Genomic DNA, 57,671 nt, shown 5'->3' with positions numbered 1-57,671 from the left:
AAAGCCCCAATTGATCCGGTTCTGATTTTTATCGAAGACAGTAACGGAAACCAAGTGATTGATTATAAAGAGAGTGAAAATATGGTCGTTACTGATACGGGCTTTGATAATGAGATGGAGAAAGGCTCTTTTAACAGAAAGCAGGGTGCGGGTTACTTCATCCTGACACTCAACTATTTCAGTGACGTTGCCAGCTTGACACCTTACGAATTAACGGTAGGAGAAGCCTCCCATAAAGATGAAGATTCTCCAAATACGGTCAGCAATAATATCCCGTCGCAGCCATTGGAGATGAAAGTTGCCGGACAGGATAAATACCAGGCGAAAGGCCGGATGAATTACAGCGAAACAGGCGAGGATGTTGATTGGTATAAGCTTCCTGCCTGGAAGGGAACTTCTGCGGAGATTAGTCTCGATGCACCAGCTGATAGTGACGGAGCCTTAAAGGTTTATAGTAAAGCGGGTAAGCTCATTAAAGAAATCGATTACTATGGAGAGAGCGATAACGAAGTGTTTTCTCTGGATTTGACGGAAAGCGGCCCTTACTATATTGCCGTTTCGGATGCTGCAGGAAATCCGAGTGTGGAAGAGTATACGTTGACTGCCGCAACTTCTCCGGTTGATAAAAAAGTCGAGAGAATTGCAGGAAGCAGCAGGTATGATACTTCCTTACAGTTCTCGGACAGAATACCGGATAAATCATTGAACACAGTGATCCTGGCTTCAGGAAAAGATTATCCCGACGCGCTGGCAGGAGCGGTTTTAAACAAGAAGCTAAATGGAACGATTCTGCTGGTGGACGATAATACAGCCACTATTCAAAAAGTAATGAAAGAAACCTCGAGGCTTTTAAAGAAAGATGGAAAAGTGATTATTCTTGGAGGCAGGAATGCGATTCCGGCTTCTATGGAGACTGCAATTAAGAAACAATTTAAGGCAGAACGGGTATTTGGCGAAAATCGTACACAAACGGCTATTGCCATAGCGAAAAAGGTTCATTCTAAACCGGCAGAAATCTTCCTTGCTTCCGGAAAAGAATTTGCAGATACTTTAAGCGTCAGCCCTTATGCTGGAAGTAAATCCATCCCGGTCCTTCTGAATTCTTCTTCTGGACTGGATAAAGACTTGGAGAAATTCATCAAAGCAAGCGGAATTAAGAAAGTGACGGTTCTTGGTGGAGAAAAGGCGTTATCTAAACAAGTAGTTTCTGAGTTAAAGAAAGCGGGCGTTACCGAAGTCAGCCGTAAATCAGGTAAAGACCGCTATGAAACGTCAGCCAAGATTGCTGAAAGCTATTATTCAAACGGAACAAAAGCAGCCATCGCAAGCGGCAAGAGCTTTCCAGATGCGCTGGTGGGAAGCCATCTGGCATCGGTTTATCAAATGCCGATTCTGTTGACAGACGGTAAAGTGCTGGCAAAGCCAGTAAAAGATTATATGAAGAAAAGAGAGAACGGAAACTTCTACCTGTATGGAGGAGAAAAAGTTCTTGGCAAGGATATAGAAGCAGCCTTAAAATAATTTCGTAGAGAGTCCGCTGATTGCAAGGAGGGCACTGAAATATACCGAATTTAATATCAAATTCTCTTTAGCAAAGAAAAAGTCAACTATACTTCCTAAATCGGAAGAAGGGTTGACTTTTTTCTTTGAATCCATTGGTCCATTAAATGGGTTGCTCTTTTTCTCCACTCGCTTTAGAATCTTTTAGTGATTTTTGAACATTTGCCAGCCGGGCCTGGATAGATACCGGTTCAAGGCTCTGGAATAGTGACCAGCCAGTTTCAGCAGTTTGGCTTATATATATAGGGAAAAATTTCCCTTATTTATACAAGGGCACTGAAAATCTACCCAGTTTTATAGTCTACTTGCTTTAACCTAAGATAAAGTCAACTATCCTTCCTTAAAGAGGAAGAAAGGTTTTTTCTTGCTCTCTATCCTGGATCAGCTTTAGAATCCTTTGGTATTTTTTTATTTGCCTGCCACCGCTGGAAAGATAGAAGGGTGCTAATTAAAGGCACTGACCAATGGTGCTTAACTATGTAGTTCCGTGTTTTGGATAGTAAATAGAGGAAAGAGATTCCCTTATTTCTTACAAAACTCTAAAAAAAGCTAAATTAAAGGAATAAATTTCCCTTAATTGGCTTAATACGCTAGAAAAATTGTGCTTTTAATCATATAAGGGAAAAAAGTTCCTCTATTTTCCCCGTAATAAGCTTGAAATTGCAGATAAGGGAAAAAAATTCCCTTATCTACGGCTGAGTACCCAATTAAGGGAATGACTGGACAATTTCTCTCTAAAGCCCATTATATTATTCACCCAACCAAGCGGAACGGTCCTCCTCAACAAAAAACCAGCACTCTTTCATAAAGCTTTTATGAAAAAAGGCAGAATCGCTCTTGGAAGTGAGCGATTCTGCCTTTAAACTAATTGTTGGACTTTTTCAGTGGCCTCATTTATACTGCTGAATACTTAATAAAGAAAATGAGAAGCCGCTTTCGCTATAAAGCCCACTCCACCGTGCTCCAGCCCAGTGGAGCCGTTCATCTTAAACGGAAACCAACAATATCCACGAGAAAAAGGCAGAATCGTTCTTAGAAAATGAATGATTCTGCCTTTTAGATGTTTATTGGACTTTTTCAGTTCTATGGAAAAATTCGGTTTGCGGTATGGTGATTAAGCTATAAATCATGTTTCTTCCAACAATGAGGGACGGTCGCCTTCTGAAAATTTCCTAAAAACAGATACTTGTCCCTTTCACAATTCAAAGCCGTCATCTCAATTTTACGGTTCGTTTAAAAATTGAAGAAAAGGGTAATTAACAATTTTGTAATATTATTTACATTACCCACAAAAGAATTTACAATTAAGTAATTGAATTTACATTAATTGGAGTTGTTAAACTTGTTCAAAAAAAAGATTAGCGGTACACATCTGTTATTATTCACCCTCATATTTATCATCAAGCTTACAGTTCTAAGGGTTGTACTGTTTGAAAATTATAATGTATTTACAACTTTACGATCAGAGTTAGTCTATATATTTTCTGCACTTCTATTAATAGAGCTTATTTTTTCAAAAGGCAAAGTCATCGCCTATTTGATTTTTGATTTTCTTGTTACGGCGGTCTTTTTTTCGGTCATTGTCTATACCGCCTATTTTGGAACTCTTCCTTCCCATTACGATTTAAATCAATTAGATCAGGTCGGAGCTGTCAGTGACAGTATCACTCTATTGATTAAACCTCACTATTTCTTATTCTTTTTGGATTTTCTCTTTTTAATTCCTCTCTTGATTTTTATAAAGAAAAAGGATATTCATCTATTTTCTTTAAAATACAGAAACATGGGGATCCTTTTCGTTGTTTGTCTTATCGGACTTGTTCTTAACTTTTCTGTCCACAGGGATGAAAGAATAATAGATACAATGGCCACAGCGGAATCGAACGGTATATTCAATTATCAAATTCAGCAGTATTTCCAGGATGCCCAAACAGCCTCTGCGGTAAGAAGCTTTACGAACAAAGAAATACAGGATATAAAAGGGACCGCAGTACTTGGAGACGGTGACCGTTATTTTGGCGAAGCGGAAGGTAAAAACCTTATTATGATTCAAATGGAATCACTGCAGGACTTTATTCTCCACTCATCCATTGACGGACAGGAAATCACCCCGCATCTCAACGAACTGGCTAACCAAAGCTACTATTATACGAATGTCTTTCAGCAAATAGGAGCAGGCAATACCTCCGATGCTGAATTTATGGCTAATACCTCGCTTTATCCGGCAGGGCTGCAGGCTACTTCCAAAGCTTATGGAGACAGGAAAATACCAAGCCTTCCCCGGTTATTGAGTGAACAAGGATATGAAACGGCCACTTTCCATACAGGTGAGGTCACATTTTGGAACCGGATTGAAATGTATCCTGCATTAGGGTTTGGCCGCTATTATGACCGCGAATACTTTGGCGATGAAGATGTAGTCGGGAGTTTTGGTCCGTCAGATGACATTCTATATGAAGGAACAATGGATGTTATAGAAGGATATGTTGAGAAAGACAAGAAATTCTATACTCATATTATTTCGCTTACAAATCACTCACCATTTATTATGCCTGCTGAAAAAATCAGCATCGATTTGCCCTCGAAGTATCAGGACTCCTTCTTTGGAAACTATTTAGAAGCGTCTCATTATGCTGACGCAGCACTGGGAAGGTTCATTGAGGAGTTAAAGGCAAAAGGAATTTGGGAAGATACTTTGTTTGTCATTTATGGCGACCATTCAGGGCTTCATGGGAAGCTCTTGAAAAAGGAGGATACAGCCTTAATCAGTGAAGAAATTGGTCATCATTACTCAAGGGTAGACCGTTTTAACGTACCTTTTATAATTCACGACCCCTCAGCGGTAAAAGCTGAAGAAATTGACCAGGTAGGAGGGCAGATTGATATGATGCCTACTCTTTCGAATTTCCTTGGTCTTCAATTAGACGATTATATTCATTTTGGCCAGGACCTTTCTAATACGGAAAGCAACCTTTTTGGAATGAGATATTACCTTCCGACAGGTACATTCTTTAATAATGAAGTACTTTATGTTGCTAGTGCAGACGAGGAAAAGGAACCTGCAGCCTATGACTTGCAAACAACCAATTTCATCCCATTAAAGGAAGAATATAAAAAGTATATGAACAGAATGTTCGAACTCTATGAGTTAAATGATGCCTATCTTAATAGCCTCCCGCAAAGAGGAATCTAAATAAAAAACCTGCATCTTCTCTTAAGAAGAAGCAGGTTTTTTGCTGTGTAAAAAAAATCAAGCTTTGTAAAGAACTTTTAACTAGGTTTCCGTGTACGGCTTCTGCCCCAAAGGATTCATATCTACCGGAACGGACATAGCAGCACGGAATGTCAAAGATGGCGCCTTTGATCCGTCCAGCTACAGCGCCTGAGGGTCCGTACCCGCTGGAACGGAATTAGCCCCTCGGGGTCAAATAACCCAAAGAGAATAAAAGGAAAGGACGCCTTTTTTTCTCGTTGGAATATTTGCCTGTCGGGGCTGGTCAAGGCGCTTCCGCTTTTGTCTGAAGATTGAGTTAAACATACTCAATTTGCGAAAAATATCATATATTAAGAGTTTGTAAATGAATAGTATGGAACATTTAAATTTTTTTTACACATTTATAGGGATTTTAGTCGGATTTTATATTATACTAATGTATGTTGTAGAAATATTCACGGAAAACAGACTTTATCAGGAGGAATAGTATGGATCTTAAAATAGTTAAGCGCAAAACTCTTAATGTAGCCCTTGCATCAAGTATGGTAGTCAGCTTTTTTGCGCCTGGAGCGATTCAGAAGGCATCGGCTGCTGTAACAACTAATGATTTAATCATTTCTGAGTATATTGAAGGCAGCGGTCATAACAAAGCTATCGAACTTTACAATGGTACGGGTGCAGCTGTCAATCTATCAGACTATACGTTGGAGATTTACACAAATGGAGATGCTGGAAACAAGAAGACTTTTGGCCTGACTGGAACCTTGAATCCTGGTGAGGTTTACGTGATTGCAAATCCCCAAGCTTCTGCAGAAATCCTTAAAAAGGCAAATACAGAAGATGGGATGATAGCCAATTTTAATGGAAATGATCCTTTGACATTGCTGAAAGACGATAGTGTTATTGATTCTATTGGACAACTTGGTGTATCTGCCGATTATGGCAAAGATGTAACACTAGTAAGAAAAGCCTCTATCACTACAGGTGATAAAGACCCATCAGACACATTCTCCGCTGCTGCTGAATGGGATAACCTTCCAAAGGACAACTCCAGCAACTTGGGAGTCCATGGTGAGGAAGCACCTCCTGCAGAACCGATTACATTATCAACGATTGCTGATGCTAGACAAAGTGGAAAAGGATCAATAGTAAAAGTTGAAGGGGTAGCAACAGCTGCATTTACTTCAGGAAGCGCTACAAACCTTTACATACAAGATGGAACAGCAGGAATAGTAGTCCGCGCTGCGGGTATTACTGCTCAACCTGGCGACAAAGTCGTTGTAGAAGGTACACTGGATGACTATTATGGATTAGCCCAGATTTCTACAAGTTCGGCGAATATCAAAGTGGAAACGAAATCTGCAGGAGTGCCGAACCCGGCAGCTATTTCAGCAACTGAGTTCGCAGCCAATGGAGAAAAATACGAAGGAACATTCGTTGAATTCAGCAACATCACAGTTGAATCGGTTAATAACTTTGATGAATACACAGTCACAGATGGAACGGAACAGTTCGTTATTGCTCCTGATGCGGGAGGCCTTTTAGAAGTAGGAAAAACGTACGATTTCGTTCGTGGAGTAGTGGATTACAGCTATGATGAATATAAATTGGTTCCGCGCTCAGCTTCTGATGTGATAGCAGATGCCTTTTCCGTTGTTGCAAATCCTGCAAGCGGAACAGTTGTGGAAGGAACAGAAGTAGTTCTCCAGACCGAAACAGAAGGAGCTTCTATCCATTATACAACGGATGGTTCAGAGCCAACTGCAGCCAGTGCAGTTTATTCTGCACTGATCAAGCTGACTGCCGATGCGACAATCAAAGCGATTGTTGTAAAGGGAGAAGAAGTAAGTGAAGTTTCCACATTTAATTATGATGTAGTAAAGCCTGCTGATGATGTGGAAATCTACGATATTCAAGGTGAGTCCCATACTTCACCATATTCTGGAAAGAATGTTTCGGGTGTAGAAGGAATCGTGACGGCTAAGAACGGTTCCAACGGTTTCTATATCCAAACAGAAACTCCTGATAATAACGATAAGACCTCCGAAGCGATCTATGTTTACAAAAAAGGGAACTCTGTCACTGTCGGAGACAAAGTTTCCGTAGATGGAATGGTAACAGAGTATAGAGAAGGCGGCTATTCAGATGCAAAAGACCTTCTGACAACGCAAATTTCAGCTTCAAATATTAGTGAGATTTCAAAAGGAAATACACTTCCTAAAGCTGTCGTAATCGGTGAAGATCGTACACCTCCTACTGAAATTATTGAAGATGATAATATGACTAAATTCGAACCAGAAACAGATGGATTGGATTTCTATGAAAGCCTTGAAGGAATGCTGGTCGAAATTCCTGATGCTACGATTACAGGACCTGTCAAATATGACGAGCTTCCGGTTATTGTGAATACAAGCGAAGACCAGGAGCGTACGCATGCAAATGGCCTGCTTATCAATCCGAATGACTATAATCCAGAACGCATGTTGATTGATGTGGATGGAATCGATATTGATGCCAAAACAGGCGATATGCTGGATGGCTCTGTAACTGGTGTTGTCAGCTATGACTACAGCAACTTCAAAATACGTCCGATTGGAACATTCCCTAAATTAGTAGATGGCGGAACTGTACGAGAAGTGACATCTATAGAAGCAGCAGAAGAAGAGTTGACGATTGCTTCTTACAATATTGAAAACTTCCATAAAGGCGTAGGAACTGAAAAGATTAATAGAATTGCTGATTCTATCATTAAAAATATGAAAACACCGGATATTGTAGGGCTGATCGAAGTTCAGGACAATAATGGCCCTGACGATGATGGTACTACAAAAGCCGACGATTCTTATCAGGCAATCATTGATGCCATTGAAGCAGCAGGCGGTCCAACTTACAAATTTACGGAAGTCGCTCCTGAGAATAAAGTGGACGGCGGCCAGCCAGGCGGTAATATCCGCGTAGGCTTCATCTATAATCCTGAACGTGTTGAGCTTACGGACAAAGAAGCCGGAGATGCAACTACATCAGTTGGCGTTACAAAAGACGGTCTTACACATAATCCAGGACGGATAGCTCCAACAAGTGACGCTTTTGAAGATTCACGTAAACCTCTTGCTGCAGAATTCATGTTTAATGGCGAGAAGGTTGTTGTCATCGCAAACCATTTGAATTCTAAAGGCGGAGACGGTTCATTGTTTGGTGCGGCACATCCAGTTGTTCTGGGCAGTGAAGTACAGCGAATCGAACAAGCAAAGATTTTGAATAACTTTGTCAACGAAGTAGTAACGACTGTTGAAGATGCAAATGTAGTTGTACTTGGAGATCTGAATGACTTTGAATTCTCAGCTCCAATCAATACGCTGGAAGGCGACATCCTTACCAATATGATGGAGAAACTTCCTGCAGCAGAAAGATATACGTACAACTATCAAGGTAACTCTCAGGTTCTGGATCATATTCTTGTGACGAATAATCTGGCGGATAACACTAAGATTGACAGCATTAATATCAACTCTGACTTCAGTGAAGATCAAGGCCGCGCAAGTGACCATGATCCTGTACTTGCCAGCATTGGTTTCGAAGAAGAAGCAGTGGCTCCAGCGGTTGAAGTTAACCGGATTTCAGGGGAAGACCGTTACCAAACAGCAATTGAAGTATCTAAAAAAGGATGGGACTCTGCAGAAACAGTTGTGATTGCAAGAGGAGATGAGTTCCCAGATGCCCTTTCTGGTGCTCCGCTTGCTTACAAGCTTGATGCTCCAATCTTGTTGACCGGTAATGGCTTTATGAGCCAAGAAGTAAGAAATGAAATTAAACGCTTAGGTGCAAAAAAAGCTGTAATTCTTGGCGGCACAGGAGCCGTTTCAAATTATGTTGACTACCAAATCAATGGGCTTGGAGTGAAGACAGAGCGTATTTCAGGCGCAGATCGTTTTGAAACTGCAGCAAATATTGCTGCAAGACTTGGCGGATCACCTGAGAAAGCAGTTATCGCCAACGCACGTACCTTTGCAGATGCCCTTTCTGCAGCATCCTATGCTGCGCAAAATGGTTATCCAATCATCTTATCTGAACAAGATATGATGCCGGAAGCATCCACGAAGGCAATCAAATGGATTGATAAGCAGATTGTTGTCGGTGGGGAAAGTGCTATTAACACGAAACTTTTCAATAGCTTAAGTGATGCTGACAGAATCAGCGGTGCTGACCGTTATGCAACATCAGCGGAAATTGCCAAAACGCTTACTCCTGTAACTGACAAGGCGATTGTAGCAACAGGAATGGAATTTGCAGATGCATTGGCAGGTTCTGTCCTTGCTGCTAAAGAAGGAGCAGAAATCTTGCTTGTCAAACCATCTGAAGTGCCTGCATCCATCTTGGAAGCAATCGAGAAAGACCAAATCAACAAGTTCCATGTCATCGGCGGAACTCAAGCTGTTGGGGAATCTGTACTGGACAAGCTTAAAGAGGAAAAGTAAAAAGTTTTTAGGAGGGTGAAAACCAGCCCTCCTGGACTCTTATTATATTATTATTAGTTTCATAGATTGTTCAATAAAAGCATCAAAAAAATGTTAAAAAGGATGGGGTCAATTATGAAAATGAAAAAACCACTTTATGGAGTTCTCTCAACTGCCGCACTTGCTGCAGGAATCTTTGCGGTATCTCCTTCAACTGCTGCAGAAGCAGCTGCAGGAGAAAATTTCGACTTGACAATCATGCACACAAACGACACGCATGCACATTTGGACAATGTCGCACGCCGTATTACAGCAATTAAAGAACTGCGTGCTGAAAGAGAAAACTCAATTCTTTTAGACGCTGGGGATGTGTTCTCAGGAACTCTTTTTTACACAAAGTACAAAGGCCTTGCTGACGTAGAATTCATGAACATGATCGGATATGATGCAATGATTCCGGGTAACCATGAATTTGATGACGGCCCTGCTGCATTCGCTAACTTTATTAAAGAAGCAGACTTTCCAATCCTGAGTTCGAATATTGATTTCAGTGGAGATAAAGACATCAGCCCGCTGGTACAAGATGAAATCGGTACACCTGGTGAGGGTGGAAAAGTTTATCCTGCTTCTATCATTGAAGTAGACGGAGAGAAAGTCGGTGTCTTTGGTTTAACAACTGAAGAAACGGCTATCCTATCCAGCCCTGGAGATACGGTTGTATTCGAAGATTACCTAGAGAAAGCCGAAGAAACGGTAGCGATGCTTGAAAAACAAGGCATCAATAAAATTGTTGCTCTTACTCACCTTGGATATAACTACGATGTCAAGCTTGGCGAAACAGTAGAAGGAATCGACGTCATCGTTGGCGGACACAGCCATACTAAGATTGCAGAAGCAGTTAAGGTTAAAAAGGCAGATGAAAGTGCTGACCCGACAATTGTTGTTCAAGCAAATGAATACAGCAACTTCCTTGGAGACCTTCAGGTGAGCTTTGATGAAGAAGGAGTTCTTGTTGACGGATCATGGGACGAAAATCTTATCGATCTTAATGAGCAGGATGCTTCTGAAAATTATGTAATCCAAGCAGATCCTGAAGCACAGGCACTGCTTGACGAGTTAAAAGGGCCGCTTGAAGAAATGAAGGAAACAGTTGTTGGTTCTTCAGCTGCTTTCCTTAATGGTGAACGTAATGATGTTCGTACAAAAGAAACCAATTTGGGTAACTTGGTAGCCGATGCCATGCTTGAAAAAGCACAGCAAAATGAAGGGAAAGCTACGATTGCGATTCAAAATGCAGGAGGAATCCGTGCCTCTATAGACGAAGGCCCAATTACATTGGAGGAAGTCCTTACTGTAATGCCGTTCGGCAACACACTGGTAACTCTTGACTTAACTGGTGAAGAGATCATTAAATCACTTGAAAACGGTGTGAGCGACCTTGAGAATATCGCAGGCCGCTACCCTCAAGTTGCGGGACTGAAGTTCTCTTATGATGCAACTCTTCCAGCAGGAGAAAGAGTACTCGATGTACAAGTTGAAACGGACAAAGGATTTGAATCTATCAATCTTGAAGAAACATATACTGTTGCTACAAATGCCTACATTGCAGACGGCGGTGATGGATATGAAACATTTGGAGAAGCTAAAGAAGACGGAAGAATGAACGAATTATTCTTCGTTGACTATGAAGTACTTAATGAATATCTGGATAAACATCCAAATGTAGAGCCTAAGGTTGAAGCTCGTATTGTGGAAAGCAGCACGGAACGTATCAAAGGTGAAACTCGTTATGAAACAGCTGTGGAAATTTCAAAAGCTGGCTGGACAAACGCTGAAACAGTTGTGATTGCCCGTGGAGATTCATTCCCGGACGCATTAGCAGGGGCTCCGCTTGCTTACAAACATGATGCCCCGATCTTATTAACGGACAAGGACGTCTTGACTAAGGCTGTTAAAGAAGAGATTAACCGTTTGGGTGCAAAGAATGTTATCATTCTTGGCGGAACTGCCGCTGTCGATAATTATGTTGAATACCAGCTTGAAGGTATGGGGCTTGATGTTGAACGTATTGGCGGAAAAGACCGCTGGGCAACGGCAGCTAATATCGCTGCTCGTATGGGCGGAACACCTGAAAAGGCTGTAATTGCTAACGGAAATAACTTCCCTGATGCACTTGCTGTCGCTTCTTATGCTGCACGTCATGGATACCCAATTCTTTTAACAGAGAATGACGATCTTCCAATGTCTACGGATATTGCTCTTAAAGGAATTGAAAGCACAATTGTTGTAGGTGGTACAGCAGCTGTAAATGCTGATGTATTTGGAGATCTTCCATCTGCAGAAAGATATTCAGGTGATACTCGCTACGCTACTGCTGCAGCTATTGCGGAAGACTTAATGCCTTCATACCGTGTGTATGTGGCAACAGGCACTGAATTTGCTGATGCACTTGCAGGATCTGTTTTGGCTGCTAAAGAGAATGCGTCTATGGTTCTAGTAAAACCAGAAATGCTTCCTGCTGAAACAAAGGCTGCCATGGATGCGTTGAATGCTTCAGAATTTAACGTGCTTGGTGGAAAGAATGCGGTCAGCGAAAGTGTTATTGATCAATTGAAAAAATAATTTTGATAGAATTGTATAAAGCTGCCGGGGATTTTCCTGGCAGCTTTTTTATTGTTTAGGAAATTATAAATTCACCCTCTATGGATAACTTATAGCTGCATCCTCCACGTCCAGCTGCAGCGCCTAGCCCCTCGGGGTCAAATGTTCCTCAGAGAATAAAAGGAAAGAGCACCTTTTTCTCTCTGAGGAACATTTGCCTGTCGGGGCTGATCAAGGCGCTTACGCTTTTGTTCTTGGATATGAAAGCAAAACATTACACATCTAAAAGGAAGCAGATCTCTCCCGACCGAAGCATCGCCAGCTTCATACATATGTCGGCGGAAATCCGTCTCTCCCGACCGAAGCATCGCCCTCATCATACATATGTCGGCGGAAATTCGTCTCTCCCGACCGAAGCGACACCAGCTTCATACATATGTCGGCGGAAATCCGTCTCTCCCGACCGAAGCATCGCCCTCATCATACATATGTCGGCGGAAATTCGTCTCTCCCGACCGAAGCGGCACCAGCCTCATACATATCTCCGCGGAAATCCAGCTCTCCCGACCGAAGCATCGCCAGCCTCATACATATGTCGGCGGAAATCCGTCACTCCCGACCGAAGCATCGCNCCTCATACATATGTTCGCAGAAATTCGTCTCTCCCGACCGAAGCGGCACCAGCCTCATACATATGTTCGCAGAAATTCGTCTCTCCCGACCGAAGCGGCACCAGCCTCATACATATCTCCGCGGAAATCCAGCTCTCCCGACCGAAGCATCGCCAGCCTCATACATATGTCGGCGGAAATCCGTCACTCCCGACCGAAGCATCGCCAGYTTCATACATATGTCGGCGGAAATCCGTCTCTCCCGACCGAAGCATCGCCAACCTCATACATATGTTCGCAGAAATTCGTCTCTCCCGACCGAAGCGGCACCAGCCTCATACATATGTTCGCAGAAATTCGTCTCTCCCGACCGAAGCGGCACCAGCYTCATACATATCTCCGCGGAAATCCGTCTCTCCCGACCGAAGTATCGCCAACCTCAGACATATGTTCGCAGAAATTCGTCTCTCCCGACCGAAGCGGCACCAGCCTCATACATATGTTCGCAGAAATTCGTCTCTCCCGACCGAAGCGGCACCAGGCTCATACATATCTCCGCGGAAATTCGTCTCTCCCGACCGAAGCGGTACCAGCCTCATACATATCTCCGCAGAAATCCAGCTCTCCCGACCGAAGTATCGCCAACCTCATACATATGTTCGCAGAAATTCGTCTCTCCCGACCGAAGCATCGTCCTCATCATACATATCTTCATGAAAAATCGTTATTCCCCACCGAAGACCACACTCATCATTCATATCTCAACCAAAAATTGTCTGATAGCAGGTGGCAACGTTTAGGGTACCAGGAGAGGGGGAAATATTTCTAAAAGAAGGCTGTTTTCGCATATATTGTTGCTTTCGGAAAGACCCCAAGAGCCGGATTTTTCCCCGAGTACTAAGAGTTTTATCTCTTAATTGGGGAGGGTAGCTTTTTTCTTTTTCGATATACCGTATTTTTTCCTTCTTAAGATTGAAATTTTTCAGAATTAGTATCAAATAGCAACAACGTTTACGAAAAACTCCCATGACGGCACCACCGCCACCATTTATCATAAAACGGCTACTATAACCATCCTCATAGTATAAGTAAGATTCAAAGTGGATAAGCTAGTAGTTTTGCCAAGCTTAATTTTGCCTTTTTCATACAAAGAGCCTAAAAGAAAGAATACCAAAAGACGTTATTCGACGAAACAAAACGTTAATAGCCATTGTTTGCGCTTACAATTAGACAATAATTCTCTTCGAAATCCTTTATAATAACGGAAACATACAAATCTATTACACCGAACTATCAAAAGTAGAGGGGTGTCTATTGAAATGGAGCATAACGACGGGAACATTTTGACGGGGATGTATTGGGGCACTTTATTAAGTATTCCGCTTTGGATATCTTTTTTTGGTTGGATCAAGATATTTCAAAACCTGATTTAATGGCAAATGAGTAATTCGAAAGGCTTTCTTTTTAAAGTTTGTGGCTGCTCTAAAGGAATTGGATTTCTGCTCTAGGCCTAGGCAGACGGTGAAACAAAGCGGAAGCGGCCAAAGATTACGAAAAGAGCTTTTTAAAAAACTAAATCTTTTTATGGGGATGTATATTAATGAAAGAGTATGTAAGAAGGAAGCTGCTATTCTCACTATTGATTACCACATTTATTCTTCCTGCTTACCACGTTAAAGCTGAGAGCAATACAATCAAGCCTATTGAATGGGATTCTTTTTCTTCTATTAACCCAATGGATGATGATTCAGTCAGGATTAAAAAGATTCTGCTCAATAGCACTCAATATGGATTAACCACTTGGTGGAATGAAGAAATGGAATTTGTCTCCCAAAAAGGACAGTATCTCGATATGGGGGGGACAGGTGAAAATGCGATACGCCGCCCTGCTGCCATGTCTCTTGGTATTGCCGCTTCTTTAGCGTTCGATGTTTATGATTCTTCTGAAACAGGAGTGTCGGAGTTTGGAGCTGAACTGAAAGCAGAAAAGCTTATTTCATCTTTAGCTTACCGCCATAAGTCTAATTCTCCGGATGGGTGGGGAGATGCCTGGCAATCCGCTCACTGGGCTTATTTTGCAGGTTTTGCTGGCTGGCTGTTATGGGAAGACCTTTCTTCTCAAGACCAGGAATATATTAAAGAGATGGTGGAATATGAAGCTGACCGGTTCTTGGATTATGAAGTGACTTATTGGAAGGATGAAAGTGGAAGAATCATTTTTGAAGGAGATACAAAGGCAGAGGAAAATGCTTGGAATGCCCAATTACTCCAACTGGCTACAGCGATGATGCCGAATCATGAAAACTACCTGGAATGGATGAACAAAAATATTGAACTGATGATTTCGTCTGCTGCTGTTCCTTCCGACCTGGAGAATGATGAACTCCTTCATGGAAGACAGGTGAAGGACTGGATCAGCGGCAGTAATATAAATGAAGATGGAACAGCAATTAATCATGGATTTCTTCATCCTGATTACATGGAATTCATTGCATTTAATAATACTTCCGGTTTACATTATGCGCTGGCTGGGCTGACTATTCCCAAGGCAGCGTTCCACCATTCTGACTTGGTTTACAGCAGTCTTTCTCAAGTGAGTTTTGAAAGTCCTCCTTATGAATCTCCAGGTGGGACGATTTACAGGGAAGGATCCTCTGACATTTATTATCCGGAAGGAAATGATTGGGGAACGAGCAGGCGGATGCAGTTTGCTGTCTTGGATATCTTTGCTGACGTCTTTCATTATGGAGATATGGCCGAAAGAAACGGCGGCTATTGGGAACCTTTTCATGCAGAAATGGTATTGGCTATGCAGAAACGCCATGAAGACGGGCGTACGTATGATGAGCGTTGGGAGGATACTTACAGCGGGAGAGAAGAATGGATTGCTCACCATGCAGCTTGGGCTTGGATTGCTAAATGGGTTGATGTTAATGCAGAACTATGTATTTCAAACTCCTCCTATAGTGTTATGTATGAAGAGACGGAGGAAATGAGATGTACTAAAGTCCCGAAAACGATTTTCCCAGATGCGTCTCCTCCGCATTCTCCTAGGACACTTCCTTCTTTATTCGACAAAACATTTATATGGAATAATCTTCCTTAGATAGCTAAATTATCTTTCATTCACCTTTTCTAAAACGAGAGGGTGTTTTTTGATGTCTCTTTTACTAGTAAACTGGCAGATTTATGGTAATATGGAGGGAGATTACTAAGGGAGGATTTCTATGAAACTATCCAATACAAAAAAATTAGCAGGAGTCCTGGCTTTGTCTATGGCTATCTCGATTGCCCCTGGTCAAAGTTCAGCCTCATCTACCTATGAAAATCCATCATCGTATGAAATAAATAAATTACTGACAGAAGCGGCATTAGAACATAATGTCCCGCCTGAAATTGTGAAGGCAATTGCGTATCGAGAAAGTGCCTGGAAACAGTTTAAAGAAGATGGAACACCTGTTATGAATCTGGATGGAGACAATGGTATTGGCATTATGCAGATAACAAATAATAGTAACTATGATACCGATCGTCTTAAGACGGATATCAAGTATAACATCGATTCAGGAATTAAAATTTTGAAGAGTAAGTTGAAGCTTGAAATTCCTTCCGTAGGAGATGGCGATCCAGATGTATTAGAAAACTGGTATTTTGCTGTGTTAGCCTACAATGGTGAGTATCAAGTCAACAGTCCGGTATTTAAAAATAATAAGGAAAAGATTGGACAGAGAAACTACGGTACCTACCAAGATGGTGTATATAACTTACTATCAAGGGCAAACAATAATATGTTTGAAGGGGATAAGGTAGATAATATCCTTTTTGGTGCTAATGATTTCATCTATAAGGAAGAAAATAATTATTTGTACTACGACAAGTGGAAATACAATTTGACTGACAAAGGCCATATGACAAAACATAAGTTTGAAAAGGGAGACTTGGTCATTTCACCAGAAAAGGCCAATTTTCACTCCGCTCCTTCAACAAAGGATGATAAGTATCTCTTAGACACCCTTAACGAAGGAGAGTCAGAAGTTCTTGAGGTACAACATCCGTTTGTCTATGATATTACTTATAAAGATGCACACGCAGAAAATTGGAATGCCGAAATTATGAAGCAGTACGTCTGGTATGATGTAGACCGTCAGCAAAATCAAGGTGCTGATCCTGTTTATACAGCTTCAGGTGCACTGGAGTATATGGGTAAACGGCTGGCAGGGGCAGGACGCTTTGGGACGGCTGAAACCATATCCAAACAAGGGTGGGAAACAGCTGATACCGTAGTCATCGCGAACGGAAGGAAGTTTCCGGATGCTCTTGCAGGTGCTCCATTAGCTCATAAATATAATGCGCCGCTTCTATTGACAGAGAGTGATACACTGCCCGCTTCAACCAAACGTGAAATTGAGCGTCTTGGTGCTAAGAAAGTATTCATCCTGGGAGGGGAAGCGGCAATAAGCAGTTCTGTAGAGAAAGCAGTAGATGGGTTGAAGGGCGTATCGATAGAGAGGATCTCAGGTGCAGACCGATATATTACTGCAGCTAAAATCGCAGACAAAGTTAACCCGAATCCAGAAAGAGTGATCGTAGCTTCAGGAAAGAATTTCCCTGACGCCCTATCTGCAGCGCCATATGCTGCGCGTAATGGATATCCTATTCTGCTGACTCATCCTGAAAAGCTCAATGAGTCGGCTAAAGAGATTCTTCAAGGTGTCAAGAATCCTATAGTGGCAGGAGGAAAGGCAGCTATTTCTGATAAAGTGTTCAACAGCATTGCTGGTGCTGAAAGAATTAAAGGTGCCGACCGCTACGAAACATCTGTGAAAATGGCAGAGAAACTGCCTGTTTCAGACAAAGTATTTATCGCCACCGGCCTGGAATTTGCAGATGCTTTAGCGGGTTCAGTACTAGCGGCAAAAGAAAATACTCCAGTGATTTTAACCCAAAAAGACAGCTTGCCAAGTTCAATCAAACGTTTGATTAACACCAACCAGTATGATGAGTTCATCTTGTTTGGCGGAAATAACGCAGTGAATGTCGATCAAGAACTGGGAGAAATGATTAAAGCACGGCAATAAAGGAAAATGCAAAAAGCAGCAGACGTAGTTTGGTCTGCTGCTTTTATTTATTGGGCTCTTTTCGTAAACTTTGTTGCTATTTGACGCCAATTCTGAAAAAACAACCATAGTTCAGGGGAATAACCTGATAAACATGAAAAGAAAAGAGCTTCTCTCCCAGATTAGAGAGAAAACCCTTAGTATCAGGGGGAAAATCCGGCTCTTGGGATTTTTCCGAAAGCAACAATGTAGGCGAAAACAGCCATTTATTTAAATAGTGATACAATCACCTTCTGTGGATAACTTATAGCTTATTATCCACTGCCAGCTTAAGCGCCTGAGGGTTCGTACCCACGGGAACGGACTTAGCCCCTCGGGGTCAAATGTTCCTCAGAGAATAAAAGGAAAGAGCGCCTTTTTTCTCTGAGGAACATTTGCCTGTCGGGGCTGATCAAGGCGCTTACGCATTTGTTCTTATTCTCCAATATAGTGATACTTGCTTCGAGGATCTGCTTTTAATTGTTGAAAATCGGGTACGACGGATATTCCTCCTACAGAATAGTACCGGAGACGGGGGCTCCATGTGTGATAAGCCAGCGTGGCATCATCGATAAATTGCTGGTAAGAGGGGTCGAAGGACTCGTATTTACCATCCCAAAGGTGATGCTCTACATTTTGAATATAGAATTTAGGGGAAGAAATCATGCCGCTGTTATATAAGGTCTGAAGAGCAAGTCCAGAATTACGGTGATCAATATGGTCATCATGGTAGCTTAAAGCCTTATGCTCGGCATTTGGAAAACGGCTTTTATATTTTAAAACAACCTCATTCACTTCAGTAGTTGTGGTTTGCCCATCTCTCAGCCGGGAAAAATGAATGTTTTCTCTTGGGACTCCCATGGATATAAGGGATTGAGAGAATTCTCTGTTCCTGGCTCTGGTAAAATTAGCTTTGGAAAGAGAAGAGAGCTTAGCGGATTCCAGCTTTTCATTCACACTATGAATAGCGTTTGATCCTCCTCCGCGTGTCAATAAGACCACGTGAACTTCATATCCTTCATCTATGTAACGGATAATTCCATTCCCCATAGAAAGCAATTCATCGTCTTGGTGGGGGGAATAAAAAATAGCAACAGGCTTGCTTGTAGTATCCTGTGCTGCATAAATTGAGACCAATGGTGCTGTAAAGAAACATGTAAGTATCAGCAATAATGTACAGAACGTTTTCATAGCTTTTCCTTTCTTAGTTATATTCAGCATTTAATAAAGGCTTCATTTCCAATTCCCTTATTGGCAGCCAATCATGTTCAATCATGATTCCGCGCTGTGTCAAGTCTTTGATAGTTTGGTGTAAATGGTCTGTAATAATATTCCCTTTGAAAGAAATTTCTCCTTGTTGCAGGCTCATCAAAGGACTTAAATCAGTAATTCCCGTGTTGTCCAAGTTGATGTATCCTTCCGTTATCCCCTCAAGATCCCCGATGTTTGTCAAAGCATTGCCTTTAAAATCAAGGTAATAGGCTTTGTTAGGAAAGATGTTCAGGCCATCCAGTTTCTCAAGGTTATTATTAGCGGCAATCACGGTTTCCGGATGGATTGCCTTTAGAGGAGCCAAAGAATCAACCATGTTATTCGAGATATTGATATATTCCAAGTCATTCAGTTGGCTGACAACGGAGATGTCCCTTAAATGATTGTTTACTGCTTCCAGTTCAGTAATGCCGGACAGGGCTTCTATTCCATCAAGAACCTGAAGTTCATTGTTGTTGGCCGAGAAATAGAAGTAATCAAAGGTGTCTTCAAAAGCGGCTGACGATAACTTTTCCAGGGTGGAGATATTGTTATGAGAGAGGTCAAGTCCGCCATCCTCCCCTTTAAATTTCACGCTTCCTAACGAACTGATGTCAGACAGGTCGTTATAACTCAGGTCCAGCTTCGAGAGTTCAAGGTCAGCTAACGCGGAAATATCGCTGATGGCATTATCAGCTAAGTAGATCTCCTTAAGGTGAGGCAATTTGGTTAGATAGCTGATATCCTCTACTTCATTTCCCTCGAAAAAAAGAACTTCCAGATTCGAGGCCTGTTCAATTCCATCCAGTTCAGCCTCGCTCCACCAGCTTGCATGAAGTTGGGTCAGCGAATTTAATCTGCTTTTAGGTACATTTATGGTCTCTTCCATGTCGAGTTGAATTCTGACTGAGTCTGCAATCGCCGGGTTTTGAATGAACCGCTGGTTATAAATAAGCAGCAGTGATAGCAATAGACACACCAACACTATGTATTTCTTCATGTTTCCTCCTTACACGTATCTGTCAAACTCTTACCATTATAGTATGAGAAAAGACCCTAATTCCACAATATGAGAAAATTCGTCAAATATTTAGTAGAAGAAGAGGAAAGAGAGAGGGCAGCTAAATGGGAAAAAAACTATTATAAAAAGTAAAAAGAGGCTGGGACATAACTAGCCAAAAATCATGAAAAATGGCTTCAATCATCATTTCGGATGATTGAAGCCCTTTTCTTTCATTACTCTAGTGGATTAGGTTGCGTTCCTGGCAGTCAACTTTCTCAAGTTAACCGCCATCAGCGCGAAGCCCATTTCATTTTGCACGCGCTCCTGGCCTCTGACCGATAATCTTGTGAAACCTAAATTAGCCTTCAGAAATCCAAAAACTGGTTCTACGTCGATTTTACGTCGGCCGTAGATTTCACCCGTTTTCTCGTCTGAAAGCAGTGTTCTTATCTTCTCTTTTTGTTGTTCCCATTTTTCATTTAATAATAGTTTTCGATGATTTCCTTCCTTGGCTTTCGTGCACTCAGAACGGAAAGGACATCCCGTACAGCTTTCGCACTCATACACCTTAAACTCCCGAGAAAAAGCCGTTTCGGTCTGTCTTGTTTGACAGGTGGCGGAATGTGAGTTGTTGATTATTCGGACAAGTAAATGAATCGGTTTCTTCATCGTACTTCCAATTGGCTGTATTGAATTCATTCTTTTGAGCCCTTTTCGTTTTCTCTTTGCGGTACATGTTGTAGGTAATCAGTAGCGTAGCGGTTCGATTTTCAAAGACATCCTCATAATTTTCTTCACTCCCATAACCAGCGTCAGCCACTATGTATTTTGGGAGTGTAAAGAAGTGATTTTCGATCGTATTCAGAAATGGAATGAACGTCCGTGTATCGGTGGGATTAGGGAAAACATCATAGGCAAGAGCGTACTGCCCTTCGCTCGCAATTTGAACATTGTAGCCAGCTTTTAGTTGTCCATTCTTCATGTAATCGTCCTTCATCCACATAAAGGTGGCGTCGCGATCTGTCTTAGAATAACTGTTGCGCGTACCGAAAGTGGCCATGGCCTGTTCATACTTTTGTTTGCGTGCGACAAAATCCTTAAACTGTTTGAGGAGTTGCTTGGGCATTTTACGTGCTGAGCGAAGCTGTTTTCGTTCGCTTACGTCCTTACTGGATTCGATGGTTGTAGTGAGTTCATTAACGGTGTCTTCGAGTTTCCCCACGACTTTAGCCAACTCTTTTGTAGAAAGCACCTCCGGACTTTCTCGTTCTATTTCGGGTATGATTTCCTTTTCCACTAGTTCATCATAGAGTTGATTCGATCTTTCAATGAGACCGGCACTGTAGTTCTCCACCGTTTTCCGCCAAACGAACGTGAACTTATTGGCATTAGCTTCAAGTTTGGTTCCGTCAATGAAGATCGCTTCATCATCAATATGCTTTTCCTTAACGAGATGGCAGCGAAATTGAACAAAGCACTCACGAAGAAGCGCTTTTACTTCTGGGCAGACACGAAACCGGTTAATCGTGCGGTAGCTCGGTTCATGCCCTTGGGCAAGCCACATCATTCGGACACTGTCGCCGAGGAGAGCTTCAATTTTCCTTCCTGAGAAAACGGATTGGGTATAAGCACATAAAATAATCTTCATCATCATACGTGGATGGTAAGCAGGACAGCCTGTGCTTCGTATGAACGAATCGAAGGCTTCGTGTGGTATTTGCTCAACGAGGTCGTGCACGGAGAAGGCAATATCATTTTTTTGAAGTTTGATTTCTAAATCCAGGGGAAAAACCACTTGATTCATGATATAATTTTTAAACATAAGGACCCTTCTTTCAGATGGAATTTTGTGTGGTAACTTTATTTTATCAGAAGAGGTCCTTATTTTAATTCAAAAATAATCAAAGCCGGAGAAATTTTACTCGTCGTAAAATTTCTCCGGCTTTTTCATTTTAGAGGAGGGTTTTGTCCCAGCCTCTTACATCTGTTTATTCGTATACTAGTGCTCCTAATTGGTCTTCCACTTTTGGGCTGACTGCGCTTGTGCCGCCTAAGATAGTAAAGCCCATAGGGGATGTTTCAAAAAGGCTTCTAGTATTAACATGAAGGTTGTCAGGTGTAGTCAACACCAAAGGCTCTCCATAATAAGCAGCTAAAACTGATCCAGTCAACGCATCGGCAAAATGAGTGCCCGTTGCGACAAACGCAAATCCGCCATACATTTCCAAATCTTTTGCTACATTAACAGATGTTTCATAGCGATTCTGTCCACTGATTCTGCTAGGGGTTTTCAATTGTTTATAAACCTTGCCGCTAATGGCTTGCTCACCGCCAATAACGATGTTCGATCCGTAGGTTTTTGCTTTGTTCAGTGTCGAGCTTCCAATTGCATCTTTGTCAGATAGCAGGATAGGATAACCATATTGCGCTGCATAAGAGGCAATTGAGAGTGCGTCAGGATAATTCTTTCCGTTGACAATGACAGCCGTATCACTCGCTGGAAGTTTTCCAGCGATAGCCAATGCTGTACTGTAGCGGTCTGTGCCAGCAATTCTTTCAATATTCTTAACACCCAGGGCTTTCAAGCGTTTCACTACCGTATCAGAAACAGCATTTGTGCCGCCGAGGATAGTTACCTTGCTAACCTCAAGGTCAATAATAGCTTCTTCCACTGTCGTGTGCAGCTTATCTTTAGCCGTAAGAAGAATCGGTGCATCTTTATAGTATGCCAGTGGAGCACCAGCTAATGCATCAGGGAAATTAGTGCCTGTTGTTAAGATGATTTCGTTTGCACCGGATTCAGACCAGCCTTCATAGGCGATATTAAGAGCCGTTTCATAACGATTGGTTCCTTCAATGCGGTGAACGTATGGTTCATATGAAAAATCCAGGGCGACAAAGCCGTACTTCTCATTTTTACCTAAGTTTTTATCATCTTTAGTAACGATGTAATAGGAGCCCGGTGAAAGCTGGTAGGAGGCGTAAATATCGCCTCCCTCTACATCTGTTTCTTCTGCTGGAATAAACGTTTCATCACTGCTGTAGAGTTTCATGCTGAACTGTCCGGATAAAGGCTCTTCGCCGTAACGGCCGCCCGCCAGCATAATGAAACTATCTTTTTCTATATCAATTTTAAAAATATCTGTGTCGTTCTTACCGAAATGGCCGGCGACAATCTCATCAAGATTAATAGAATTGCCTTGTGCGAATGTATTATTAGGCTCTTCTTCAATATATTCACCTTCTGAATTATATCCCTGAAGAGAAATTTTGCCCTCTGAACGTAATTCTTTTAGTGAATTTATTGTATTGCTTGTTTCAGCAGATGCGGGAGTGATCATTAAAGAGCTGCTTGCCAAGAGGAGGGAAGCAGTTAAACTAGTAATCCATTTTTTCATTGTTATTCCTCCAAAATATAAATTCATTAAATCCTTTTATAAATACAAGGGAAACAGAAATTTGTAGTCTATGATTTACTTCCCTTGACACTCCTCCTGACAAAATAGATTAAATATCTAGAATAGTATAAGATAGAAAGTCTATTTTTACTATTAAATTTTACGCTGAAATCGTCATATTTTTTCGACAGGTAATGACAAAAAAATTAGAAGGATTAACGTTGTAATGGACAATAGACTGAAAATTCACAATAAATGTCACACAACTGTAATCAAATTTAGGACTTATGCATGATAGAATCATTTTGTAGAAAAAAGTTACGTGGGGAGAAAAAAACATGACCAAACAGCACTTACTGACACGAAAAAACAAGTTAATTGCCATGGCCATTGTATGTTTTTGTTTGTTTTTATCACTTGGAGAATCAGCTTTAGCAGACGATGTCTCTGTTGATAGATTAAGCGGAACGAATCGATATGACACTTCAGTCAAAGTTTCTCAGAAAGGCTGGCCGAAGGGAGCAGACAGCGTCGTGATTGCTGTAGGAGATAATTTTCCTGATGCGCTGGCGGGAGCTCCTTTGGCATATAAATATAACGCCCCGATCCTGCTTGTACCAAAGAATAAATTATCCGGAAATGTTTATCATGAAATTAAGAGATTAGGAGCAAAGAAAGCTTTTATTCTTGGAGGGACGTCGGTAGTAGAATCCTCTGTAGAGTCCCAATTAAAGAGGATGGGTCTGGAGATTGATAGAATTGCAGGTAAGAACAGATACGAGACAGCTTCTAAAATTGCTGATTACATAGGCGGAACGAAAGCAGTCGTTACTTATGGAGACAATTTCCCAGACAGCTTATCTATTGCCTCATATGCAGCGAGCAACTCTATGCCGATCTTGCTGACAGATGATAAAGCCTTGCCTTCTGCGACTAAAAACGCATTAAAAAAATACCGTTCTACAATCGTGGTAGGCGGGGAGAGGGCGGTAAGCAAGAAAGTATACAATGAACTTCCCAGCCCTAGAAGAATAACTGGTTCTAATCGTTACGAGACAGCAACGAAAGTCGTAAATTCTCTGTATTCGACCTCATCAACTAAAGAGAGCACGATTGCTACAGGGGAAAGTTTTGCAGATGCATTAACTGGTTCTGTTATTGCCGCTAAAAATGATCAGCCTATTGTGTTAGTAGAATCCGACAGCGTACCTGCTGTTGTAAGGGAAACCATTAATGATTACCAGATGAACTCTTTTACTATTATTGGCGGTAAGTCTGTGATCTCAGAGCAAGCTGAGAAAATGCTTACATTTAATCCCGAAGTGTTAATTAATTCAGCAAAGAAACACTTAGGAACACCGTATAAGTGGGCAGGTACAACACCGGCCGGGTTTGATTGCAGCGGCTTTGTGATGTATGTATTTGGACAGCACGATATTAGTGTGCCTCGTACGACAACTGATATTTGGAATAAAGGAAAGAGAGTAAGCAAGCCTTCGGTAGGAGACCTTGTGGTATTTACTACCTATAAGCCTGGCCCGTCTCATGTTGGCATCTATATGGGTGATAATAAATTTATCCATTCAGGTGACAGAGGTGTCGAAATTACGAGTATGGATAATGTTTATTGGAACCCGAGATATATGGGAGCAGTCAGTTTCTTGGAATAGAGGATTGGAGCAGGCATACAAATGTCTGCTTTTTCTTTTGTTATTTTGAAATCATTCAGTACTCTATTACCCCTCTGTATGCTTCTTAAACTTATCTATTCAATTATTTTTGAAACAAATCTATAGGTCCATATGAAAGATCCTTTCAATAACAGAGTTTCTGAATTGATTAGCATGATGGAAGGGAACCGGACCGATAGTCAAATTATAGGATAAACAGGGGAGGAGTTTCATAGAACATAGAAAAAGAGACAGCTGAGGCTGTCTCTTTTTTCAATGGATATCTTCCTCTACTGCTTGACCGGCTCAGACTCTTCTTTAAATTTTACTCGATCTAACAGCATCATTGCATACACACTGCTGTATTTCTTTACGCTTCGGTCAACCTCTTCTGGAGAGTGAGTAAAGAGAGGGGCAAAGGTTTCTCTGTTTTTTTCTTCTGCAAAAGCTTCCATGAAAATAATAGTAAGGTCCTGTTCAATTTTGCTAGTGGCAAAAACCGTTTCCACTTTTTTAACCGCTGCATCATCTAAATTATCTAAGTCGGCTAATTTATTAGAATATAAGGGATGGAGCTGAGGCATGGCTTCTTCAATACGATCTTGTGCTTCATTCGCTGCTTTAAAAATACCTGGCATATAAGGATATTGTTTTTTCTCGATTAATGAACGTAAAAGGGCATAGACTACTTTTGTTGATTCTGCATTGAATGCTATGTTGGAAACAAGTAGTTCGACATATTCTCTTTGGTTTTTACATTTTTTAAGCTTCTCCGATAAGATGGTCTCTGCTTCATTTCGGATATCTTCTTTATTTATTGTTGATGTCAAGCTTTGGAAAATCAATCCTACTCTAAAATTTAAAGTTTTCATATGTATAGTTCCTTTCTGTGCAGTATAGTTATCTGTTACCATTTTATCATATATTTCAGAAAATTTTAATTACTTTTGACTCATTTATCAAAAGAGTTTGGTATAGGAAGATTTAAAGTCTGTGAATGTGTTGAAGTTAAGCTAGTTTCAAGAGGATTTTGATAGGAAGGACGGATATGTGCAGTCGGGATGTGTATGAGGAGGCCGCAACGTCGGTCGGGAGTGGGCGAAAAGGAGTCGGGATGTGTATGAAGCGGCGGCAACATCGGTCGGGAGTGGGCGAAAAGGAGTCGGGATGTGTATGAGGCGGCCGCAACATCGGTTGGGAGTGGGCGAAAAGGAGTCGGGATGTGTATGAAGCGGCGGCAACATCGGTCGGGAGTGGGCGAAAAGGAGTCGGGATGTGTATGAAGCAGCCACAACGTCGGTCGGGAGTACCCGAAAAGGAGGCGGGATGTGTATGAAGCGGCCGCAACATCGGTCGGGAGTACCCGAAAAGGAGGCGGGATGTGTATGAAGCAGCCGCAACATCGGTCGGGAGTACTCGAAAAGGAGGCGGGATATGTATAAAGTGAAACCTGAATTTCAACTGCATATATAATAACAGAAAGTAATAGTATCAATTTTTGGAAATTTATGAATTGCTTGGACACTTATCTTTTGTTTAGATATACTTTTACATATTAAGTAAAGTTAGTGGAAGAGGTGCAGATTTGAATACTTCTAGATTATACTTGTCTACCATTTTTGTAGTGATGTTCATCGGGATTTTTTTGGTTCAGCCTGTTTTTGCGGAGAAAGAGGTTCAACTATTCATAAAGTATAATGAGGACACTGTGCAGTCGTTATCGGCTGCAGACACAGATGACTCCTCTATTAAGACGATTAGAGTACCGCAAAGCGAAGTGGAAGCGACACTTGGGGAATTAAGAGAAGAAGAGTATATAGAATATGCTGAAATTGATGCCCCGGTATATACGCAAGCCTTTGACACACCTAATGACCCTAAGTACATTGACCAGCATTCCTCCTTCGATGTGATGAAAGTGGCAGAAGCTTGGGGTAAGTATGAACCCAAGCAGGAAGTGACCGTGGCTGTCATAGATTCAGGAATCGATTTGGATCATCCGGACCTTTCCCCCTTAATCGTAGAAGGAACAAATATCCTAAAGCCAGCCGAGCAGCCTATCGATCATAACGGGCATGGCACACATATCGCGGGGTTAGTTGGTGCCGCTACAGACAATGACATAGGAGTCTCGTCAGTGTCCCGTGGAGTTAAGATCATGCCGATAAAGGTGCTTGAGCAGAACGAAGGGTTGATATCGTCTGTCATTTCTGGAATTGAATATGCAATGCAGCAGGATGTAGATGTTATTAATGTTAGTCTGGGAAGCTATATAAATTCTTTAGCTCTACGGGACACTGTACGGGAAGCGGCAGAACAAGGGATTGTTATAGTGGCTGCTGCAGGGAATCATAATAGAAATGATGCTATGTACCCTGCCAAATACCCGGAAGTGATCTCGGTTGGAAGTATTGATACTGCCACACATGAGAAAGCTGATTTTTCAAATCACGGAACTTATATCGATGTTGTGACCCCAGGTACCAATGTAGTAAGTACATGGATGGATGGAGATTACAAGCCGATGGGCGGAACGAGTATGTCGGCGGGGATTGTCAGTTCATTAGCTTCGATGATTTTACAGCAAAGCCCTTATCTCACAAACCACCAAGTGAAAGAAATAATTCAGAGTTCAACCTCTGAATTATCAAGTTCCTATTCATTAGGTACTGGTATAATCAATGCCAGCAATTCTTTGGATAAAATTTATAGTAATAATCGTCTTTATGGCCCGACCTCTGTAGAAACGGCTGTTGAAGTATCTAAATTTGGCTGGAGTCAATTGGAGCAGAAAAGTATAACGGTGGATAAAAAGGAAATCAAGGGCAAGATCGCTGTCCTAGCAACCGGCGATACCTTTGCTGACAGTTTAGCAGCTTCCCCCTTGGGCACCTATTTGAATTCTCCCATTCTTCTAGTCAAGAATTCTACTCTGACGGCAGAAGTGAAAGCAGAATTGGAAAGGCTCGGAGCAACCCATGTGGCAATCATAGGAGGAAAACAGGCAGTATCCTCTGAACTAGAATCAGAGTTGAAAGGATTAGGTTATAAAATTGCCCGCATATCCGGGGAAACACGATACGAGACTTCCATTGCAGTAAATAAGGCGGCAGGCTATACAACAAACAAAGCCTTTATTGTATCAGGTGAAGTGCATCCAGATGCGTTATCAATTGCTCCATACAGCGGAATCAAACAATACCCTATTTTATTCGTCAAACAAAACACCATCGACCCAGCTGTTTTGGATTATATTAGAGAAGCGGGAATTACAAAATCCTATATTATAGGAGGAGAGGCGCCTATTTCCAGTGAGGTGGAAAAAATGCTTCCAGCACCATTTAGAATTGCTGGCAAGGACCGTTATGAAACCAATTTTGCTGTTCATGATATTTTTGGCGAAGATGATGCCTCTTCCCTATTTTTTGCCACTGGGGTAAATTTTCCTGACTCTTTGACGGTAGCGCCATTGGCTGCGCAAACAAAGAGCCCTGTTATTCTCACTCCGCCTGCTTTAGTAGAGAAAACAAAGGAAAGTATCTTATTATTTCCTATGAGAAACCAATATCATATTATTGGCGGCAGGCAGGCAATTGATGTGGAAACCGGATGGGAATTGGATAGGTATTTTAACTAAAATAATTGAGATTAAGTCCAGCAGAAGAAAACTTCTGCTGGACTTATTTATTATTCTGAAATAGTTTTACGCTAACTGAATTTTCCTTTAGTTCGCTAAAGCGTAAGGAAGTAGGGATTAATATCTACTTAATAAATTATTTACAAAAAATTTAACTGTTTGACAAACTAGAATATTCAAAAAATAATTTGACGTCGTCCGAATTATCTATTAAAATAAAGATTGTGAAAATATAAAAGGTAGTAATTTACTATATTTCTACTTTTTATAACTTTTCGTAATTTTTTAAGGGGAGGAACCAAATTGAACAGACAGAAGATAGCTAAAAAAGCACTTAAAGTTCTTGCAAGTGCTACTATTGTCGCATCATCCTTCGCTGGCGCAGCTACATATACTACATCCAGTGCAAGCGCTGAAGTAGGTACGACGGCTCAAAAAACAATTGAGTCACGCCTATTAAACTTTAAAGAAGTACAAACACTTGCGAACAGCGAGGATTCAGTTCAGCAGCTTATCATTGTGGGTACTGGTACTGACGCAACTAAAGCTTTAAAGAAGCTTGGTGTAGAAGTTCATGTTAACTACAAAAACTTTGCCTATTTAGCTGATGTCCCAACTGAAAACATTTATGACATCATCGGTCTTGATAATGTAAGGACTATTGGTAAAAATAATGAAGAGAAATTGGGTAAAGTAAACCTTGATGAAATTGGTGCCACTCCGCAGGGAGAGCTTGATGAGGATGCGGTTGTCACGCCTGATCAATTGGAAACACATCCATCTACAGGTGTAGATGATTTCCATGATAAGTTCTCTGGCGAAGGCACTCGTGTAGGTATCATTGATTCCGGCCCTGATCCCGGACATGAATCCTTCACAAACAAACCGGCTAATTTTGATACTACACGTAAATATGGAAGTTCAAAAATCGTAGCAGTTCGTGACTATACAGTTACTGGGTATGCTTCTGATATTTTAGAGGAGCGCTACGCTGAGTATTTGCCTGCAGATTTCTCTGCTGTGTATGCAAATGATAGAATTGCTGAAGGGGATGTCCTCTTCTTTGATGAACTGCCTGAAGGTGACTCAATTCTTGATGGGGCTTTTAACACTGAAGGAATTGATGCGGAAAACGACACTTTCTATTTTGGTTCAACACAGTTTTTCAACGCTGCAGCTGACTTTAATGCCGATGGTAAGTACAATAATAATTTCCCGGTTCTAATGGCAGACGATAAAGTTTATATCGATACTGACCAAGATGGGGATTTTACCGATGAAACGGCTTACGGAAACAATGAAACTGGTACATTTGACCACGATGTGACAGATGACCTTGTTGGTGTTAACTTCCGTGTTAACGACATGGGCTTTAATGAGAGATATGGCGTCCATGAAATCAACTTGTTCACCGATTTAAATGGCCATGGTTCTCACGTAGCGGGTATTACGGCTGCTAATGGACCGTTAAGAGGAAACGCATATGGCGCTGTAGCTGGCGAAGGTGTGGCACCTGAAGCTGAAGTTGTAGGGCTGCGCGTATTCCAGGAAGAGGGAGGAGCTGCAACATTCAGTATCATGAAAGCAATGATCGATGCTGCTTTGCCTGAAGATCTTGGCGGTTTCGATACAGACGTAGCGAATCTTAGCTTAGGTTCTTTACCTGATATGAATGATGGTTCCGGTGCATATGGAGTATTAATGGATGTGTTGAGTGAGCAATATGACATCGTATTCGTTAACTCCGCTGGAAATAACGGTCCTGGAGGAGACTCAGTAGGATCCCCTGGTGACGTAGGCAGTGCGATTTCTGTTGGCGCATACATCGATTCTGAAATGTGGGCTACTGAATACAATGCATATCCATATGGTAAAGACGAAGATGGAAACCCGCTTCCAGGTGAAGGTATGTGGTACTTTTCTTCTGTCGGTCCTAACCAAAAAGCGGATATGAAGCCTGATATCGTTGCTCCTGGTTCTGCTTATGCGGCTCAGCCGGTTCACCAATCTCAAGCAGCCGGGCAAACTGGATACGATGTACTTCAAGGTACAAGTATGTCAGCACCATATGTAACGGGTGCAGTAGCATTACTTAAATCAGCTGCATTGAAAGACCGCCTTCCATTTGACTATGAAATTGCCAAAGAAGCATTGAAAGTTACCGCAAAGCCACTTGAAGGGTATAACTACGCTGAAGTTGGCTCAGGTTTGATTGATGTTCCTGCTGCATACGAGTGGATGCGTGAGCATATGGTTCAAAAGGTGAAAGATGTTGACGTGACAGTTTATCATGGTGAAAAAGTTTCTGGTGGTCCTGGATTATTTGTCCGTAACAAGGATATTCCTGAAACAGTTGAGGTATTGATTGAGAACAATACGGATGAGGATAAAAACCTGACAATCGAAGCTTCCGAAGATTGGTTCACTCCATCTGTTTCCAGCCTTTCCTTAGATGCTGGTGAGCATGAATACATTACAGTTTCATATGATGAGGCTAAGCTTGCAGAAGGAACTAACTCTGGTATGTTATTGATTGATGATTCTTCTACTCCATATGTAGAAGCTAGATCAACTCAGACCATCATGACAGGGCATGAGTTCACTGTTGAAAATAATAACCGTTTCAGAGATACTAACGAAGTTATCTCTTCTCAAACGAATGCTTATACTTTTGATGTGAAATCAGGAGTTGAAGAACTGCGTTTCTCATTGAATGCTGTTAAGGAAAATGATGATTATCAAGGTGTAGTCCGGATGCTTATTTTCGATCCAGACGGATTCCAGGTGAATGAATATATTGGATATGCAGGAAGAGAACTTAATGTGGAAGATTTTGTTCAGCAGTCTCCAAAAGAAGGTGTATGGGAAGTCCATGTATATGGTATTACTTCTCCAGAAGCTGGTAAAGAGATGGCTGAGTACACATTCGAAGCTGTTTCCCAAGATATCGTAAGCTCTCCTGGTAAGATTGATCTAGGAAAAGTAAATGGCGCTGAAGAATTTAATGAAGATATCACGTTCACTAATTACCTTAAAGACACAGCAAATGTTGAATTTGCTACTGTTGGATTCAGCGGCCCGATTAAAGATACAGTAAGTGGCACAGTTACAGAAGATGATGACGATAATCTTCTTGATGGTGAGCTTGTTGAAATCAGCATTAAGAACAATGTAGCCTTAAGTGCTTCTGTTACAACTCCAGACAGCGGTGCTGATCTTGATCTATTCTTGTTTAACAAGAATGATATGAGAAACCCTATAGCACAAGGTGCCACTCCAAATGATAATGAATCATTTGCAGTCTCAAGCTTACCAGATGGTGAGTATGTGATCGCTGTTGATAACTTTGGTGAGGCTGGTGAAACAAATGACTTCACTCTAGAAATCGCAGAAGAAAAAGTTCTTTCTCCTGGTGAAGAAGGGGCCATTGGTTCTGTGAAAGCAGACGTAAAAACAGCTAAGCTGGGTGTTGGTGAGTCTGTAACAGTTCCAGTTGAGATTACTACTCCTGAAGAAGCAGTAAATGCATATGCGGCTGTTTACATGCTTGATGCGAAAACAGGTGAAACGTTATCTATGGTACCAATCTCCACTAATGGCGATGTGGTAACAGAAGTTTCAGGTGCTGACCGCGTAGGAACAAGTATTGCCATTTCTCAAAACTTGCATCCTGATGGTTATGCAGCAGATCATAAAAACAAAGCTGTTGTGTTAGCAACTGGATACAACTTCCCGGATGCACTGGCAGCAGGTCCTTTAGCAACTGCTCTAAATGCTCCGATCTTGGCAGTAGGTTCTGACGGAAAGCTTACTGACGAAGTTCTTGATGAAATCAAACGTCTTGGTGCAGAAAATGTTTACATTGTTGGTGGGGAGTCTGCTGTATCTAAAGCGGTTGTAAATCAGCTTGGTACTGCTAAAGTCAACCCTTCTGACATTAAACGCTTATCTGGTGCCACTCGTTATGATACGAATCTTGCCATCGTTGCTGAGCTTCAAAAAAATCATGGATTCTCTGGCAACGGAGTATTCCTAGCGACTGGTACTAACTTTGCTGATGCGTTGAGCGCTGCTTCAATCGCTGGTGCAAATGATATGCCGATCGTATTAACGGAAGGACAAAACCAACCTCTATCTGACGAAGCGAAAGCTGTTCTTGAAGATGAGGAAGTATACGTAGTTGGTGGAACTGCAGCTGTATCTAATGAAGTTGTAGCTCAGGCTAAGAGCAAAGCCCTTTCTGTGAAACGTCTTTCTGGTGTTAACCGTTACGGTACATTAGCGGCACTCCTTGGTGAATTCGCTACTGGAACTAGCAAGCTTTATGTAGCTAACGGCAAAAACTTCCCAGATGCTTTATCAGCTTCTCCTTTAGTAGTCGACAATGATGGATTACTAGTATTAGTTGATCAAGATGCTATGCCTAAAGAAGTAGATGCATTCTTAACTAAGTTTGCATACCAAAACGACATCAACTCTGTAACCGTTCTTGGCGGTAAAGCAGCTGTTGGTCAAGATGTTCGTGATGCACTACAAAAGAAAGTTACTGAGTAATAACTAGTAACTTTGGAAACTGCCTGCTTTTGCAGGCAGTTTCTTTTTGTTGTGCGCCTGGCATGGGTGCAATCTATAGGGTGTAAGTCCCGAACTGTGAAGGCAGAAGTAGCAGTTAGCTTAACGCAAGGGTGTCCATGGTGACGTGGAATCTGAAGGAAGCGAGCGGCAAACCTCCGGTCTGAGGAACACGAACTTCATAAGAGGCTAGTATTGTTGGACGAGTTTGCAACACAAAACAAAGTCCTTTCTGCCGAAAGCAATACAAAGTAAATGAAGCAGATAGGTGGAGGGAAAGATTGTACTTTTACCCAGGGAGGTCTGACTGATAAGCCGAGCACACTCGGTAACCTATTTAATGATAAATAGCTGAACAGTCAGAAGTCAGCAGAAGTCATAGTACCAATGGTATCTAGAGCCATTGGGAAGGACTGAATCAATTAAGGAGAATCAGCACTTGGCGTACGTGTTGCTTGATGAAGCAGAAACATTATCCTTCCTAATGGAGGAAGTGGTGAATCCACGGGGACATTAGAAGGGCTGAAAGTAGCACCACACAAGAAGAATGACTGATTCACGTAGGAGCTTGATATCTATGTTGAAACGAATCTTATCATATCAGAACGTTACGAGTGCACTCGAAAGAGTGGAACGAAATAAAGGAAGCCACGGTGTAGATGGGATGAGCGTAAAGAACCTACGACCGCATCTCATGGAACACTGGGGAACCATAAGGGCCGAACTGATAAATGGAACCTATCTTCCCCAACCCGTACGTCGAGTCGAAATCCCAAAACCRAACGGCGGAGTAAGGAAGCTAGGTATCCCAACAGTGATGGATCGTTTCATCCAACAGGCTATTGCGCAAGTACTCAACAAGGAGTTTGATCCCTTGTTCTCTAAACAAAGTTACGGGTTTAGACCGAATAAGCGTGGTCATGACGCAGTACGACAAGCTAAACGCTATATCAAAGAAGGGTATAGATGGGTAGTGGACATCGATTTAGAGAAATTCTTCGATAAAGTGAATCATGACCGGCTTTTGAGGATATTAAGTTACCGGATAAAGGACCCAAAAGTTCTCCAATTAATACGGAGATATCTCCAGTCAGGTGTAATGGAAAAGGGACTTGTCAGTCCTAACACGGAGGGAACCCCCCAAGGTGGTCCACTTAGCCCACTCTTATCAAACATCGTATTGGATGAACTTGATAAGGAGCTGGAGAAGAGAGGATTGCGGTTTGTTCGTTATGCGGATGACTGTAATATCTACGTTCGTTCAAAGAGAGCAGGAGAACGGATTATGAAAAGTATCACAACATTCATAGAGAACAAACTCAAACTTAAAGTGAATCATGAGAAAAGTGCAGTAGACCGTTAGAATCGCAAAACAAAGTATTCAACGTTTCAAACAGAGAATAAGAGAAATTACTTCGAGAAAATGGTCTATCAGCATGGCAAACAGATTGGAGAAGCTAAACCGCTACTTGGTGGGCTGGATGGGGTACTATCAATTAGCCGATACCCCCTCGGTTCTAGCCAAGCTAGACCAATGGATTCGAAGAAGATTGCGAATGATTCGATGGAAAGAGTGGAAGAAAGTTAAAACAAAACATAGAAACCTAACGAAGTTAGGAATACAAACTAACAAGGCTTTGGCTTGGGAATGGGCAAATACTAGGTTGGGTTATTGGCGTATCGCTAAAAGCCCCATCTTAGATAGAGCCCTTGATAACCAATACTGGTCGAATCAAGGGCTCAAGAGTCTGCTTATGAGATATCAAACTTTGCGTTTGACTTAATTGAAACCGCCGTATACCGAACGGTACGTACGGTGGTGTGAGAGGTCGGGGGTTAGTCACCCCCTCCTACTCGATTGTTAAAGGCTGTTTCCGCATAGATTGTTGCTTTCGGAAAAATCCCAGGAGCCAGATTTTCCCCCGGATACTAAGGAATTTCTCTCTAATCGGGGGAAGCAGCTCTTTTCTTTTCATGATTACCAGGTTTTTAAGGTGAATTATGATTCGTTTTTTTGCAATTAGTTTCATAGCAACAAAGTTTATGAAAAGAGCCTTGTTATATGAACAACAAAGTGGTGAAGAAAATGTACCCAAGCAGGCAATATGAGGACATAAACAGGTGGAAAAGGAAAAGAAGATGATTTACCCAAGCTGGAACTTAAATCAGAAATCCAGTGCATAAATTTTAATATTGAAAATGCTGCCTTTTTGCCCAGAAACATTCCTGAAAACACAAAGCTGTTTAATCTGAATTAGAGGATTGAAAGATCATGTTGACAAGTGAAAAAACAAAATATTCCCCAAAAACAGAAAGTTCCATTATAATGTCTTTATATAATGGGATTTTGTATGAAAAAGGTATATTTAAGTTTTGCTAAACTATTAGCATATCCACTTTGAATCAAACTTCAACCTTATACTGCGGGAATGATTATTATATCCTTTTTTATGACAGATGGTGGCATTGGTGCAATCTTGGGAGCTTCTCTTAGAGATATGGTTTGGAGCGGAAATCTAGTATGGTTAAGTAAGCCATAATCTTTGTGAAAGGCTGTTTTCGCATATATTTTGCTTTCGGATGCCCCCGGATACTAAGAGTTTTATCTCTTATCGCGGAAGAGCAGCTTTTTTCTTTTGGTATTACCATTTTTCCCCCTCTTAATGTGGTTATTTCTTCGGAATAAATATCCAATAGCAAAAAAGTTTACGAAAAGAGCCTTGCGAAAGCAACCATTTATATTAAATATGGAGGTTGATATCAATGAAAACAATCGGGTTAATAGGCGGAATGAGCTGGGAATCCTCGTTAGAATACTATAGGCATATAAATGAAACGGTAAAAGCTCAATTAGGAGGTCTCCACTCCGCTAAATGCATTCTCTATAGTGTTGATTTTGAAGAAATTGAAAGGTATCAGGCGCAGGGTGAATGGGACAAAGCAGCTTACATTTTAAAAGAAGCGGCAGAGTCTCTCGAGAAGGGAGGGGCTGACTTTCTCCTTCTATGTACCAATACGATGCATAAGGTTTTTGAGGATATCTCGGGCAGCGTCAATATTCCCTTTTTGCATATTGCGGACGCGGCTGCATCCAAAATCAGAAATGAAGGAGTCGACACAGTCGGACTTCTTGGTACACGCTATACAATGGAGCAGGATTTTTACAGAAATCGCATGCTGGTAAATGGGGTTAATGTGATTGTACCTGGAAGAGAGGACAGAGAAAGAATTAATGCTATTATATTTGAAGAATTATGTATTGGTGAAATTAAGGATTCATCAAGGGACTTTTTCCAAAAGGTTATGAAAGAGCTGAATAGAAATGGTGCTGAAGGAATCGTTTTGGGATGTACAGAGATCGGGCTTCTCATCAAAGGTGATGAGTGGGAAATCCCTATCTATGATACTGCCGCCATTCACGCGGAAGCGGCTGTCAAAAAAGCTTTGCAGGATTAAGCAGAATCGTGCACCTGGTACAAATAGGCTGTAATTATACCAGGTGCTTTAATCATCTTAGATTCTGCCTATTAACTTTGGGTCCCTTGAAATGCCGGAGTGTCCCGGAATCCAGTTAGCAGGTATGCCTTGACCTGTTTCACGTCCATATTGTATACCCTGAAGAAGTCTTAAGATTTCATAAACATTGCGGCCTACTTCCATTGGGTTGACAAGTTTGGCAACTATGATTCCTTCAGGGTCTATAATGATGGTTGCTCTCAAGGCGGCCCCGCTCTTCTCATTCAAAACCCGGTATGCCCGTGATATCTCTTGTGTTCTATCACTCACGAGAGGATACTTTACTTTTGAAAGTGAAGGCGAAACTTCACTGAACACCTTATGGGCATATACACTGTCAGTGCTTATAGCGAGCACTTCAGCGTTTAAGGATTGAAATTGAGGGTAAATAGCAGCGACCGCTGCTAGTTCAGTAGGTCAAACAAATGTAAAATCACTTCCGTAAAAAAACAGGATCACCCATTTTCCCCGGAGCTGATTCAATGAAATATTCTTAATTGATTTATCGGAATTAAAGAAAGCCTCTGCTGAAAACAAAGGTGCAGGGTCTGATGCCTGTGCACAAAAATGCAGATCTTCATTGTGATTTATATTGTGGTCCATTTCCTCACCTCTTTTCTATAAGTTAGATGATGTTAATATACTATTCAAGAAGGATTTTTTTAGAATAGATGGATCATTGAGGTCAAAGACAGATCAAGCGGGTTAGAACAGATCAAAAGGTGATATTTACTTCAGTTTTTAAAAAAAATTGGTAAAAGTGAAACTTTTTAATGGTAAGTTTCGTTATGTAATAAGAGGTGGTTTTGTTCCAACATCCTTAGAAAAAAAGATTGAGCGTGAAACCAAATGAATGTATATATGCTAATCGCAGTTTGTCTCCTTTCATATGGGTTTGGAGGTCTGAATGGAGCATATTATTTAACCGGATATTATTTGAAAGACGACATCCGCCGCTATGGAAGCGGAAATGTCGGAGCTACAAATGCAGGAAGAATACTGGGAAAGAAAGGTTTTATACTGACGGTCATCTTGGATGTCTCAAAAGTGATGGCAGCGATGACGATTGCTTTCTGGATCACTGAAAACGAGATCATTTCCATGTCCCTGAGTGCGTTTTTCCTGCTTATCGGACATATCTTTCCTCTGCAGCTTGGTTTCAGGGGTGGAAAAGGAGTAGTTGTCTTTTTGGCAAACTCTCTTTTTTTGGTTCCGCTCAGCATTCCTATATGCGGACTGATCATGGGTATCAGCTTTTTTCTGTTAAAGGACTACAAGAAGGCAGGTTTTCTATCAATGCTGTCTATACCCGTCTCGGCTTTTCTGCTGAGTACTCCATCTGAATATACGACAGCTTTACTGATTATGCTTTTTATAGTCTTGCTGGTACATATAAAATCACCATTGCCGCAACTTCATAACCGGCACCATTAGGAGGTATGAGAATGAAAACTGATTCTCTTCACTTTAAGATAGCAAACGACATAGAAGAATTTAACCAGATTCATAGAATGAATTATGAAACCTTTGTAAATGAAATTCCACAGCATGAAAGAAACCCGGAACGGATGCTTGTTGACCGTTTTCACAACGAGAATACATATATTATAGCCAAAAAAGGGAATGAGCTGATTGGGATGATTGCGGTCAGAGGGAATAGACCTTTCTCTTTGGATCAAAAACTTCCTAATATCGATTCTTATTTGCCAGAAGGGGGAAGCCCCTGTGAGATTCGGTTACTCTCTGTTCATAAGGATTACCGCAGTAGTATCGTGTTTTATAAACTGGTAGAGAGAGCGGTATCTCATTGTTTGAGGAATGGATATAACCTTGCCCTTATTTCCGGGACTGAGAGGCAGCTCAAATTATATAAACGAATTGGCTTTGAAATTTTTGGTCCTCTTGTTGGTAAAAACGAAGCGCGTTTTCAGCCTATGTTTATTACTAAGGAGAATTTTGAAAGGGCAACCAAAGTATTCAACAGGCTGATGCACAGGCAGGAATCACAAAGGAAGATAATGAATTTCCTTCCCGGACCTGTGCCTGTGAAAAAAGAAGTAGAAAAAGCATTTTCTAAGGAAGCAATCTCCCATAGATCGACGGATTTTATGGACCAGATGAGTGACGTGAAAAACAGGCTGAAGGATATGACGGGTGCACCAAATGTTCAAGTGCTCGTAGGAACGGGGACTCTGTCTAATGATCTTGTTGCCGCTCGATTGCACCGCCAGGGGGGCAGGGGGTTAATTCTTGCGAATGGGGAATTTGGTTTGCGTCTCGTTGACCATGCCCGTCGGATGGACCTTCACTTTGAGGTAATAGCCAAAGGTTGGAATGAAGAAATTACTTTGGAAGAAGTAGATGAGTACCTTCAAAATGAGCCTGATATCAGGTGGTTATGGTTGGTTCACTGTGAAACCTCGACAGGATATCTGTTCGATTTGGAAGAATATAAACGCCTCTGCAATAAACATGGGGTGAATTTATGTGTGGATGCATGCAGTTCAGCTGGAAGCACACCGTTGAATTTGAAGGGCGTGTTTATGGCCACTACTGTAAGCGGGAAAGCTTTTGGTTCCTACCCCGGACTGGCGGTAGTCTTTCACCGCGATGAGGTAGAGGCGGATAATTCTGTGCCGCGTTATTTAGATCTCGGTATGTATCAAGAGAATAATAGTGTTCCTTATACCCATTCTTCTAACCTTGTAGCGGCCTTTCATGCTGCCTTATTAGAATTGGACCTTTATAGCAAGGCCAGGCTGAATTATGAAGTAAGGCGGACTTTAGAGAGGTCGGGTATCACTTGCCTTGGAGATGGCACCTATTCTCCGGGGATCATCACCATTCCTTTGCCGGAGGGTATCTCATCAAGGGGGTTTGGTGATAATCTCAAAAAGAAAAAAATTCTTATCAGCTATGAAAGTGACTACTTATTTAAAAGAAATTGGGTTCAAATCGCCTTGATGGGCGAATATAAATTAAACGAAGTGATGATGGCTTTGGATAAATTTATAGAAGAGTATAAAGAACAAACAGCCAGTGAGGCTGCTGTCCTATGAAAATTCCCCAGGTCTCAGCAGCCGGTAAGATTACTTCAATTAGACTAGTCATAATAGCTGTTACAGCAATTTGGATAAAAACGATATTTGTTTTATTCTTAGGATTTGATTTAAAAATCACTTCAGCTGCTGAAGTTCCTTTCATCATATTGAGCCCTATTGGTTCGCTGCTCCTGCTGTTCGGCTTCAGTTTCTATTTCACGAAAACTGTAAAACCTCTTTTATTCTGGACAGCTTGGATAGTCGCCAATGCCTTATTATACGGAGACTTGCTTTATTATAGATTTTATACCGATTTTGTCACTCTGCCCATCTTATTTCAGTTCGATAATGTAGGTGGATTGGGCCCGAGTACTCTTGAATTGATGAGCCCTTGGGATTTGCTTCTGTTTATAGATTTGTTTATACTTCCTTGGATAATGAAAACAAGGACAAAAAAGGGAACTGTTATTACTAAAAAGAAAAAGGGATTGTATGGTGCTGCGGGAGTTGTGCTCGTATTATTTACAGTCGGTATCGGGCTGTTCCGCTCACCATATCTATTTGCAGCTTCGTATGACCGTGACGGCATGGTTAAGGCATTGGGTCCTTATAACTATCATCTATATGATTTTGCTCTCGGGGCGGTGACTCCTTTTAGCCGATCACTAGCCACCAAGGCTGATGCACTGCCTACTTTAGATTACCTTAAGAGCAAGGAAGGGGCTTTAACTGATTTATTTGGAGCTGCGAGAGGAAAAAATGTGATTCTAATTAGTATGGAATCGACTCAAAATTTTGTGATTAACCGAGAAATTAATGGAGAGGAAATTACTCCCTTTTTAAACGGCCTGATAGAAGATAGCTTTTATTTCAGCAATGTGTATGACCAGACAGCACAGGGAAAGACATCCGATTCTGAATTTATGATTGATACGGGATTATACCCCTTGGCAAGCGGATCGGTATTTGTTCAAAAACCGGAAAATACTTATTACAGCCTTCCCCACATTTTAAAGGAAAAGGACTATTATTCAACTGTTTTTCATGGTAACGAAAGAACCTTTTGGAACCGTGAAAATATGTATAATGCTTTGGGGTATGACCGGTTTTATTCTGAACGTGACTACAAGGTTACTGAGGAAAACTCAGTGAACTATGGTATAAAAGATATTGAATTCTTCAATCAAACAGCAGAAAAGCTTGAGGAGCTTCCTCAGCCATTCTATTCAAGATTGATTACACTAACGAATCACTTTCCATTCCTTCTTGAAGAAGAAGATAAATATATTCAAGAAGCGGATACCAAAGTGGATGTTGTCAATCGTTATATAACCACTGTACGGTACGAGGATGAAGCAATTAAGAAGCTATTTCAGGATCTGAAAGATAAAGGACTATATGAAAATACGATATTCGTCCTTTACGGTGACCATTATGGTATTTCTGAGAAGTTTGAAGAGGGAATCTTCGAGATACTGGGGAAAGAGGTATCACCTGTTAACCATGTTTCATTGCAGCAGGTACCTTTGATTATTCACATTCCTGGACAGGAAGGGAAAGTAGTCAGCAGGGCAGGCGGTGAGATAGATATCCGTCCTACCATCCTTCACTTGTTGGGAATCAAAACCGAAAACAAGCTCTCCTTTGGACATGTATTATTTAACAGAAATGAGGATCACCCAGTTATATTCCGTGACGGAAGTTTTGTTGCAAAAGGTTTAACATTTAACGATGGAGTTTGTTATGAAAGCAATAGTGAAGCAATCGTACCTGCCAAATGTATCCCTTATCAGGAAACTGTCCGCCAGGAGCTTGAGCTTTCAGATGACATCATTTATGGGGACCTGTTAAGATTCTTAAAATAAGTGCTATTTCTTTTAAGAATTGTTGGATACCGGGGGAGTTAGTATAAATCGGAGCTCCTAAAAAGAAAAGTGAATATAGAACAGGGAAAAAACCTATATTACATTAAAGGGGCTGGGACAAAACCCTCCTCTAAGATGAAAAAGCCGGTGAAATTTTACGACAAGTAAAATTTCACCGGCTTTGATTATTTTTTGAATTAAAATAAGGACCTCTTCTGATAAAATAAAGTTACCACACAAAATTCCATCTGAAAGAAGGGTCCTTATGTTTAAAAATTATATCATGAATCAAGTGGTTTTGCCCCTGGATTTAGAAATCAAACTTCAAAGAAATGATATTGCCTTCTCCGTGCACGACCTCGTCGAGCAAATTCCACACGAAGCCTTCGACTCGTTTATACGAAGCACAGGCTGCCCTGCTTATCATCCACGTATGATGATGAAGATTATTTTATGTGCTTACTCCCAATCCGTATTCTCAGGAAGGAAAATTGAAGCTCTCCTCGGCGACAGCGTCAGGATGATGTGGCTTGCCCAAGGGCATGAACCGAGCTACCGCACGATTAACCGGTTTCGTGTCTGCCCAGAAGTAAAAGCGCTTCTTCGTGAGTGCTTTGTTCAATTTCGCTGCCATCTCGTTAAGGAAAAGCATATTGATGATGAAGCGATCTTCATTGACGGAACCAAACTTGAAGCTAATGCCAATAAGTTCACATTCGTTTGGCGGAAATCGGTGGAGAAATATAGTGCTGGTCTCATTGAAAAATCGAATCAACTCTATGATGAACTAGTGGAAAAGGAAATCATACCTGAAATAGAACGGGAAAGCCCGGAAGTGCTTTCTACAAAAGATTTGGCTAAAGTCGTGGGGAAACTGGAAAACACCGTTGATGAACTCACTACAACCATCGAATCCAGTAAGGACGTAAGCGAACGGAAACAGCTTCGCTCTGTACGTAAAATGCCCAAGCAAATCCTCAAACAGTTTAAGGATTTTGTCGCACGCAAACAAAAGTATGAACAGGACATGGCTACCTTCGGTACACGGAACAGTTATTCTAAGACAGATTGCGACGCCACCTTTATGCGGATGAAAGACGATTACATGAAGAATGGACAACTAAAAGCTGGCTACAATGTACAAATTGCGAGCGAAGGGCAGTACGCTCTTGCCTATGATGTTTTCCCGAATCCGACCGATACACGGACATTCATTCCATTCCTGAATACGATCGAAAAGCACTTCTTTAAACTCCCAAAATACATAGTGGCTGACGCTGGTTACGGAAGTGAAGAAAATTATGAAGATGTCTTTGAAAACCGGACATCTACACCACTGATTACCTACAACATGTACCGCAAAGAGAAAACGAAGAGCGCACAAAAGAATGAATTCAATACGGCCAATTGGAAGTATGATGAAGAAACCGATTCGTTTACTTGCCCAAATGATCAACGACTCACATTCCGCCATCTTTCTCACAAAACTGACCGGAACGGCTTTACTCGGGAGTTTAAGGTGTATGAGTGCGAAAGCTGTACGGGATGTCCTTTCCGTTCTAAGTGCACGAAAGCCAAGGAAGGAAATCACCGGAAACTCTTACTCAATGAAAAATGGGAACAACAAAAAGAGAAGATTAGAACACTGCTTTCAGATGAGAAAACGGGTGAAATTTACGGCCGACGTAAAATCGACGTAGAACCAGTTTTTGGATTTCTGAAGGCTAATTTAGGTTTCACAAGATTTTCTGTCAGGAGCAAGGAGCGCGTGCAAAATGAAATGGGCTTCGCGCTGATGGCGGTTAACTTGAGAAAGTTGACTGCCAGGAACGCAACCTAATCTACAAATACACAAGAGCAGTGAGAGAAAAAGGGCTTCAATCATCCAAAATGATGATTGAAGCCCTTTTTTCATGATTTTTGGCTAGTTATGTCCCAGCCTCTTTTTTGCATAATCAAGAATAGTAAAATTTGTTAAATTAGGTCCTGCCTTCAATTTAGATTCAATATAACTTGCTGTTTCCTGCCAGTCGTAATCCTGAATTGAATGCAGTAAAGTAATATATATTATTCTATTTCTCTACCTGAAGACATAAAATGTACAAGCTGTCTTAAAAAGGTGGAGAGGTTCCTTGAGCATCAGTATTCTTTTCAGTTATGTATTGTTAGGCTTGACATTAGCGGCCCCGATAGGCCCAGTGAATTCAGCACGACTGGATAAAGGAATTAAGAACGGGTTCTGGCATGCGTGGATAGTGGGGGCAGGCTCCATGATAGCTGATGCAGTATTCATGCTGCTGGTATATGTGGGGATGGTCCGCTTTCTCGATAATCCCGCAGTTCAAATATTTCTTTGGTTATTTGGCGGATTTGTACTGATTTACTCAGGTATAGAAAGTATGACCAGCATGAAGTCATTCTCTTTAGAAAGTGTCAGGAAAAGAGACTCGCTGACCAAGTGTTTTTTTATTGGCTTCCTGATGTCCATATCGAGTCCGCTCTCAATCCTTTTCTGGCTTGGTATATATGGATCAATCCTGGCGAAAACGGCATCCGAGAATGGGACAGGCGATCTTTTGGTTTACAGCAGTATGATTTTCCTTGGGCTGACCATATGGGATATATTTGTGGCGCTGCTCACTACCTCTTTAAAAAAGTATTTTAATTCCAATATCCTCATTATTATATCGGTTCTATCAGGCCTGTCCTTGCTGTGTTTCGGCAGTTATTTTGGCTTTCAGGGAATAATGGCCTTGTTCGGTTAAGGCTCTTTTCATCAACTTTGCTGCTATTTTATATTAACTTCGTAAGATAACTGCTTTAAATTCTGATAAGCTGATGAACGGCTTATCGTTTAGAGAGAAAATTAATAGTATCCTGGGAAAAAACCGGCTCTGGCATTTTTCCGATATAAGCGCAAACAAACTTTGTTAAAGAGCACTGTGGTTGTCCAGGTATCAATCTATTAGGGGTACGCCTTTCCCGGATTGTAGTATAATAAGGATATACTGTAAGTAAGGGTGAATAAGGATGAAGCCCATAGGAGTACTGCCTGAGAAAATCTCTCTATTAAATGCATTAAATAGTATAGGAGAAAACATTATTATTGCTGATCTGGACTATACCGTTTCCTGGATGAATAATTATGCCGCCGGATTGATGACTGAACTTGCCCCATTATTTGGTTTAAATTCTGCAGAAGATATGATCGGACTGAATATGAGCGCATTTCACCATACGCCTTCCCGCCAAAAAGAGGTCATGGATGAGCTTACAGAAATACACAGGGCTCGAATCTTGATCCGGGATAAATTTGCAGCTGATATTGTCGTGACCCCTATAAAAAACGAGAAAGCTACTATTGGTGGTTATGTCGTTATGCTTATGGATGTAACGACACAAGCAATAGAGGAAGAAGAAAAGGAGAAACTGATCAAATCGCTGTCAGTGCCGATAATTAAAGTCTGGGAAAAGACCATTACTTTACCGTTGATCGGCCATTTTGATAATGATCGAGCAGAAAGCATGATTGCTTCTGTCTTGCATGAATGTGCGCTCAATAAAATCGAATATGTTCTGGTAGACTTAAGCGGAATATATGAACTAGACATGAATATTAAGTTTCACATGCAAAAGCTTTGTGATTGTCTGAGCCTCATAGGTTCCCAATGTGCAATTGCCGGTATTACACCGGAATTTGCCTTGGCAGCAGGAGATTTATCAGGAGAACTGCCCATTTTCAGGAATGCTCATGCTGGCCTGAAATATGTCATTGAGAAGATAAATTAATTTTTTTTATAAAGAAAGTTGTGTTTTCCTTTCATATCTTCCGCTAACCTGTTATGATAATAAGGAATTATTTTTGTTCGGTATGTAAGAAAGAAAGAGAATGAAATCTTTAATTCTGAATACCCTGAGAGCAAGGATAGTATTAATAATGTGTGAAACGCACTAGGAGGCAACAAACATGGAAAAAGGTACAGTAAAATGGTTCAATGCAGAAAAAGGTTTCGGATTCATCGAAGTTGAAGGTGGAGAAGACGTATTCGTACATTTCTCAGCTATTCAAGGCGAAGGTTTCAAATCTCTTGACGAAGGTCAAGCAGTAACATTTGACATCGAGCAAGGTCAACGCGGACCACAAGCTGCAAACGTTAATAAAGCATAATTAGAAAACTTAGTGAAAGTCTTTCGAGCCAGCAGGAATAACCTGCTGGCTTTTTTAGTACAAAGGTAATGATAAAAGTCCATCCCAGGGTCAGAAAACCTCAAGAGAATATAACTTGTCGGCGCTGAACAAAGCGCTTTTGTTTTTGGAAAACTGCTGCCTTCTAAGTGAAGGCCTTTCCCAAATGAATAGCGGTATGCGTCAATGCACATTCTTAAAGAGAAAGTATACTTGCCTGAGATGTTAGTGGATGATTTAGAAGGGGTATGGATAATCTTATGGGGAAAAAATGAGTATATAAAGAAGTCGGAAACTTCTGGCTGGAAGGGATAAGTTCCTCGAAGGGGTTATTTGGATATGGGTAACATGGTAGTGAAGACTTGAATTGGATCGAAGAAGTTTCGAATATTCTTAAATTATCTAAAGGAATTTATTCACCTTTCATCCATTAAAGGAATCAGTACATATTGAGAAGGAGGATTTTCTGTGGTCGAACTTTGGAATTTATTGAAACAGGGAAATAAATCAGCTCTTCTCGCATCAATTATTAATGCGGTGATTTCTATAGCAAAAGGGGTGGCCTTTACGCTTACAGGTAACGTTGCAATGTTTGCTGAAACACTACATAGTATAGGAGATGCAGCTAATCAATTTTTTGTCTTCATTGGTTCCGCATTAAGCAAAAAGGCACCAACTCCCCGTTTTCCCAATGGCTTTGGAAGGTTGGTCAATCTGGTTTTATTGGCAGCGGTGCTTGTTGTGGGTATTATGGCCTATGAGACGATTGTTGAGGGCTATCATCATATCCTTCATCCTCAGGAGTCAACAGGATTTATTATAAGTGTCGGGGTTTTATCATTTGCTATCATCCTTGAAGCTTTTGTATTATTTAAGGCTATGAAAGAGACGCTGCACGAAGTTGGAATTGAGGCAAAAGGGTTCGGCATTATTACGAAAAGTATAGCGAATGTCAATAAGGCAAAAGCGGCAACAAAGCTTGTTTTTTTAGAGGATTCAGTTGCGACAGGTGGAGGGTTACTCGCCCTTGCTGCCATAATCATTTCCCACTACACGCCATACCATCAAGTGGAAGGGATTGCGTCTATCATCATCGGTGTGTTGATGTTCATTGTAGTCGGAAAGACATTCCTCGATAACGCTGCAGGAGTTCTTGGGGAAGCAGACCTGACGTTGAGAAGTGTCATCGGTGATATTGCTTTTAATGATCCAGGAGTGAGGGATGTTCAGGAAATCGCGGTCTTGAAAGAAGGAGATGAATACCACGTAGAACTGATAGTCGAAGTGGACCCCTCCATTACCGTTGCAGAGGCTGATGATATTAAAGACCGGCTTGAGGACAGGATATTAAGAGAGAACGGCGTTACTGACGTTATTGTTGAATTTGATGAAGATGATAATCTTCCAAAATGGGAAGAAAGTAAAACTACAAAGTGATGATTTCAACCGTCTTATTAAAGGCGGTTTTTTTACTTAAAGATCATTATAAGTAAGGTTTTTTTCCTGAAAGCTTGTCGCTTATGAAAAGTTCACTGAAAATCTACCGAATTTTATTATCTGCTTGTTATGACCATAGATAAAGTTAACTATCCTTCCTTAAGTAGGAAGAGAAAGTTGACTTTTGTCTTTGAAAGCAATATATATATGCTCTCTTTACTGCATTAGCTTTAGAAACCTTTTATGTTTTTTGGGCGGATTGCCTGTAGGAACTGGAAGGGTTCTTTTCAACTAGTCCATGGAAGGCGTGGATTCAGTATTGTGGATAGTAAATAGAGGAATAAAATTCCCTTATTTTCTGAATAACACTAAGAAAAGCTAAAATAGGGGAATTAATTTCCCTTAATTGCCTTAATATACTAGAAAAATATGCTTTTTTATCATATAAGAGAAAAAAGTTCCTCTATTTACGCCAGTATGAGCTTGGATTGGCAAATAAGGGGAAAAAGTTCCTTTATTTTACCGCTGGGTGACCAATTAAAGAAATGACATGCCGCTTTCGCTATAAAGCACATTTCATCAGGTACACAACCAAGTAGAGTGGGCCTGTTGAAGGGAAACTAATCCTTTTTTATACATTTGAAGCGGAAAAGGTACGATTCTGTAATAAAAGTTTTTGGTGGACTTTTCAGTGCCCCGCTTTTTAATGAAGTTTTTTTCTCTGTCCCTGTTTAGCAGAAGAATCTCCCCATCAGGCTTTATGCTTTCTGTTAAGAGCAGCGGACGTCTATTTCCAGTGCCCTGGTCTCGCAGTCAACTCAAAGAGAATAAAGGAAAGACTGCTATTTTCTCAAGAAACGTTTGCCTGCCCGCGCTTAGCCCATACTTGCCCTTTTTTAAAATTTTTGTAAAAAATTGAAACTAATTTGTATTCTTCCTCGTATATATACTATACCCTCTAGCGGATGAGCAAAAGAGGGGAAATACATAGGGAGGGTTATAAAAGTGGAATTATTTGGTGTGCTTATGATTTTGATACCTGTGCTAGTAGTTGCAGCGATAGCAGGGGTTGTATACTTTTTTTGGGTAAGGTTCCGTTATCGTACTGCGAAGTCAAATCAAGCTTTAATCATTACAGGACCAAGATTAGGTGATCCGGAAAAAGAAACAAATATTTTTACAGACGATGAAGGACGATCCATGAAGATCATCCGGGGAGGGGGTTACCGTTTAAGAAGGTTCCAGACATCTACTCCGGTAAACCTGACATCATTTCAGTTAAAGCTGGCTACCCCGAGGGTATACACCAATGGAGGGGTGCCAATCGTTGCTGATGCAGTGGCAATGGTTAAGGTAGCGGATTCATTAAATGGCATAGCTAATTATGCAGAGCAATTCCTGGGAAAAGACCAAGATGAAATTGAATCTGAAATCATTGAAGTATTGGGAAGCAACCTGCGGGCAATTCTTTCGAAGATGACTGTCGAGGATATAAACAGTGATCGAGAAAAATTCAATGCAGATGTGGCAGAAATCGCCCAGAAACAGTTAGATTTGATGGGATTCAAAATCACTTCCCTTGGATTGACAGACTTAAGGGATGCTGATGAGACAAATGGTTACTTAGAAAACCTTGGACGTCCCCGAATAGCGGAGGTCCGAAAGCTTGCTGAAATAGCTGAAGCTGAAAATGACCGTGAAACGAGAATCCACAGAGCGCAAACAGATCAGCAAACAAAAGAAGAGGAATATAAGCGGCAGATAACTATTGCTGAGAGTAAAAAAGAAAAGGATATAAAGGACGCAGCGTTCAAGGAAGAAACAGAAAGAGCACGTGCGAAATCTGAACAATCCTATGAACTTGAGAAAGCAAAGCTGGCGAAAGAGATTAAAGAAGAAGAATTAACGCTGAAATTCCTCGAACGCGAACGAGCTGTCAAACTTGAAGAGGAAGAAAGCAAGCTGCGTAAGACCAAGGCTGATGCAGAATACTATGAAACTACCAGAAAAGCAGAAGCGGATGCGCGCAGATCAGAGATTGATGGGGAAGCCAAAGCCAAAATCCGCCGGGAAGAAGGTTCTGCAGAAGCAGATGTCATCCGTGAACGCGGTAAAGCTGAAGCAGAATCCAGAAAATTGCTGGCTGAAGCGATGGAAAAGCACGGAGATGTCATTATTACCGAGAAACTCATCGAAATGCTGCCGTTGTTTGCTGAGAAGATTGCACAGCCGCTGAATAACATAGATTCTGTTAAGATCATTGACTCCGGCAATGGAAATGGAATCCCATCATTCGGTAAAAGTATTACAAAAACCATGGTTGATATGCAGGAACCTTTGAAAGAAATGACAGGTATCGATGTCGGTGAATTGCTCAAGTCCTATGCGAATAGATCGAACGCGAACCATTCACAGCAATATTCAGGCGGCGGAACGGCCCTTGCGGCAGCGCCTGGAGATACCCCTGATGAAAGAGAGCAAGAATCAGCAACAGAGGAAAAAGAGGATAAATGACCATAAAGGGCGCATCCTGAGTTTTGGATGCGCCCTTATTACTTGGAGGGGTAAATAATCATAACTAAATAAAGTGCAGAAAATAATTAATAACAACGGAATAGTATTTTCCTGAAAATAGGATTTTCAAATAGGTTGAACAACGAAAAACCAATAATTATATGAAACTTTATTTCAGAATTTTTAATATGTTATCATAGAGAAGGAATTCATAGTAAGGGAGATTATCATGGAATTCGTTATACATAGTGAGACACTAAAAAAAGCTTTAAATATTGTCAGCAGGGTGATTTCTGGAAAACCATCGGTTCCAGTCATGACCGGGGTCAAATTAGAAGGAGTTAAAGATAGGCTGATTGTTACGGGTGGAGATTCGGACATCAGTATTATTAAAACCATCGATTTGAAAGACAGCCCTCAAGAAAAAATGGTAGAACAGGGTTCACTTGTTGTTCCAATAAAGTACTTTCATGAGCTTATCAAGAAGATGCCGGTTAACGGCCTGATCACAATCAAAAAATACAATAAGCAGATTCTTATCATATGCGGTGACATAGAAACTACTTTAAGCGGTTTGAATGAAGATGACTATCCTGACGCCCATGAACCTTCTGGAGATGGATTTAAGATCAAAGCCAGTCTGCTGATTGAAATGATAAAGGAAACACAATTTGCTGCTGCTAAATCCGAGACACGTGCGGTGTTGACTGGTGTAAATTGGGTATTTGGAGAAGGCGAATTGACCCTGATTGCTACTAATTCCCAAAGGATGGCCATGAGAAAGGCTTCTTTGAATACCAACTTGACTGGATCATTTATTCTGCCTATTAAAGCTTTGACGGAACTTGTTCATGTGATTGATAAACACCAATTTATACGAATTTCCCCCACTGAAAGCATGATGACCTTCCAATCTGAGGGGTTGTCCCTCCACTCTCGACTAATAACAGGGAACTACCCAGATATCAGCAGGATTATTCCTGAAGAAGCTGTAACTGAGGTAGTTGTTCCAAGACTTAGATTTCTTGAGGGAATCGAAAGGGCTAATCTGCTTGCATCTCAATGGAAACATAATAATGTAACTCTCGCGTTAAATATGGACGAAAAGATACGATTGACTTCAAGTACATCTGAAATAGGTCAGATCAATGAGAAGCTCGATACAGTTGAAGTAGAAGGAGATAGGAACTTAAAGATATCTTTTGATGGAAAGTTCCTGGCAGAGGCGCTAAAATCGATTCAGGACGACCTGGTAACACTAAGTTTCGGTGGAAGCCTTAAGCCGATTATTATTAAGCCATACAATAAAAAAAACACAATTCATTTGGTGTCCCCTGTGAGAGCTTCGTCATAACAATTTCTTTAGATGCAGAAATTAAAGGAGATAAGTATGAAACAAGAGAAAATAAAATCCAAGGTAATCCTAGGATGTTCAATAATTATGTGCCTTTGTGCACTAATCACTCTCTTTTTTGATGAAAGTCCTTTGGCGGGCTATGCATTTTTCATTGGGTTTCTCACTTCTGTCGTGTTTTCGATTGCACTGATTGTTGAGGAGTAATAACAAGACAGAAGGCACCAGTTTGCTTTTAAAAACTTCCTTTATCGGGAAGTTTTTTATTTGGCTCTTTTCGTAAACTTTGTTGCTATTTAATATGATTTTAGTAAGATAAGACGCTAATTCACTTATAATTTCTTTGTAAGCAAAGAGAAAAGAGCTGCTCTCTGGAATAGAGAGAATACCTTAGTATCAGAAGAAAAATCCGGCTCTTGGGATTTTTCTGAAAGCAGCAATTTAATCGAATATAGCCTTTTATTTATCACCTTCTATAATCTCCTTGATATATTCTTTTTTTGAATGAGCATTAACGCTGTTATCTGAAAAGGGCTGAAAGTAAATTTTAAATTGAAGGTGCACCAACGCTATCTCTCAGGTATTAAAAAAATACAGAAAATTCTTTAAGATAGTCTCTTTTCTAAAAGATTGTTGCTTTGAAAGCTATTTTATCTCCACCTAATTTTCACGTAAAAGGATTGGAGTGTAAGGCGTGCGACCTCCTGCGGGACTAGCGGCGTCTAGTTCCAGCACCTAGCCCCTCTGGGTCAAATAACCCCAAGAGATAAAAAGGAAGACCGCCTTTTTTTCTCTTGAGAACATTTGCCTGTCGGGGCTGATCAAGGTGCTTCCACTTTTGAAGACAGGTGAGACCCCCAATCTAGTTCCAGCGCCTAGCCCCTCGGGGTCAAATAACCTCTAGAGAATAAAAGGGAAAACCGTCTTTTTTTCTCTAGAGAACATTTGCCTGTCGGTGCTGACCAAGGCGCTTCCACTTTTTATACAGGCGAAGCCGAGGAGGCTCACCGCCGGCCCGCGGAGTCACGCGCCTGGAGCGGAAATCCATTTTTTTTAAAATAGGCACAATCTTTGCAAAAACAGTCTTAAGATATTATATACTGTCAACATTTATAGAACAGCAATTAACTAAAAAAGCAGTTCCCTATCTCTATTGAAGATGTTTGACTTCCTTCATAAAGGGATAATTAGCAATTAAGATAATAAAAAATTACGAAAAGAATAAATTGAAGATTTGAATCTGGTTGACCAAAAAAATAAGGCGGTGTATTAGAATGAGTAATATTAAACGAGACAAAGTGAACGTAGGGGATTGGGTTAGAGGTTTTGCTAAAAATGGAGCTTTGATCCAAGGGTATATGGAGAATATTGATCCTATCGATCCATTGTTCAAAATCAGAGTGATCGACAGTGATGATAAAGATTTGATTGGTTATACACTTAATATGGATGACAGTCTCATGGAAAAGATGCAGCCTGCCAGTACATTAACAGAATCACAGCTGAACTATTTAATTGATATAGCGCTGGAAACCAATGACAAAGAATGGTTCTTAGAGCTGTCAAGCGCCCTTAAAAGATTCAACCGAAATACTGCCAATAATATTTCTCAAGAATTTATTGAATTTTCAATAGAACGATAATATTTATAGGAAACCTGCCAAGAAAGAACAGGATTGGTAATGCAATGACCTGGAAAAAATTGCAGAACAACTGTAGGAATTGTTAGGAGCAGAAGGGGAAGCCAAGGATGGTATGATTGAGCTGGAATACCGAGGGATATTGAAGTGGCGGTGCAGGGCAGGCCGTTTAAAAGTGAAACAGATATGGAAATCCATTTTGAAGCTTTTCATGAAGATGGAACAGCTCTCAATCATGCTGAAATTGTCCTGCTTCCAGATGAAATCCCCGCGTTTACTTTAGCTTTAGGAAAGAATGACATCCCTATATCGGCTCTTCATAATCATTGGCTGTCTGCTGAGCCTCCCATCAAATACTTACATGTACAGACAGTTGAAAAACCTGAATCCTTTGCAAAGAGACTGGCAGAAGCATTAAAGGTTCTGAGAACTTGAAGAGCATGGAACTCTGCTTATAAGCAGGAGAGAGCAGTCCGGTGCTTGCCGGGCTGCTCTTTTTGATGGTCTTAAAATCACTTGCTAAGCCGAGGTTCCAGGGATGTTATGGGATGGATTAATAGTAACTCCTCTATGATAGGGTAAGGTGGTCTCCCGATTAGTTCATTACTCCAAGGTAGAAGGTTCCCCTGTGATGGACATAAACAATCCTAATGAGTAACCATATATAACCCAAAATAAGCGGAAATTTCACTCTTAAGTTTAGAATATCGTTTGCTAATCCATATGAATTTCGAAAACTACCGCCATAAATGAGTGAAAAAAACCTGTTAAGCAGGAAAGAAAAGAACTGCTCTCCCTGATTAAAGAAACCTTAGTATCCGGGGACATCTGATAGCAAAAATATATACGAAAACTACTATTAAGAAAGGAACAGCCTTTTAACATCAGATTCATTTAAGTGAATCTATAGCACCATTCTTTCTGGCGGATTACTATTAGAATGCATCTTATAGTAAGATTAAGGAGAGTCGGCGAGAAGCTATTTTACCTTCAAACTGCCGGATAGGAGAGAATGACAATGGTTAGAAATAAATATATTGGAATCGTAATGGTCTTTTTGTCCCTTTTGATAGGAGGGTGCAGCCTTACCGAAAATCAATCATTAAAGACTACTCAAGATTCTTTGCTGACAATAGAAGAAACAATAGCAATAGAGGAAGGAAAAGAAGTTACTGCTCAAGGGTACATCATAGGACAACCAATTTCAGGTAGCACTGTGATGGAAGAGGGATTTTCAAACGATTTCGCAGTGGCTGTTGCTGATGATAAGGAAGAGAAGGATCCGAGAAACATGATTTTTGTGCAAATAACGGCTGAGTTCCGGAAATCCTTCGGTTTACAAAGTAACCCTTCTTTAGTAGGTAAAAAGATTGCAGTGACGGGGCATCGTGAAAGCTATTTCTCCCATCCAGGACTGAAAACCATTTCATCCATCGAATTAAAGTCAAGTGAAGATGATTCTGAGGGAGGAAATGATGAAGAAGAGACGGCTGACCCTCCTGAAATTAATGAAGCCTATTATGAATCGGCATCTGGAAAGACTGGAGAAGAGTTGAAGGAGGTTCTCCATGAGATTATAGACGACCACAGGACACTTTCCTATGATGATGTCTGGGATGCCTTAAGGAAAACAGATGAAGATCCTGACAACTCAGAAAATGTACTACTATTTTACACGGGGCGCTCGCAATCAAAATTCTTGAACGGCGGAGGTGCTGATGAGTGGAACCGGGAACATGTGTGGGCAAAGTCTCATGGAAGATTTGGGACTGCTAAAGGAGCGGGAACTGATCTGCATCATTTGCGCCCGACTGACACGACCGTCAATTCTTCGAGAAGCAACCTGGATTTTGACAATGGGGGGAGTCCTCATAAAGAAGCAGAAGGGAATTTCTCCGACAATGATTCCTGGGAACCAAGGGATGAAATAAAAGGGGATACAGCCCGCATGCTATTTTACATGGCTCTGAGGTACGAGGGAGATGACGGCGAACTGGATTTAGAGTTGAATGACAAGGTCGAGAATGGCTCTAATCCTTTTCATGGAAAGGTTTCAGTTTTATTGGAATGGCACAGCATGGATCCTGTAGATGAAAAGGAAAGGAGAAGAAATACTTTAATTTTTGAAGAATATCAAGGCAACAGGAATCCTTTCATCGATCATCCTGAATGGGCAGAAATGATTTGGTGAATAAGACATTTAAGGCGGAAATGCCCAGAATAGTCCCGACAGGAAAATGTTCGATGGAGAAAAAAAGGGTGGTTTTCCTTTTATTCACCAGGGGTTATATGACCCCGAGGGACTAAGTCCGTTCCAGTGGGTACGGACTTAGTCCCTCGGGCGCTGTAGCTGGATTCAGAACCGCCACCCATTATCCTTACAAATAAAAAAGGACAGCTGTAACTGCTGTCCTTCTACTAGGAATTCATTAGGTTTCTTCCCAGGATCGTATTTCTCCTTTTCTTCGTTTCAAGTCCATAGTCCCGATTACGTAACTGCCGCATTTTCTTTCGATCGTCAAAAGCAGCTCATCCCAAGCCTCGGAAAAAGGGAGGAATGGAACTGGACATACTTTTGAATAGCTGCCCTTTTTTGCATGTATCTCCATTATAGGCGATCCGCTCATTTTTCCCTTTCTTACTTCACGTAAGTGTTCAAAATCAATTTTATGCCGTGTCATTCCTATTACTTTAAAGACGAAATATTTCTCTGTAATGATGTGATCCGCTGGCTTTTAATGGAAAAATAAAGAAGTGAACGTACAACTATATAGAGAAGGCTCTGCAAGCAGTTGAACTGCAAGCTAAAAGGAGACCGGGTACCGGTCTCCTTTTAGGTTATTATTATTATTCGATGTGTGTCCACTTATAAGAGTAGTCAGCACCAAATGAATGACGATACAAGTCTTTAACATACTCTCTTTGCAGGTATGCAGAACCATCTTGGAACATTGGGCTGATAGCCTGCTCTTCCATAAGAATTTGTTCTGCCTCCAGTAAAGCTTCCCAGCGTTTTTCCGGGTCTTCAAGAAGAGTTGTTTGAGCATCGTTAATTAATTGATCGTACTTCTCATTAGAGAAGCCTGTTTGGTTATAAGAGCTTCCCGTGACGAACATATCCAGGAAAGTCATTGGATCTGGATAATCCGGTCCCCAGCCAGCATAGGAGAAGTCATAATCTCCTCTTTGCTCAACTTCCAGCTTTTGCTTGAATGGCTGTTGAGAAATAGTGATAGAAAGACCTTCTAAAGTACCTTCAAGCTGCTCTTTCAAGTATTCACCGACTTTACGGGAGTTTTCACTGTCATAGTTCAACAGTTCAAGTTCAGCTGTTTCGATACCTAGTTCTTCTTTTGCTGTATTCCAAAGTTTAGCAGCTTCTTCAGGGTTAAATTCCCCAAGTTGCCCGTTAGTGTCACGGAAATCTTCTCCATCAGGTCCAGTTACGAAGTCATCTGGAACCAGGTAGTAGGCAGGTATGGATCCATCATTTAAAAGAACTTGTACTAGACCTTCTTTATCCCAAGCCATGTCGAATGCTTTACGTGCATTCTTATTGGAAAGTACTTCATTCTCCTGGTTAAGGCGAAGGAAGAAAGTAGAAGTACGAAGCTGTGTATTGAAGTTCGGATCTTCTTGATACGAATCTACATATTGTTCAGACAATACTGCAACGTCCGTCTCGTTTGTTTCATATAGATTAACTCGTGTAGAAGTATCTTTAACAATGTTAAAGTTAATTTCTTCAAGTTTTACAACATCTGCTTCCCAGTAGTCAGCATTTTTCTGCATTTGGAAGCTTTGTTCGTGTTTCCAATCTGATAATACAAAAGGACCATTGTAGATGGCATTTTCAAATTCAAGGCCATACTGATCTCCTTGCTCTTCTACAAATGCTTGATTCTGAGGAAGGAACGTTGCGAATGTCAGCAGGGATTTAAAGTAAGGGACAATTGTTTCCAATTCCACTTGAAGTGTTTTATCATCAATTGCCGTGATCCCTGCTTCATCAAGAGAAAGCTCACCATTGTTAACTTTCTCAGCATTCTTAATGTCGAACATGATATACGCATATTCTGATCCAGTATCAGGATTTAGTGCTTTTTTCCAAGCGTATTCAAAATCCTGAGCTGTGACAGTCTCACCGTTAGACCATTTCGCATCACGTAATTTGAACGTGTATGTCTTGCCATCTTCGGAAACTTCAGGTTCTTCAGCAGCCATACCTAACACAGGTTCATCATCTTCACCTAATCGGTATAGACCCTCAAATACATTATTCATAACGTTAAATGAAACTGAATCTGTTCCAAGTGTGGAATCCAGGGAAGGAATTTCTGAGCTTTCCAGCAAGTTCAGAACTTGTTCATCTTTACCGCCGCCAGTATCGGCAGTACCATTGTCGTTATTATTACCGCCGCCGCATGCTGTTAGAAAAGCACTTAAAACAAGCAGGATAGACAGTAATATTATGGACTGTTTCTTCATGTAAACGTAACCACCTATCTGTTTTATTTTATGTATCCCCTTTCTTCGGGACCAGTTTCAATGTTAATCAAAGATTTTCACAAATGCAACAATTAAACCTTATAGTGAAATAATTGTTTTATTGCTAAGTGCGTCAATATAGATAATATTTTGAAGATTTACTAAATTTAATTACTATTTCGAAATAAGGATAAGGCTGTGAGAAAGGGTTAAAAAAAGTTTGTCCGGATCGCAAATATTTATGCATTTGATTATTGAAATAATGAAAATTATTGAATTAGAAAACGATAATTGATGGGTATGAAAGGGAAACAAGCTTTTACTTCTGCATCAGACTGATACCGTGCTTTAATATCATAAACACGAATGCAGCTGCATGAGTGAAATGAGCAGTCTTAAATAAAGGCTCTTTTCGTAAACTTTGTCGCTAGTTGATATTAATTCAGAAGAGATATCAATCTCTAGAAGGAAAAAAACGGTAATATCGAAAAGGAAAAAGCTGTTCTTCCCCGATAACAGATAAACTCTTAGTACACGGGGATATCCGAAAGCAACAATATATT

The 57,671-nt window shown here is 41.0% G+C and carries 30 protein-coding genes and 2 pseudogenes (1 of these 32 running past the window's edge); 24 read left to right on the top strand and 8 right to left on the bottom strand.

The window, feature by feature from the left end; translation table 11 throughout:
- The 6 genes from FZC78_RS07380 to FZC78_RS07355 form a co-directional block, all read left to right on the top strand.
- Window positions 1–1,521: the 3' portion of a S8 family serine peptidase gene (locus FZC78_RS07380; protein WP_148939007.1), read on the top strand. Its footprint begins 2,826 nt before the window's first position; 1,521 of the gene's 4,347 nt are visible here — the last part of the coding sequence; its start codon lies off the left edge, out of view; its stop codon occupies window positions 1,519–1,521.
- A gap of 1,381 nt (window positions 1,522–2,902) precedes the next feature.
- Entirely contained in the window at window positions 2,903–4,753 is a 1,851-nt protein-coding gene (locus FZC78_RS07375; RefSeq protein ID WP_148939006.1) for an LTA synthase family protein, read from the top strand.
- A 509-nt stretch (window positions 4,754–5,262) separates the two neighbouring features.
- A complete protein-coding gene (locus FZC78_RS07370; protein WP_148939005.1) occupies window positions 5,263–9,249 on the top strand; it encodes a cell wall-binding repeat-containing protein in 3,987 nt (1,328 codons plus the stop codon).
- A 114-nt stretch (window positions 9,250–9,363) separates the two neighbouring features.
- Window positions 9,364–11,850: a cell wall-binding repeat-containing protein gene (locus FZC78_RS07365; RefSeq protein ID WP_187444840.1), complete on the top strand. Its 2,487-nt coding sequence runs from the start codon at window positions 9,364–9,366 to the stop codon at window positions 11,848–11,850.
- 2,190 nt (window positions 11,851–14,040) lie between these two features.
- Window positions 14,041–15,546, top strand: a complete 1,506-nt coding sequence (locus FZC78_RS07360) for a hypothetical protein (protein ID WP_148939003.1) — start codon at window positions 14,041–14,043, stop codon at window positions 15,544–15,546.
- 121 nt (window positions 15,547–15,667) lie between these two features.
- On the top strand, window positions 15,668–17,518 hold the full coding sequence (locus FZC78_RS07355; RefSeq protein WP_148939002.1) for a cell wall-binding repeat-containing protein: 1,851 nt from the start codon (window positions 15,668–15,670) through the stop codon (window positions 17,516–17,518).
- A gap of 453 nt (window positions 17,519–17,971) precedes the next feature.
- On the opposite strand, the gene FZC78_RS07350 is transcribed toward FZC78_RS07355, so the two are convergent.
- The 4 genes and pseudogenes from FZC78_RS07350 to FZC78_RS07335 form a co-directional block, all read right to left on the bottom strand.
- Window positions 17,972–18,757 carry a PIG-L family deacetylase gene (locus FZC78_RS07350; protein WP_148939001.1) on the bottom strand — a complete coding sequence of 262 codons (786 nt, stop codon included), beginning with the start codon at window positions 18,755–18,757 and terminating at the stop codon, window positions 17,972–17,974.
- Window positions 18,741–19,787 (bottom strand): leucine-rich repeat domain-containing protein, encoded by a 1,047-nt coding sequence (locus tag FZC78_RS07345; RefSeq protein ID WP_148939000.1) that lies wholly within the window; start codon window positions 19,785–19,787, stop codon window positions 18,741–18,743. The genes FZC78_RS07350 and FZC78_RS07345 overlap by 17 nt, the downstream gene beginning before the upstream one ends.
- Before the next feature lie 121 nt (window positions 19,788–19,908).
- Window positions 19,909–21,612, bottom strand: a pseudogene (locus tag FZC78_RS07340) (IS1182 family transposase).
- A 166-nt stretch (window positions 21,613–21,778) separates the two neighbouring features.
- A complete protein-coding gene (locus FZC78_RS07335) occupies window positions 21,779–23,188 on the bottom strand; it encodes a cell wall-binding repeat-containing protein (protein ID WP_187444839.1) in 1,410 nt (469 codons plus the stop codon).
- A 338-nt stretch (window positions 23,189–23,526) separates the two neighbouring features.
- Here FZC78_RS07335 and FZC78_RS07330 point away from each other — a divergent pair, with 338 nt between their 5' ends.
- Window positions 23,527–24,858 (top strand): cell wall-binding repeat-containing protein, encoded by a 1,332-nt coding sequence (locus FZC78_RS07330; RefSeq protein ID WP_148938998.1) that lies wholly within the window; start codon window positions 23,527–23,529, stop codon window positions 24,856–24,858.
- 290 nt (window positions 24,859–25,148) lie between these two features.
- On the opposite strand, the gene FZC78_RS07325 is transcribed toward FZC78_RS07330, so the two are convergent.
- Window positions 25,149–25,730, bottom strand: a complete 582-nt coding sequence (locus FZC78_RS07325) for a hypothetical protein (protein WP_148938997.1) — start codon at window positions 25,728–25,730, stop codon at window positions 25,149–25,151.
- A 713-nt stretch (window positions 25,731–26,443) separates the two neighbouring features.
- On the opposite strand from FZC78_RS07325, the gene FZC78_RS07320 reads away from it, so the two are divergent.
- The 4 genes and pseudogenes from FZC78_RS07320 to FZC78_RS07305 all read left to right on the top strand — a co-directional run bounded on the left by FZC78_RS07320 (window position 26,444) and on the right by FZC78_RS07305 (window position 36,523).
- Window positions 26,444–28,495, top strand: a complete 2,052-nt coding sequence (locus FZC78_RS07320; protein WP_148938996.1) for a cell wall-binding repeat-containing protein — start codon at window positions 26,444–26,446, stop codon at window positions 28,493–28,495.
- A gap of 303 nt (window positions 28,496–28,798) precedes the next feature.
- Complete coding sequence (locus tag FZC78_RS07315) at window positions 28,799–33,049, top strand: cell wall-binding repeat-containing protein (protein WP_148938995.1); 4,251 nt, start codon at window positions 28,799–28,801, stop codon at window positions 33,047–33,049.
- A 595-nt stretch (window positions 33,050–33,644) separates the two neighbouring features.
- A pseudogene (gene ltrA / locus FZC78_RS07310) lies at window positions 33,645–34,851 on the top strand (group II intron reverse transcriptase/maturase).
- A 979-nt stretch (window positions 34,852–35,830) separates the two neighbouring features.
- Window positions 35,831–36,523, top strand: coding sequence for an aspartate/glutamate racemase family protein (locus FZC78_RS07305; RefSeq protein ID WP_148938994.1), 693 nt, complete (start codon window positions 35,831–35,833; stop codon window positions 36,521–36,523).
- 57 nt (window positions 36,524–36,580) lie between these two features.
- Here the strand turns inward: FZC78_RS07305 and FZC78_RS24200 are convergent, their stop codons facing one another.
- On the bottom strand, window positions 36,581–37,186 hold the full coding sequence (locus tag FZC78_RS24200; protein WP_252183539.1) for a peroxiredoxin: 606 nt from the start codon (window positions 37,184–37,186) through the stop codon (window positions 36,581–36,583).
- A gap of 246 nt (window positions 37,187–37,432) precedes the next feature.
- Here FZC78_RS24200 and FZC78_RS07290 point away from each other — a divergent pair, with 246 nt between their 5' ends.
- The 13 genes from FZC78_RS07290 (at window position 37,433) to FZC78_RS07230 (ending at window position 54,811) form a co-directional block, all read left to right on the top strand.
- Window positions 37,433–38,017: a glycerol-3-phosphate acyltransferase gene (locus FZC78_RS07290; RefSeq protein WP_148938991.1), complete on the top strand. Its 585-nt coding sequence runs from the start codon at window positions 37,433–37,435 to the stop codon at window positions 38,015–38,017.
- Window positions 38,018–38,028: 11 nt separating this feature from the next.
- Window positions 38,029–39,642 (top strand): aminotransferase class V-fold PLP-dependent enzyme, encoded by a 1,614-nt coding sequence (locus FZC78_RS07285; protein WP_148938990.1) that lies wholly within the window; start codon window positions 38,029–38,031, stop codon window positions 39,640–39,642.
- Window positions 39,639–41,489 (top strand): LTA synthase family protein, encoded by a 1,851-nt coding sequence (locus FZC78_RS07280; protein WP_148938989.1) that lies wholly within the window; start codon window positions 39,639–39,641, stop codon window positions 41,487–41,489. Before FZC78_RS07285 ends, FZC78_RS07280 begins: the two co-directional genes overlap by 4 nt.
- Window positions 41,490–41,754: 265 nt before the next feature.
- On the top strand, window positions 41,755–43,329 hold the full coding sequence (locus tag FZC78_RS07275) for an IS1182 family transposase (protein WP_148938988.1): 1,575 nt from the start codon (window positions 41,755–41,757) through the stop codon (window positions 43,327–43,329).
- A gap of 292 nt (window positions 43,330–43,621) precedes the next feature.
- Window positions 43,622–44,254: a LysE family transporter gene (locus FZC78_RS07270; RefSeq protein WP_148938987.1), complete on the top strand. Its 633-nt coding sequence runs from the start codon at window positions 43,622–43,624 to the stop codon at window positions 44,252–44,254.
- 265 nt (window positions 44,255–44,519) lie between these two features.
- Window positions 44,520–45,278, top strand: coding sequence for an RsbR, positive regulator of sigma-B (locus tag FZC78_RS07265; protein ID WP_148938986.1), 759 nt, complete (start codon window positions 44,520–44,522; stop codon window positions 45,276–45,278).
- 178 nt (window positions 45,279–45,456) lie between these two features.
- The gene (locus FZC78_RS07260) at window positions 45,457–45,657 is read left to right on the top strand and encodes a cold-shock protein (RefSeq protein ID WP_113930092.1); all 201 of its coding nucleotides are present in this window, start codon (window positions 45,457–45,459) and stop codon (window positions 45,655–45,657) included.
- A gap of 486 nt (window positions 45,658–46,143) precedes the next feature.
- On the top strand, window positions 46,144–47,112 hold the full coding sequence (locus FZC78_RS07255) for a cation diffusion facilitator family transporter (RefSeq protein WP_148938985.1): 969 nt from the start codon (window positions 46,144–46,146) through the stop codon (window positions 47,110–47,112).
- 1,026 nt (window positions 47,113–48,138) lie between these two features.
- Entirely contained in the window at window positions 48,139–49,626 is a 1,488-nt protein-coding gene (locus tag FZC78_RS07250; protein WP_435874069.1) for a flotillin family protein, read from the top strand.
- Between the two features lie 229 nt (window positions 49,627–49,855).
- Entirely contained in the window at window positions 49,856–50,980 is a 1,125-nt protein-coding gene (gene dnaN, locus FZC78_RS07245) for a DNA polymerase III subunit beta (protein ID WP_148938983.1), read from the top strand.
- A gap of 1,274 nt (window positions 50,981–52,254) precedes the next feature.
- The gene (locus FZC78_RS07240; protein WP_148938982.1) at window positions 52,255–52,623 is read left to right on the top strand and encodes an IDEAL domain-containing protein; all 369 of its coding nucleotides are present in this window, start codon (window positions 52,255–52,257) and stop codon (window positions 52,621–52,623) included.
- 126 nt (window positions 52,624–52,749) lie between these two features.
- Window positions 52,750–53,055 (top strand): DUF1259 domain-containing protein, encoded by a 306-nt coding sequence (locus tag FZC78_RS07235; RefSeq protein ID WP_148938981.1) that lies wholly within the window; start codon window positions 52,750–52,752, stop codon window positions 53,053–53,055.
- A 583-nt stretch (window positions 53,056–53,638) separates the two neighbouring features.
- Window positions 53,639–54,811, top strand: coding sequence for an endonuclease (locus FZC78_RS07230; RefSeq protein ID WP_148938980.1), 1,173 nt, complete (start codon window positions 53,639–53,641; stop codon window positions 54,809–54,811).
- Between the two features lie 238 nt (window positions 54,812–55,049).
- On the opposite strand, the gene FZC78_RS07225 is transcribed toward FZC78_RS07230, so the two are convergent.
- Both FZC78_RS07225 and FZC78_RS07220 read right to left on the bottom strand, forming a co-directional pair.
- Window positions 55,050–55,229: a hypothetical protein gene (locus FZC78_RS07225; RefSeq protein WP_148938979.1), complete on the bottom strand. Its 180-nt coding sequence runs from the start codon at window positions 55,227–55,229 to the stop codon at window positions 55,050–55,052.
- A 238-nt stretch (window positions 55,230–55,467) separates the two neighbouring features.
- Window positions 55,468–57,108, bottom strand: a complete 1,641-nt coding sequence (locus FZC78_RS07220; RefSeq protein WP_148938978.1) for a peptide ABC transporter substrate-binding protein — start codon at window positions 57,106–57,108, stop codon at window positions 55,468–55,470.
- Between the last annotated feature and the right edge of the window lie 563 nt (window positions 57,109–57,671).

Origin of the sequence: Rossellomorea vietnamensis, from assembly GCF_008180415.1 — a bacterium.
GTDB classification, from domain to species: domain Bacteria; phylum Bacillota; class Bacilli; order Bacillales; family Bacillaceae_B; genus Rossellomorea; species Rossellomorea vietnamensis_C.
The sequence above is the reverse complement of the archived record's forward strand: the minus strand, read 5'-3'. Positions and strand labels throughout refer to the sequence as shown.

Coding starts and splice junctions, on each gene's coding strand:
- FZC78_RS07350 (WP_148939001.1), bottom strand. CDS start 18,757: ATGCTGAATATAACTAAGAAAGGAAAAGCTATGAAAACGTTCTGTACA.
- FZC78_RS07335 (WP_187444839.1), bottom strand. CDS start 23,188: ATGAAAAAATGGATTACTAGTTTAACTGCTTCCCTCCTCTTGGCAAGC.
- FZC78_RS07285 (WP_148938990.1), top strand. CDS start 38,029: ATGAAAACTGATTCTCTTCACTTTAAGATAGCAAACGACATAGAAGAA.
- FZC78_RS07275 (WP_148938988.1), top strand. CDS start 41,755: ATGTTTAAAAATTATATCATGAATCAAGTGGTTTTGCCCCTGGATTTA.
- FZC78_RS07240 (WP_148938982.1), top strand. CDS start 52,255: ATGAGTAATATTAAACGAGACAAAGTGAACGTAGGGGATTGGGTTAGA.
- FZC78_RS07305 (WP_148938994.1), top strand. CDS start 35,831: ATGAAAACAATCGGGTTAATAGGCGGAATGAGCTGGGAATCCTCGTTA.
- FZC78_RS07225 (WP_148938979.1), bottom strand. CDS start 55,229: ATGGAGATACATGCAAAAAAGGGCAGCTATTCAAAAGTATGTCCAGTT.
- FZC78_RS07260 (WP_113930092.1), top strand. CDS start 45,457: ATGGAAAAAGGTACAGTAAAATGGTTCAATGCAGAAAAAGGTTTCGGA.
- FZC78_RS07220 (WP_148938978.1), bottom strand. CDS start 57,108: ATGAAGAAACAGTCCATAATATTACTGTCTATCCTGCTTGTTTTAAGT.
- FZC78_RS07280 (WP_148938989.1), top strand. CDS start 39,639: ATGAAAATTCCCCAGGTCTCAGCAGCCGGTAAGATTACTTCAATTAGA.
- FZC78_RS07230 (WP_148938980.1), top strand. CDS start 53,639: ATGGTTAGAAATAAATATATTGGAATCGTAATGGTCTTTTTGTCCCTT.
- FZC78_RS07360 (WP_148939003.1), top strand. CDS start 14,041: ATGAAAGAGTATGTAAGAAGGAAGCTGCTATTCTCACTATTGATTACC.
- FZC78_RS07365 (WP_187444840.1), top strand. CDS start 9,364: ATGAAAATGAAAAAACCACTTTATGGAGTTCTCTCAACTGCCGCACTT.
- FZC78_RS07325 (WP_148938997.1), bottom strand. CDS start 25,730: ATGAAAACTTTAAATTTTAGAGTAGGATTGATTTTCCAAAGCTTGACA.
- FZC78_RS07250 (WP_435874069.1), top strand. CDS start 48,139: ATGATTTTGATACCTGTGCTAGTAGTTGCAGCGATAGCAGGGGTTGTA.
- FZC78_RS07330 (WP_148938998.1), top strand. CDS start 23,527: ATGACCAAACAGCACTTACTGACACGAAAAAACAAGTTAATTGCCATG.
- FZC78_RS07265 (WP_148938986.1), top strand. CDS start 44,520: ATGAAGCCCATAGGAGTACTGCCTGAGAAAATCTCTCTATTAAATGCA.
- FZC78_RS07370 (WP_148939005.1), top strand. CDS start 5,263: ATGGATCTTAAAATAGTTAAGCGCAAAACTCTTAATGTAGCCCTTGCA.
- FZC78_RS07355 (WP_148939002.1), top strand. CDS start 15,668: ATGAAACTATCCAATACAAAAAAATTAGCAGGAGTCCTGGCTTTGTCT.
- dnaN (WP_148938983.1), top strand. CDS start 49,856: ATGGAATTCGTTATACATAGTGAGACACTAAAAAAAGCTTTAAATATT.
- FZC78_RS07345 (WP_148939000.1), bottom strand. CDS start 19,787: ATGAAGAAATACATAGTGTTGGTGTGTCTATTGCTATCACTGCTGCTT.
- FZC78_RS07290 (WP_148938991.1), top strand. CDS start 37,433: ATGAATGTATATATGCTAATCGCAGTTTGTCTCCTTTCATATGGGTTT.